At 72.8% G+C, this 56648-nt stretch carries 51 protein-coding genes, 1 pseudogene and 2 riboswitches (1 of these 54 running past the window's edge); of the genes and pseudogenes, 27 read left to right on the forward strand and 25 right to left on the reverse strand.

What is annotated here, in order from left to right:
* A pseudogene (locus tag ASF96_RS17285) lies at positions 1-99 on the forward strand (IS5/IS1182 family transposase); the annotation flags it as partial.
* Here ASF96_RS17285 and ASF96_RS15875 read toward each other — a convergent pair.
* Positions 96-2987 carry an ATP-binding protein gene (locus ASF96_RS15875; RefSeq protein ID WP_055940886.1) on the reverse strand — a complete coding sequence of 964 codons (2892 nt, stop codon included), beginning with the start codon at positions 2985-2987 and terminating at the stop codon, positions 96-98. The pseudogene ASF96_RS17285 and the gene ASF96_RS15875 overlap by 4 nt on opposite strands.
* A 168-nt stretch (positions 2988-3155) precedes the next feature.
* On the opposite strand from ASF96_RS15875, the gene ASF96_RS15880 reads away from it, so the two are divergent.
* Positions 3156-7748: an SCO7613 C-terminal domain-containing membrane protein gene (locus ASF96_RS15880; protein ID WP_055940889.1), complete on the forward strand. Its 4593-nt coding sequence runs from the start codon at positions 3156-3158 to the stop codon at positions 7746-7748.
* Positions 7749-8260: 512 nt separating this feature from the next.
* On the opposite strand, the gene ASF96_RS15885 is transcribed toward ASF96_RS15880, so the two are convergent.
* Positions 8261-8779, reverse strand: coding sequence for a hypothetical protein (locus ASF96_RS15885; protein WP_156458908.1), 519 nt, complete (start codon positions 8777-8779; stop codon positions 8261-8263).
* On the reverse strand, positions 8779-10071 hold the full coding sequence (locus ASF96_RS15890) for a hypothetical protein (protein WP_055832755.1): 1293 nt from the start codon (positions 10069-10071) through the stop codon (positions 8779-8781). Before ASF96_RS15890 ends, ASF96_RS15885 begins: the two co-directional genes overlap by 1 nt.
* 164 nt (positions 10072-10235) lie before the next feature.
* Between ASF96_RS15890 and ASF96_RS15895 the strand changes: the two genes are divergently transcribed.
* Complete coding sequence (locus tag ASF96_RS15895) at positions 10236-10787, forward strand: hypothetical protein (protein ID WP_055940892.1); 552 nt, start codon at positions 10236-10238, stop codon at positions 10785-10787.
* A 92-nt stretch (positions 10788-10879) separates the two neighbouring features.
* Here the strand turns inward: ASF96_RS15895 and ASF96_RS15900 are convergent, their stop codons facing one another.
* The 3 genes from ASF96_RS15900 to ASF96_RS15910 form a co-directional block, all read right to left on the reverse strand.
* Entirely contained in the window at positions 10880-11455 is a 576-nt protein-coding gene (locus ASF96_RS15900) for an HhH-GPD-type base excision DNA repair protein (RefSeq protein ID WP_055832757.1), read from the reverse strand.
* Between the two features lie 94 nt (positions 11456-11549).
* On the reverse strand, positions 11550-11831 hold the full coding sequence (locus ASF96_RS15905; protein WP_055832758.1) for a hypothetical protein: 282 nt from the start codon (positions 11829-11831) through the stop codon (positions 11550-11552).
* Between the two features lie 52 nt (positions 11832-11883).
* Entirely contained in the window at positions 11884-13227 is a 1344-nt protein-coding gene (locus ASF96_RS15910) for a glutamyl-tRNA reductase (RefSeq protein ID WP_055941034.1), read from the reverse strand.
* A 100-nt stretch (positions 13228-13327) separates the two neighbouring features.
* On the opposite strand from ASF96_RS15910, the gene hemE reads away from it, so the two are divergent.
* From hemE to ASF96_RS15935, 5 genes are all read left to right on the forward strand, one after another.
* Positions 13328-14365 (forward strand): uroporphyrinogen decarboxylase, encoded by a 1038-nt coding sequence (gene hemE, locus ASF96_RS15915; RefSeq protein WP_082509774.1) that lies wholly within the window; start codon positions 13328-13330, stop codon positions 14363-14365.
* Positions 14362-15873, forward strand: a complete 1512-nt coding sequence (gene hemG, locus ASF96_RS15920; RefSeq protein ID WP_055940903.1) for a protoporphyrinogen oxidase — start codon at positions 14362-14364, stop codon at positions 15871-15873. The genes hemE and hemG overlap by 4 nt, the downstream gene beginning before the upstream one ends.
* Before the next feature lie 111 nt (positions 15874-15984).
* Positions 15985-16386 carry a hypothetical protein gene (locus ASF96_RS15925; RefSeq protein ID WP_055832761.1) on the forward strand — a complete coding sequence of 134 codons (402 nt, stop codon included), beginning with the start codon at positions 15985-15987 and terminating at the stop codon, positions 16384-16386.
* 3 nt (positions 16387-16389) lie between these two features.
* Positions 16390-16800 carry a phage holin family protein gene (locus ASF96_RS15930; protein WP_055832762.1) on the forward strand — a complete coding sequence of 137 codons (411 nt, stop codon included), beginning with the start codon at positions 16390-16392 and terminating at the stop codon, positions 16798-16800.
* Complete coding sequence (locus ASF96_RS15935; protein ID WP_055832763.1) at positions 16790-17068, forward strand: hypothetical protein; 279 nt, start codon at positions 16790-16792, stop codon at positions 17066-17068. The genes ASF96_RS15930 and ASF96_RS15935 overlap by 11 nt, the downstream gene beginning before the upstream one ends.
* Before the next feature lie 85 nt (positions 17069-17153).
* Here the strand turns inward: ASF96_RS15935 and ASF96_RS15940 are convergent, their stop codons facing one another.
* Positions 17154-17942, reverse strand: a complete 789-nt coding sequence (locus tag ASF96_RS15940) for a bestrophin-like domain (RefSeq protein WP_055832764.1) — start codon at positions 17940-17942, stop codon at positions 17154-17156.
* A 140-nt stretch (positions 17943-18082) separates the two neighbouring features.
* Here ASF96_RS15940 and hemQ point away from each other — a divergent pair, with 140 nt between their 5' ends.
* From hemQ to cofD, 6 genes are all read left to right on the forward strand, one after another.
* Positions 18083-18754 carry a hydrogen peroxide-dependent heme synthase gene (hemQ, locus tag ASF96_RS15945; protein WP_055832765.1) on the forward strand — a complete coding sequence of 224 codons (672 nt, stop codon included), beginning with the start codon at positions 18083-18085 and terminating at the stop codon, positions 18752-18754.
* The gene (hemC, locus tag ASF96_RS15950) at positions 18751-19749 is read left to right on the forward strand and encodes a hydroxymethylbilane synthase (protein ID WP_055940906.1); all 999 of its coding nucleotides are present in this window, start codon (positions 18751-18753) and stop codon (positions 19747-19749) included. The genes hemQ and hemC overlap by 4 nt, the downstream gene beginning before the upstream one ends.
* The gene (locus tag ASF96_RS15955; protein WP_055832767.1) at positions 19746-20561 is read left to right on the forward strand and encodes a uroporphyrinogen-III synthase; all 816 of its coding nucleotides are present in this window, start codon (positions 19746-19748) and stop codon (positions 20559-20561) included. The genes hemC and ASF96_RS15955 overlap by 4 nt, the downstream gene beginning before the upstream one ends.
* Positions 20558-21541, forward strand: a complete 984-nt coding sequence (gene hemB, locus ASF96_RS15960) for a porphobilinogen synthase (RefSeq protein WP_055940909.1) — start codon at positions 20558-20560, stop codon at positions 21539-21541. The genes ASF96_RS15955 and hemB overlap by 4 nt, the downstream gene beginning before the upstream one ends.
* Positions 21542-21644: 103 nt before the next feature.
* Positions 21645-22985 (forward strand): glutamate-1-semialdehyde 2,1-aminomutase, encoded by a 1341-nt coding sequence (hemL, locus tag ASF96_RS15965; RefSeq protein ID WP_055940912.1) that lies wholly within the window; start codon positions 21645-21647, stop codon positions 22983-22985.
* Positions 22986-23265: 280 nt separating this feature from the next.
* On the forward strand, positions 23266-24231 hold the full coding sequence (cofD, locus tag ASF96_RS15970; protein ID WP_055832770.1) for a 2-phospho-L-lactate transferase: 966 nt from the start codon (positions 23266-23268) through the stop codon (positions 24229-24231).
* 192 nt (positions 24232-24423) lie between these two features.
* Here cofD and cofC read toward each other — a convergent pair whose 3' ends face one another.
* The 4 genes from cofC to cofG form a co-directional block, all read right to left on the reverse strand.
* Entirely contained in the window at positions 24424-25053 is a 630-nt protein-coding gene (cofC, locus tag ASF96_RS15975) for a 2-phospho-L-lactate guanylyltransferase (protein WP_235560636.1), read from the reverse strand.
* Positions 25054-25262: 209 nt separating this feature from the next.
* Complete coding sequence (gene fgd, locus ASF96_RS15980) at positions 25263-26273, reverse strand: glucose-6-phosphate dehydrogenase (coenzyme-F420) (protein ID WP_055940915.1); 1011 nt, start codon at positions 26271-26273, stop codon at positions 25263-25265.
* On the reverse strand, positions 26270-27760 hold the full coding sequence (locus ASF96_RS15985) for a flavin-containing monooxygenase (protein WP_156458909.1): 1491 nt from the start codon (positions 27758-27760) through the stop codon (positions 26270-26272). Before ASF96_RS15985 ends, fgd begins: the two co-directional genes overlap by 4 nt.
* The gene (cofG, locus tag ASF96_RS15990; protein ID WP_055940918.1) at positions 27757-30213 is read right to left on the reverse strand and encodes a 7,8-didemethyl-8-hydroxy-5-deazariboflavin synthase CofG; all 2457 of its coding nucleotides are present in this window, start codon (positions 30211-30213) and stop codon (positions 27757-27759) included. Before cofG ends, ASF96_RS15985 begins: the two co-directional genes overlap by 4 nt.
* A gap of 141 nt (positions 30214-30354) precedes the next feature.
* Here cofG and ASF96_RS17470 point away from each other — a divergent pair, with 141 nt between their 5' ends.
* Positions 30355-30564 carry a hypothetical protein gene (locus ASF96_RS17470; RefSeq protein ID WP_235560637.1) on the forward strand — a complete coding sequence of 70 codons (210 nt, stop codon included), beginning with the start codon at positions 30355-30357 and terminating at the stop codon, positions 30562-30564.
* A gap of 224 nt (positions 30565-30788) precedes the next feature.
* Here ASF96_RS17470 and ASF96_RS16000 read toward each other — a convergent pair whose 3' ends face one another.
* From ASF96_RS16000 to ASF96_RS16010, 3 genes are all read right to left on the reverse strand, one after another.
* The gene (locus ASF96_RS16000; protein WP_055832774.1) at positions 30789-31607 is read right to left on the reverse strand and encodes a sulfite exporter TauE/SafE family protein; all 819 of its coding nucleotides are present in this window, start codon (positions 31605-31607) and stop codon (positions 30789-30791) included.
* Between the two features lie 128 nt (positions 31608-31735).
* Positions 31736-32554: an ABC transporter permease gene (locus ASF96_RS16005; protein WP_055940919.1), complete on the reverse strand. Its 819-nt coding sequence runs from the start codon at positions 32552-32554 to the stop codon at positions 31736-31738.
* Entirely contained in the window at positions 32551-33822 is a 1272-nt protein-coding gene (locus ASF96_RS16010; protein ID WP_055940922.1) for an ABC transporter ATP-binding protein, read from the reverse strand. Before ASF96_RS16010 ends, ASF96_RS16005 begins: the two co-directional genes overlap by 4 nt.
* 87 nt (positions 33823-33909) lie before the next feature.
* Between ASF96_RS16010 and ASF96_RS16015 the strand changes: the two genes are divergently transcribed.
* From ASF96_RS16015 to ASF96_RS16035, 5 genes are all read left to right on the forward strand, one after another.
* Entirely contained in the window at positions 33910-34974 is a 1065-nt protein-coding gene (locus tag ASF96_RS16015) for an enoyl-CoA hydratase/isomerase family protein (RefSeq protein WP_055940924.1), read from the forward strand.
* Between the two features lie 120 nt (positions 34975-35094).
* Entirely contained in the window at positions 35095-35946 is an 852-nt protein-coding gene (locus tag ASF96_RS16020) for an LssY C-terminal domain-containing protein (RefSeq protein ID WP_055940927.1), read from the forward strand.
* Positions 35943-36470, forward strand: coding sequence for a hypothetical protein (locus ASF96_RS16025; RefSeq protein WP_055940929.1), 528 nt, complete (start codon positions 35943-35945; stop codon positions 36468-36470). The genes ASF96_RS16020 and ASF96_RS16025 overlap by 4 nt, the downstream gene beginning before the upstream one ends.
* Positions 36471-36557: 87 nt before the next feature.
* Positions 36558-37484 carry a J domain-containing protein gene (locus ASF96_RS16030; protein ID WP_055832780.1) on the forward strand — a complete coding sequence of 309 codons (927 nt, stop codon included), beginning with the start codon at positions 36558-36560 and terminating at the stop codon, positions 37482-37484.
* Between the two features lie 106 nt (positions 37485-37590).
* Entirely contained in the window at positions 37591-37776 is a 186-nt protein-coding gene (locus ASF96_RS16035; protein ID WP_055832781.1) for a DUF5302 domain-containing protein, read from the forward strand.
* A gap of 40 nt (positions 37777-37816) precedes the next feature.
* On the opposite strand, the gene thiD is transcribed toward ASF96_RS16035, so the two are convergent.
* The 7 genes from thiD to ASF96_RS16070 form a co-directional block, all read right to left on the reverse strand.
* Positions 37817-39256: a bifunctional hydroxymethylpyrimidine kinase/phosphomethylpyrimidine kinase gene (thiD, locus tag ASF96_RS16040; protein WP_055940932.1), complete on the reverse strand. Its 1440-nt coding sequence runs from the start codon at positions 39254-39256 to the stop codon at positions 37817-37819.
* On the reverse strand, positions 39253-39897 hold the full coding sequence (thiE, locus tag ASF96_RS16045) for a thiamine phosphate synthase (RefSeq protein WP_055940935.1): 645 nt from the start codon (positions 39895-39897) through the stop codon (positions 39253-39255). Before thiE ends, thiD begins: the two co-directional genes overlap by 4 nt.
* Positions 39894-40706: a hydroxyethylthiazole kinase gene (thiM, locus tag ASF96_RS16050; protein WP_055940938.1), complete on the reverse strand. Its 813-nt coding sequence runs from the start codon at positions 40704-40706 to the stop codon at positions 39894-39896. The genes thiE and thiM overlap by 4 nt, the downstream gene beginning before the upstream one ends.
* A riboswitch (TPP riboswitch) is annotated at positions 40698-40789 on the reverse strand. (Overlaps the previous gene by 9 nt.)
* A 115-nt stretch (positions 40790-40904) precedes the next feature.
* On the reverse strand, positions 40905-41570 hold the full coding sequence (locus ASF96_RS16055; protein ID WP_055832785.1) for an SDR family oxidoreductase: 666 nt from the start codon (positions 41568-41570) through the stop codon (positions 40905-40907).
* A 194-nt stretch (positions 41571-41764) separates the two neighbouring features.
* A complete protein-coding gene (locus ASF96_RS16060; protein WP_055940941.1) occupies positions 41765-43096 on the reverse strand; it encodes an HNH endonuclease in 1332 nt (443 codons plus the stop codon).
* 372 nt (positions 43097-43468) lie between these two features.
* On the reverse strand, positions 43469-43825 hold the full coding sequence (locus ASF96_RS16065; RefSeq protein ID WP_055940944.1) for a GntR family transcriptional regulator: 357 nt from the start codon (positions 43823-43825) through the stop codon (positions 43469-43471).
* Positions 43826-43830: 5 nt separating this feature from the next.
* Positions 43831-45417, reverse strand: a complete 1587-nt coding sequence (locus ASF96_RS16070) for a D-alanyl-D-alanine carboxypeptidase (RefSeq protein WP_055940947.1) — start codon at positions 45415-45417, stop codon at positions 43831-43833.
* A 36-nt stretch (positions 45418-45453) separates the two neighbouring features.
* Positions 45454-45564: riboswitch (TPP riboswitch) on the forward strand.
* On the opposite strand from ASF96_RS16070, the gene ASF96_RS16075 reads away from it, so the two are divergent.
* The 7 genes from ASF96_RS16075 to ASF96_RS16105 all read left to right on the forward strand — a co-directional run bounded on the left by ASF96_RS16075 (position 45556) and on the right by ASF96_RS16105 (position 51980).
* Positions 45556-46191: an ECF transporter S component gene (locus ASF96_RS16075; protein ID WP_055832789.1), complete on the forward strand. Its 636-nt coding sequence runs from the start codon at positions 45556-45558 to the stop codon at positions 46189-46191. It overlaps the preceding riboswitch by 9 nt.
* Positions 46191-47639: an ABC transporter ATP-binding protein gene (locus ASF96_RS16080; protein WP_055940951.1), complete on the forward strand. Its 1449-nt coding sequence runs from the start codon at positions 46191-46193 to the stop codon at positions 47637-47639. Before ASF96_RS16075 ends, ASF96_RS16080 begins: the two co-directional genes overlap by 1 nt.
* The gene (locus tag ASF96_RS16085; protein WP_055940954.1) at positions 47636-48421 is read left to right on the forward strand and encodes an energy-coupling factor transporter transmembrane component T family protein; all 786 of its coding nucleotides are present in this window, start codon (positions 47636-47638) and stop codon (positions 48419-48421) included. The genes ASF96_RS16080 and ASF96_RS16085 overlap by 4 nt, the downstream gene beginning before the upstream one ends.
* A gap of 192 nt (positions 48422-48613) precedes the next feature.
* Entirely contained in the window at positions 48614-49573 is a 960-nt protein-coding gene (locus ASF96_RS16090) for a hypothetical protein (protein WP_055940958.1), read from the forward strand.
* A gap of 45 nt (positions 49574-49618) precedes the next feature.
* Entirely contained in the window at positions 49619-50380 is a 762-nt protein-coding gene (locus ASF96_RS16095; protein ID WP_055940959.1) for an SDR family NAD(P)-dependent oxidoreductase, read from the forward strand.
* Positions 50377-51153 carry an enoyl-CoA hydratase/isomerase family protein gene (locus tag ASF96_RS16100; RefSeq protein WP_055940962.1) on the forward strand — a complete coding sequence of 259 codons (777 nt, stop codon included), beginning with the start codon at positions 50377-50379 and terminating at the stop codon, positions 51151-51153. The genes ASF96_RS16095 and ASF96_RS16100 overlap by 4 nt, the downstream gene beginning before the upstream one ends.
* Complete coding sequence (locus ASF96_RS16105) at positions 51150-51980, forward strand: SDR family oxidoreductase (RefSeq protein WP_055940964.1); 831 nt, start codon at positions 51150-51152, stop codon at positions 51978-51980. Before ASF96_RS16100 ends, ASF96_RS16105 begins: the two co-directional genes overlap by 4 nt.
* Before the next feature lie 423 nt (positions 51981-52403).
* On the opposite strand, the gene ASF96_RS16110 is transcribed toward ASF96_RS16105, so the two are convergent.
* The 4 genes in view from ASF96_RS16110 to ASF96_RS16125 are tightly spaced (each overlapping or abutting the next) and all read right to left on the reverse strand, a layout consistent with a single transcriptional unit that may run on beyond the window.
* The gene (locus ASF96_RS16110; RefSeq protein ID WP_055940967.1) at positions 52404-53393 is read right to left on the reverse strand and encodes an ornithine cyclodeaminase family protein; all 990 of its coding nucleotides are present in this window, start codon (positions 53391-53393) and stop codon (positions 52404-52406) included.
* Complete coding sequence (locus ASF96_RS16115; protein ID WP_055940970.1) at positions 53393-54616, reverse strand: amidohydrolase family protein; 1224 nt, start codon at positions 54614-54616, stop codon at positions 53393-53395. Before ASF96_RS16115 ends, ASF96_RS16110 begins: the two co-directional genes overlap by 1 nt.
* Positions 54613-56151, reverse strand: a complete 1539-nt coding sequence (locus tag ASF96_RS16120; RefSeq protein WP_055940973.1) for an ABC transporter substrate-binding protein — start codon at positions 56149-56151, stop codon at positions 54613-54615. The genes ASF96_RS16115 and ASF96_RS16120 overlap by 4 nt, the downstream gene beginning before the upstream one ends.
* Positions 56148-56648, reverse strand: the 3' portion of a protein-coding gene (locus ASF96_RS16125; protein ID WP_055940983.1) for a dipeptide ABC transporter ATP-binding protein. Its footprint extends 1170 nt past the window's final position; 501 of the gene's 1671 nt are visible here — the last part of the coding sequence; its start codon lies off the right edge, out of view; the stop codon is at positions 56148-56150. Before ASF96_RS16125 ends, ASF96_RS16120 begins: the two co-directional genes overlap by 4 nt.

The following is a 56648-nucleotide window of genomic DNA, read 5'->3' on the forward strand; positions in this document are numbered from 1 at the left end:
CTCGCCACTCGCTACGACAAACACGCCACCATCTATCGCGCGGCGGTCCTACTCCACGCCGTCATCGCCTGGACCCAGCAATTATCAGACACGCCCTAGTCGAGCAGGGCCGTGAGGGTCTCGGCATCCACGTCCGACAGGGCGGTACGGATGCCACCAGCGGGTGCCGAGGTCTCCTCGGCGCCCGCTCCGGTGCGTGCGCTCACCCACACGTGGAACGGGTCGTGCACGTCGGCGGCCCCGCGCACCGCGGTGGCCCGGGCGAGGGCCTCGCGCGCTCGGCCGGAGCGCCCGGTGACGGCGTTCCACCCCGCGACGGCGAGCAGCACCGACGCGATGATCGGGTGGTCCTGCGACGAGATCGCCGCCGAGAGCGCGGTGCGCAGCGTCACGCGGGCCTCGTCGTCTCGGCCGAGCAGCAGCAGGGCCTGGGCGCGCTGCGCGTCGAGCCACGCCGAGAACTGCTCGGGGATGCCGGGCTGCCCGCGCAGATCCACCATGCCGACGACGCGCAGGGCGGCCTCGCCGTCGCCCGCAGCGACCTCGACCTGGGCCGCGGTCATGTACGCCTGGGCGAGCGAGCGCACCGATCCGTCGGCCTGGGCCGCGTCGTCGATCGCGCGCGCGCGGACCCGTGCCTCGTCGAGGCGGCCGAGTCGCAGCAGAATGCCCACCGCCTGCGACTGCTGCTGCAGAACGTCGGGGACCGACGACAGGCCCTGCACGGCCGCCGCCGAGCGGTCAGTGACGGCCAGGGCATCGTCGAGGCGGCCGGCGAGCGTGAGCCATTCCGCGCGCAACTGGCTCGCGAAGCCCGTGCCCCACGGGTCGCCGATCGTCTCGAACATCGCGAGCGCGCGTTCGCTCTCGCGGTCCAACGCGGTCATGTCGCCGGAGTTCTGCGCCGCTCCCGCCCGCAGCGCGTGCAGGATCGCGCGCGTCCACGCCGGGGCGGCGGCGAACTCCTCGTCGGTGACGTCGACGTGCCACGTGCGCGCGGCGTCGCCGGCGCCGCTGCGCAGCACCGTCTGGGCCAGGCGCAGCAGGGGCGGCACCAGCGCGGTGACGTCGGATCGATTCCGGTGAGCCGCCTGCTCGAGTTCGGCGCGGCGGGCGGTGTAGCTCTCGAGGGTCACCGTCGACGGCCGACTCGGCGCGGGGAACGCTGCGGCGAACAGGGCGACCGCCTCGACCACCACGCGGGGCTCGTCGTCGAGTGCGGCGGTGGGATCGGCGAACTCGGCGACGGCGCGGCGCAGGTCGTCGGTGCGTTCGCGCACGGCCCACGGCCACACGAGACTCCGCAGCAGGCGCACCCCCGCGCGCCGGTCGTGCGCCTCGGCGCAGACGCGCAGGGCCGCGGTGAGGTTCTCGTCGTTCGCGTCGAACCAGGCGAGGGCGTCGCGCAGGCCCGGTCCGCGGGTGCGCGCCTCGCGGGCGGCGGCGAGCTCCGTCAGCACCACGGCCGCGCGCAGGCGGTACGTCTCGGTGGCGCCGTCGGTGCGCAGGCGGTCGAGCCCGTACTCGCGCACGGTCTCGAGCATGCGGAAGCGGGCGTCGCGACGCACGAGCAGCGAGCGGTCGACGAGGGCGTCGAATTCCTCGGCATCCACCTCGAAGGCGGCAGCCACGGCCGCCGCGTCCCCGGCGCCGATGCCGTCGGCGAAGACGGCCGAGGCCTGCAGCGCGATGCGTTCGCCCGCAGAGAGGGTGTCCCAGCTCCAGTCGATGAGGGCGCGCAGGGTGCGGTGGCGCTCCACGCTCAGGCGGGGACCGTGCGACAGCAGCGCGAACCGGTCGTCGAGGCCGGCGTCGATCTCGGCGAGGGTGAGTGTTCGAGTGCGGGCGGCGGCGAGCTCGATCGCGAGCGGCAGGCCGTCGAGGCGCTGCACGATGCGCTCCGCCGTGGCGCGTTCGTCGTCGTCGGGCAGGCGGCCGCGTGCGGAGCGCACGCGCTGGGCGAAGAGCATCCGGGCATCGGTCGGCGGCAACGGCCCGAGATCGACGAACGCCTCGCCCGGGATGCCGAGGGGCTCGCGGCTGGTGGTGACTACGCGCACGCCGGGACTCATGCGCAGCAGCGCCAGGGCGGCCTCCGCGGCTTCGCGCACGAGGTGCTCGCAGTTGTCGAGCACGATCACGACGTCGCGGCCGGCCACGGCCTCGGTGACCCGGTCGAGCGGAGAGACCGGGGTGGCCGCGGTCTCGGGCAGGCGGATGCGACGGCCGACGGCGCCGGCGATCGCGGTCCACACGTCTCCGGCGGCGGCCGGGGCGAGCTCGACGACGATCGAATCGGCGACCGCGCGGGCGGTCTCGATGGCGAGCGTGGTCTTGCCGGCGCCGCCGGGACCGATGACGGTCACGAGACGGTCGGTGCGGAGCCGCTCGCTGATCGCGTCGAGCTCGTCGCCGCGGCCGACGAGGGCGGTCAGCGCGGCTCCGACGGGCGACGCCGCCGGTGCGGACGCGGTGGGCGGGGATGCGGACGCGGCGGGCGGGGATGCCGTCGATGTTCTCGCGGCGGCGGCGATCAGGCCCTCGGCGTGGGCGCGGTCTTCGAGCAGGTCGCGCACCAGCCAGTCGAAGCCCTCGTGCGGGGTCCACACGTCGCCGGTCCACAGCGCCAGCGCCGCGCGAGCGCGCTCGGGGTCGTTCGCCGCTCGGGCCTCGGCGACCAGGTCTGCGAAGCGGGTGACGTCGACGTCGTCGCGTGTGAGCTCGAGCCGGTACCCGCCGGGGGTCGACGTGACGAGCCCCGCCGGCAGCGACCCGCGCAGGCGCGAGACGAGCGACTGCAGGGCCGCGCGGGGATCGTCGGGGGCGTCGCGCACCCAGACGTCCTCGGCCAGCGCGCGGGTGCCCACGGTCGTCCCGGCATCGATGGCGAGGCGCAGCAGCAGGGCCTGTCGCGCACGCCCGGGAACGACGACGGCCTCGCCGTCGTCGGATGTCACGGCCAGGCCGCCGAAGAACCTCACCCGCACGGTGTCCAGACTAGGTCGCGCGAGACGGTCCCCGCGGAGCGCGGGGGGATCGGCTGTTCGGTCGATGGCCGCACCCGCCCCCTGGGGAGGAGGGGCGCGAGCGGATGACACGGACCGCGGGTAGGACTTCGTTAGCCTGGGGTCGACGACCGACGCCGAGGGGGCACGATGACGGAAGTCGATGGTGGACGAGAGTTCTCCGGTCCTGCCTGGCCGCCGGGGCCGGGAGCGCTGGTCGACACCTCGCGCTGCCCGTCGTGCTTCACCCCGATCACCGCGACGCCGTGCGTCTCGTGCGGACTGAACCTCGCCGACTCACGCACCGCGCGCGTGCTCGAGCTGTCGCAACGCATCGTCGAGCTCGTCGACGAGCGCACCGACGTGCTCCTGCGGGTCCACCGCGACGCCGCGGTCGCGGAAGCGGCGGCTGCGGCCGCTCCGGCTCCGGCTGCGGGGGAGCGGACGCCGGCGGGGCCGGCCCCCACCGAGGTGCCCCGTGCCCCTGCCGCGACCAACGTTGCAGCCAAGACTGACGCCGCAGCCACCACCGACGCCGCAGCTGCGGCCCCGGTGGCGGCGGAGCCCTCCGCGGCGGCCTCGGCTCCGGTCGCGGCGACCGAGGTGGTCTTCGCGCCGCCGTCGGGGGCGCCGGTTCTTCCTGTGCCCCCCGCCCCGGCCGCCGCCCCGCCGTTCGTCGGGGGTCCGCCCTCCGCCGCGTCCCCGCCGACCGCGTCCCCGCCGCCCCCGTCCCCGCCGTTCGTCGGGGGCCCGCCCCCCGCCGTGGCGGCGCCGACGGGGTCCCCGCCCGCCGGGTCCCCGCCGCCCCCGTCCCCGCCGGCGAAGCCGCGCCGTTCGAGCGTGCAGGTGTTCCTGCTGTCGGTGGGTGTGGTGCTGCTCGCGGTCGCGGCGGCCTTCTTCCTCACCGTCGCGTGGATCAGCGGTGGCCTTGTGCTGCGGTCGATCATCATCGGGCTGGTGACCGCCGCGATCATCGCCGCCGCGTCGATCCTGCGCCGACGCGGTCTCGGAGCCACCGCCGAGGGCATCGCTCTGCTCGGCATCGCCTTCGTCGCCCTCGACGTCTGGGCCGTGCGCGCCAACGACCTGGGCGGGGCGATGAACGTCGAGCCCCGCGTGTTCTGGGGAGTCACCTCGATCGTCGCGGGCGGAGCCTTCGTCGGGTGGGCGCGGCTCTCGCGGCTCCGTGCCCCGCTGTCGACCGCGGTCGTGTCGCTCGCGATCGGCCCGGCGGTGCTGGTCACCGGTCCGGTCGAGCGAGATGCCGTCCTCGGCGGGTACGCCGGGGGTCTCGCGCTCCTCGTCGTCGCTCTGGCGGCCCCGTTGGCCCCGCTCCTCGCCCGCCGCCCGCCGCCGACGCTCGCCGTCGAGATCGCCGTCGTACGGGGACTCGCCGCCGTCGGCGCGGCCGTCGCGGTGACCGCCGCCCTGCTCGTCGACCCGCGCAGCACCGTCACTCCCGCTCTGCTGTCGGCCGCCCTCGCGGTGGCTCTCGCGCTGCACGCCCGCTCGCTCGCCCGGCGCGGTGCCGCGCGTCTCGCCCCCACCGCGGCCGTGCTGTCGGTCCTCGTCCTGGGCGTGGGCGTCGCCGCCTCCGCCGTCCGCACGGCCGACGCCGCGCTGTCGGCGACGGTTCCCGTGCTCATCGCCGCCGCTCTCGCGCTCGGTCTCGACACGGCTGCGCGCCGCGCCACCCCCGGCGTGGGTCGGACCACCGTGGTGACCGCTGCCTGGGCGGCCGCCCTCGCCGCCGCGCTCGCCGCGGTCGTCCCGTTCTTCTGGGCGCTGACCGCCTTCGGCGCCCCGGTGCGCTCGATCATCTCGACGTTCGGGCAGTCCGCCGTCGACACCACAGCTCCGGATGCCACGAGCACCGCCGCCGTCATCGCGCTCGCCGCCATCGTCGCCCTCGCCGCCGTCGTCTGGCGCCTCTCGGGGTCGTGGCCGCAACGCCGATCGCCCGCGCTCATCGCCGCGGCGACCGTCGCCCTGCTCGTCGGGCCCCAGCTGCGGGTGCTCCTGCTCGTCGTCGGCTGGTACCTCGTGCTGGCTGTCGTCGCCCTCATCGTCCTCCGGCGCCGGCGCGGCGACATCGCGCTCGCCGCGGTGGCCGGGTCGATGGCCCTCGGCATCGGCTGGCTGCTGTCGTTCTCGTCTCCGCTCGCCTGGGGGCTCGCTTCGATCGTCGTGGCCGCCGTCTTCGCGGCCGCCGCGGGCGTGCACCCGGGGCTCCGCGTGCCGTCCACGGTGTCGGTCGTGCTGTTCGTATCGGGGAGCGCTCCGTTCGTGCCCCCGGCGATGCGCATCGGCGCCGATGTCGTCATCGAGGGGTTCTCCCTCTTCATCGCGTCGCTCGTCATGGCCTCCCTGTGCCTGATCGTCCTCGTGCTCCCGCTCGTCCGCGGGGTGGGGCTCACCGCGGCGCAACGCCAATCCGGAATCGTCTCGGCCCTCGCGGTGATCGCTGCCGTGGGACCCCTGGCGCTCTTGTTCCGCACGGGGGTGGCGGCCGACGTCTGGATACTCGCTTCGGCGGCCGTTTCGGCGGGGGCGTCGGCAGCCGTGCTCACGGCGCCCTACCGGTCGTGGCGTGTGGCGAGGCCGGCCGCGGCCCTCCTGGCCCCGCTGCTCGTGGCGGGCGCGGCCGGGGCGGCACTGCGTCTCGTCGACGCGGCCCCTCTCGCGCGCGTGGTCGTTCTCGCGGCGATCGCCCTCGTGGCCGCTGCGGCGGCGCTCCGCCTGCTGCGCGCCGACGCTCTCACCCGCGCGTTCCTCGACGCCGGAACGGCGATCGTCGTGGCCCTGTCGATCGCCGATGCTCCGTCGCAGGGCGTGCGGTGGATCCCCCTCCTGCTCGCCGCGGTGACCGCGATGATCTGGGCGACCGACGTCGATGGCCTCTTCCGCTCCCGTGGCCCGCGGCGTCATCTCGTCTGGCTCGCACTCCTGCTGGGAACGCTGGCCCTGTGGACCCGGCTGTTCTGGCAGCAGACCGAGGCCGTCGAAGCGTTCACGGTGCCCGTCGGCGTTGCGCTCCTCGCTCTGGCCGCCGGTCACGAGCGTGCGCGACGTCTCGTCGACGGTCGTTCCGTGGCCGGTCCCGCGGTCATCGCCGCCGCGGGAATCACCGTCGCTCTCGCCCCCAGCGCCCTGGCCACCCCCGACGACACCGTCCGCACTCTCGTCGTCGGCGCTGTCTCGGCCACGGTGCTCGTCGCCGGAGCCTGGGTGCGCCCCGCGCGCACTCCCGACGAGCTGCCCGTCGCCGTCGGTGCCTCGGGAGCGCTCGCCCTCGTGCTGCTGACGGTCTCGCAGCTCGGGCACGCGGCCGGTCGCGGGGGCATCGGTCTCGCCGATCTCGTCCTGGTGGTCACGGCGGCCGCGATCGGGGTGGCCGCGCGGGGAGTGGCCCGTCGCCCTGCGCCGTGGGCGCCGGCATCGGCGCGCATCGCCGCGGTGACGGCGGCCGCGATCCTCGCCCTGGGCTCGACGGCGCTCGTCGCCGCCGACGGGGGGCCGATCGTCCGCACGGTGGGAGCGATCGTCGTGCTCGGTGCCCTCGGCGTCGGCGCTCTCCGATCCGCACCGACGCTGCTCGGCATCCCTCTGTCGATCGCCGGACTCGGCGGCGCGGGTCTGGTCGCCGTCGCCGGGGTGGGAGTCGACGTGCGCCCGATCGAGTGGATGACGCTCCCGCTCGCCCTGGCCTGGATCGTCGCCGCCCTGCTCGAGCGCCGCCGCCCGATCACGCCGCCCTTCGTGCTGCTCGCCGCGGCGGGGCTGGCCGTGGGACTGCTGCCCTCCGCCGTGCTCGCCGACACGTCGCCGGCCCGGGCGATCGGCGTCGCCGTCGCGGCGATCGCCGTGCTCGTGGGGGCGGTGCTCCTCCTGCGGCACGCGTTCGCCCCGCTCCTGACGTCCGTCATCGCGGTCGCGGGACTGGCGCTGATCGTCGCCGCGTCGCTCCGCGCCCTGCGCGAACTCGCCACACCGCTCTTCGACGTCTGGATGCTCCTCGCGACCGTCCCGCTGGCGGGTGTGGCCGTGCTGCTGCTCCGGCGCCGCGCAGCCGTCGCCTCGTGGATGCCGGTGGTCCTCGCCCTCGCCGCCCCCTCGGTCGCGGTCGCGCTGACCTCGGCGCGTCTGTCGGCGACGGGGGAGGGCGCTGTGCGCCTGGTCGTGACGCTCGTCGCCGTCCTGACCCTGGGGCTGTGGTGGCGCGGCCGGATCGTGTTCTGGGCCGTGATCGCCCTGTCCACCGTCCTCGCCCTCACCGCGATGGTCCTCGGGAGCGCCGACCCCGTCGAGGCGGCCACCGCTCCTCTCGCCGCAGCCGTTGTCTTCCACGGCATCCGGGCCCTGCGTCGGCATCCCGAGCTGCGCACCTGGCCCGCCCTGGGGATCGGTCTCGGGCTGCTTCTCGTCCCCTCGCTGCTGTTCGACTTCGGCGCCGACAACGCCCTCTGGCGCGTCCTCGCGCTCGGCGTCGTCGCTCTCGCGGTGCTCCTCATCGGCGCACGGTTGCGCTGGCAGGCCCCCGTGCTGTTCGGCGGGGTGGTGCTCATCGTCCACGCCGTCGCCCAGCTGTGGCCGGGGATCACCGCGCTCTACGAGAGCGCGACGGGTCTCTGGTGGCTGTGGCTCGGCATCGCCGGCGTCCTGCTCATCGTCGTCGCCGCGACGTACGAGCGTCGCATCCGCGAGGTGAAGGCGGTGGCGCTGGCGATCCGCTCCCTGCGCTGAGTGCGCTTCGGGGCGACCGACAGGTCGCCCCAGTCGCCCGGAGGGTTCAGATCACGGGGCCGTGGGCGGCGAGCGGAGCCCCGGAAAGAGGGGGTCCTCCAGTTCGAGCGGCAGAGGACGACCAGGACCGCGGTGATCGCCACGGCGTAGATCGCCACGGCGATACCGCCGGGGGCACCGAGCGCCGTGAGGGCGGGAAGCACCAGCATGAAGCCGCCGACGACCAGGCAGACGAGCACGAGCGCGCGATCGGTGGACGCCCCCCGCTCGGTCTGCGCACCTCGGCGGGCGAGGAGGAACGCCCGAATCGCCACCACGGCGAGAAGCAGGTTGCCGGGGAGGGCGAGGAAGGCCGCACCGACCGAGGCGCGCCACACGTCGAGCGCCACGAGCAGGATGACGAGCGTGATCGGAACGAGAACCGCGGCGATCACGCCACGCCAGAGCGCGGAGCGCGTGATCGCCCGCTGCACCGGATCGCTCACTGACTCGCGAAGGGAGAGCACGACGCCCTAGACGGCGCTGCGGGCCGGATCGATCTCGACACCCACGCGCTCGCGAAAGCGCAGAACGACCGAGCCGGCCGCCAGCGAATAGCCCCAGGGCATCACGATGCGATCCTGATGGGAGCCCGGAGCGTCCCACAGCATCGTGACGCTCTCCGGCTTGAGCTCGGCGAGGAAATCGCGGGTGTCGCCGTTCCCCGACGCGAACTCCTCTTCCCATTCCCGGAAGAGTGCCGATGGAGCGGAATCGGGATCGTCCAGAGCCGCGGTCAGCGCGTCACGGGCCATCATGTCGATCCGCTCCCAGCCCAGGAGGATGGCGTCGAGTTGCTCGACCTGCCGCTCATCGAATCGAGACGGGTAGTCCACTTCGAGGCGGAACGGCACGGTGGCGCCGCTGAGCTCGGTCGTCGTTTCGAACACGGCGCCGCCGACGCCGCCGACGAGCTCCACGGGTCCGAAGACACGGCTTTCCATTGCGATGTGATCCGTTCTGCTGTGGTCCGGGTGCCGGATGAGGCTCATCAGTTGGGCGTGAGGGCTTCCGACGCAGCGAGCTGCTCGACGAGTCGCTGGTTCTCTTCGTCGGCGTTGAAGTAGTTCTCCACCTCGGCGTCGAAGAGATCTTTGCCGCGCGAGTACTCCTGCAGGGTCGAATTGATCGCATCGGCCGTGTAGTCGAACAGATTCAGCGCATTCGAGTGCGTTCCGCTCGAGATCGCGGCGTGCGGCGTCGGGTCCGAATAGGGCGGAGATCCGAGCGCGGTCTTCGCGGCATCGAGGCCCTCGATCACACGCTGCATATTGCTCGACACGGTATTCGTGTGCTGGCGTACCATCACGATCTCGTCGGAGAAGTTCTGATCCTGCGGCTCGATCCGGTAGCGGTTCAGATCGAAGCCGCCCGGGTCCGCGATGATCGCATTGACGGCGCCGGAGAGCATGGTGCGAACCTCGGACTCCTGATCGGAGACCGCCGTGCGGAGTGTCTCGAGGGCTTCCTCGAAAGACGACATGATCTCGTCGTAGCTTCCGCCGGTGATCGAGGCATCCGCACTGATGGCGGCGACCGCGGTCGAGGCGGCAGACGAAAGGGTGACCATCGCGCCGACAAGGGGTGCTGCGGCGCCGGCCGTCGCCACGGTCGCCACCGCTGCGGCGACCGTGGCCACCACTCCCAGCGTGATCTGGAAGTCGGCCGAACCCTTGCTCTCGGCGTACTCGGCACACGCGGATTTGGCGTTCTCCACGATGGTGGCCACGTCGTCGCGCACGCCCTCCCACATGGTCGACTGCATCGTGTAATTCATCTGCAGGATCGCCGCAGCGGCTCCGAGACTCTGCGAGACACCCTTGAACTGGGTGTAGTACTTGTCGAGCATCGGCCCGATGAAGGACGCGACCAGCTCCTGCGTGAGCAGATCGCCCATGGTGTTCGTCGAGGTGAGGATCGCTCCGTCGTCTGCGACGGACGCACCGCTCCCGGACGCCCCGAGACTGGCGGCCGCACTCGACGTGGACGTCTTGTACACCCCGGCGTCGGCGCCGGTCGGCAGGGCGCGCCACTTGTCGACAACGTCGTCGACACGCGAGCGGACGCCGTCGTAAGAGATGTCGTCGTTCCAGGGCATGCCGTCGACCTTGCCGCCGCCCTCGCCGGAGGCGTTCGGCATCTCGTAGCCGTTCGGCGCCCAGCCCCACTTGTAGTAGTAGTTGGTGCCGAACTTGTCTTCGTAGAAGCCGTCGTCAGCCATGAAGGCGTCGATCGCCGCCTTCTTCAACGCGCCGATTGAACTGTCCAAGTCGTCGTAGCTCACAGAAATGTCCTCATCCGTCGCTTGCGAACGGGCGACCGCTGATCATCTCCACCACCGAAGCCGCCCCTCCCCCTATTCTGCATATCGCGTCGCGAAAGAGAACCCCAGCGGGTGAAAGTGCCTGACCCCACCTAAGATCGTCGTGTCGTGAATGGGGGAAACAAATGACCGAAGGTCGAACGCTCGCGGTGTCGCGGATGCGTGTGGCGAGTATGGCTCTCTCGGTCGCCGCTCTCGCCTTCTTCGCGGTCGGCATGCTCCTGTCCTGGTCGCGCGTGGCCGTGCTGATCGTGCCCGTGGTCATCGGTGCGGTCGCGCTCGTTCTCGCGGTCCGGGCGCGCGGAGTCGCCGCCCTTCGCTTCGGCCGGATCATCGCCATCGTGCTGTCCGCGTTGGCGATCGTCGCTCCCGCCGTCACCATCGGCGCAGTACTCCTCGGGGGAGCCTTGGCCCCGTCCGCGACGTACACGCTCACAGTCGACTCGCCGGAACCCGTGAACGTGGTCATCAGGGAAGGCGCCGATCGCACGAACGAGAAGTGGGACTCGGGCGAGACCATCACTCTCGACTCCAGCGCGACGGTCATCGGCATCGGAGCACAGGCGTCGACCCCCACCACGGTGATCTCGTGCGAGATCCGCCGCGACGGCAACATCCTGGTCTCCGACGAACGCGCCGGATCCGTCGACTGCAGTTTCACGGGGCGCGACGAGTAGCGCAAAAGGCCCGTGCCCGAAAGGCGCTCGTTCGCGTGAACGCGGTGAACGCGAGGAACAGCAGACTGCCCCTCGGTGCCCGCGTGCGAGCCTCAGGCCTTCGCTTCCTTGACTGCGGCTTTCGCCGCGCGCTTGTGCTCGCGCACCCGGGTGAGCGATTCCGGGCTCGTGATGTCGGCAACCGAGCGGAACGATCCGTCCTCCCCGTAGGGCGCTGAGGCCTCGCGCCACCCGGCGCCGTCGAAGCCGCATTGCTTGCCGAGCAGGGCGAGGAAGATCTTCGCCTTCTGCTCGCCGAAGCCGGGAAGCGCCTTCAGGCGCTTCAGCACCGTGGCGCCGTCGGGGTCGTCGCGCGTCCAGAGGTTCTCGGCGTCGCCGCCCCAGTCCTCCTCGAGGGCCGCGCACAGCGCTTGCACGCGCCCCGCCATCGAACCCGGATAGCGGTGCACGGCGGGCGACTGAGAGAAGGTGGCCGCGAAGTCGTCGGGGTCTTCGTGGGCGAGGGTCGCGGCATCCATCGATCCGACGCGCTCCTGGATCTTCAGCGGACCGGCGAACGCGGTCTCCATCGCGACCTGCTGGTCGAGGAGCATGCCGATCAGCAGCGCGAGCGGGTTGCTCGACAGCAGCTCGTCGGCGGCCGGGTCGTCGGTGATGCGCAGACTCATGCGTTCATTCTCGCGCGTTCCCCGCGCGAGGGGTGCGGCCCGGGAATCGTGCACCCGAGGTATCAGCGGGGGCGGTCTCGCGGTCGGTCTCCGCTCACGCCGGCTCGGCGATCCACTTCTCGGCGAAGGGCACGGCGGACATCGTCGCGAGGTCGGCCGTGATCTCGTTCAGCTGCGCGGTGAAGTCGTCGACGTCACCGGGAGGCAGGCGTTTCACGATCGACCCGTCGACGCGCCGGATCACGACCTCGCTCACCGATGGCGCGACGCTGCCCGCGTCGAACAGGCCGAGCACCACGGTGCTCGCCCACCGCAGCCCGTTGCGGGCGCGATCCTCTCCCGCGACGACGTAGACCTCGGATGCCGGTGTGCTCACGGCATCCATCCTGCCCGACGGACGCTCGCGCCTCATCGCGAGCCGGCGTGCCTCAGCCCGCGTCGGCGATGCCGTCGGGGCGGGCGGTGCCGCGCTCGACGAGGGGCTCGGTGACCTCGATGCCGAACAGCGCCGACAGGGCGTCGACGTACTCGTCGGCGCGCCCGGTCTCGGCCAGCTGGTGCGCGCGGGTCGTGGGGGTGTGCAGCAGCACGCCGACGAGGTGGCGGAGCGCCTGCTCGGTCTGCCCGCCCTCGTCGCCGCGAGCGCGGACGCGCGCCACCTCGGCGTCGAGCACGCCGAACACGTGGGCGCGCAGGGCGACGACGGCGGGGGTGATGTTCTTGCGCTCGCCGACCGAGACGAAGCGGCGGGCGGCGTCGCGCACGAGGTCGCGGGCGGCGTCGGTGGCCTGCAGTTCTTCGAGCGGGGCGTGCAGGCGGATGGTCTCGAGGTCGAGCAGGTCGACGCCCGGCACTGTGGCGACGTCGGGGTCGACGTTGCGGGGCAGGCCCAGGTCGATCACCAGGCGCCGCGCGGTGTGGTCGACGGGGCATCCGCCGGCGGTCGCCTCGACGGCGGCTTCGGCGCGGGTGCGGCCCGCGGCGAAGGTCGCGGCGCTGACGACGTGGTGCTCGCTGGTGGTGCAGGTGATGACGAGGTCGGCGTGGGCGACCGCCATCGGGAACGTCTCGGCCGAGACGGCGCGCAGGCCGTGCTTCGTCGCGAACTTGGTCGCCCGACCCGAGGGGGAGTGCACCGAGATGTCGACGGCGCCCTGATCGCGGAGGGCGGCGACCGTGGCCGCGGCGTACGCACCGGTCCCGACGAGCAGCACTCGCTGCGTCGCCCAGTCGGCGATGCGGCTGTCGGCGAGCTCGAGGCCCAGGCGCACGAGCGAGCGGCCGGCGCGGCCGATGGCGGTGGAGTTCTTCACGCCGCGCTGCGCTTCGGAGGCCCGCTGGAACAGACGCTCGAGTTCGGCGGAGGTGGTGCCGAGGGCGCGGGACTCGGTGAGCGCGCGGCGCACCTGACCGGCGATCTCGCCCTCGCCGACGACGACGGATTCGAGGCCGGATGCCACCGAGAACAGGTGCTCGGCCACGTCGCTTCCGCCCAGCACGGTGTACGAGCCCTCGAGTTCGCTGACCGGAACGCCGGTGGCGGTCTCGATGGCGGCGAGGGTGGCCTCGATGCCGAGGGCGACGCCCGCGGTGACGGGCTCGTCCATGTCGACGTACGCCTCGAAGCGGTTGCAGGTCGCCACCACGACGGCGCCCTGAACGCACTCGTCGTGCTCGGCGATCAGAGGCGCGACCGGGGTCGCGGGTACGCTGAGCCGCTCGAGGAGCTCGAAGGACGCGGTCTTATGACTCGCGCTGACGCACAGCAGCACGGTCATATTCTACGCCCGCGCCCCGTGGGGTATTCCGGTGGGCCGCTCGACGTCGAGGCATCCCCCTGGTCGGCCGTCGCCCAGTGGGAGGATGGATGCCATGGCCTCCCTCGACGCGCCCCTGCTCCGTGCCCTCCGCGGCGACCGCCCCGAGCGGCAGCCGGTGTGGTTCATGCGACAGGCGGGGCGCTCCCTGCCCGAGTACCGCGAGCTGCGCGTGGGCACCCGCATGCTCGACGCGTGCCTCACCCCGCACCTCGCGGCCGAGATCACGCTGCAGCCCATCCGCCGACACGACGTGGACGCCGCCATCTTCTTCAGCGACATCGTCGTGCCCCTGCGGCTCGCGGGTGTCGACGTCGTCATCGAGCCGGGCCGGGGGCCGGTGTTCGCCGATCCCGTGCGCACGGCCGACGACGTGGCGCGGATCACCGCGATCGACCCGGCCGAGGTGGCCTCCGCGGCGGAGCCCGTGCGCGAGGCCGTGCGCCTGGTCACCGCCGAGCTCGGCGACGCGGTGCCCCTGATCGGTTTCGCGGGGGCTCCCTTCACCCTCGCCGCCTATCTGGTCGAGGGCGGCCCGTCGAAGGAGCACCTGCGGGCCCGCGGGATGATGCACGCCGACCCGGCGTCGTGGCACCGCCTGGCCGGCTGGCTCTCCAAAGTCTCGCGCGCCTTCCTCGACGCGCAGATCGACGGGGGAGCGCAGGCCGTGCAGCTGTTCGACTCGTGGGCCGGATCGCTCTCGCCGGCCACGTTCCGCGAGTTCATCGCCCCGCACTCGCACGCGGCGCTCGAGGGCATCGACGTGCCGCGCATCCACTTCGGCGTGGGCACCGGAGCCTTCCTCGACGACATGCGCCTCGGCGGGCTCGCCGACGCGGTCGGCGTCGACTGGCGCATGCCGCTCGACGAGGCGGCGGCCCTGGTCGGTCCCGACGTGACCCTGCAGGGCAACATCGACCCGGCACTGCTCGGCGCGCCCTGGCCGGTGCTGGCCGCGCACGTCGACGACGTGCTGGCCCGCGGCCGCGCGGCCCGCGCGCACGTACTCAACCTCGGCCACGGTGTGCCCCCCGACACCGATCCCGAGGTGCTGACGCGCATCGTCGCCCGCGCGCACGGCGCAGACGCGTGAGCGAGCCCCTCGAGCGGCTGGCGCGTCACGCGCACGAGACGCACGTGGTCGTCGTGGGCGGGGGAGTGTCGGGTCTCGTCGCGGCGCGGGAGTGCGCCAAGGTCGGCCTGCGGGTCACGGTGCTCGAGGCGTCCGACGCGGTGGGCGGTGTCGTGCGTTCCGCCGAGGTCGGCGGTATCACCCTCGACGTGGGGGCCGAGAGCTTCGCGACGCGCGGCGGCATCGTGCGCGAGCTCCTCGACGACGTCGGCCTCGCCGACGACATCGTGTCGCCGAATCCGGCCGGTGCGTGGGTGGTCGGCGTGCCGGGCGTCGGGGCGGCCCCGCTGCCGAAGGGCGGGGTGCTCGGCATCCCCGACAATCCCTGGGCGCCCGACGTGCGCCGTGTCATCGGATGGTCGGGAGCGTGGCGTGCCTACGTCGACCGCCTGCGGCCCCCGCTCACCATCGGGCACCAGCACAGCCTCGGCAAGCTCGTGCGCTCGCGTCTCGGCGCACGCGTGCTCGACCGCCTCGTCGCCCCCGTCACGAGCGGGGTGTACTCCGCCCGTCCCGACGACATCGACGTCGACCTGGCCGCCCCGGGCCTGAACGCCGCCCTCACCCGCGTCGGCTCGCTCACCGGCGCCGTCGCCGACCTGCGGGCGCGTCGTTCGGCTCCGCGGCCCGCCGATGCTCCGGCATCCGATGTCCCCGTCGCCACCGGTCCCGCGTCGAAGACCGCGGCACCCGGCGGAGCGGTCGAGGGGATCGCGGGCGGCATGTCGCGCCTCGTCGACGCGCTCGTCGATCAGCTCGTCGAGCGCGGGGTCGAGCTGCGCACCGGCGTCGCCGCCGAGCGTCTCGACCCGCGCGACGGCGGCGAATGGACCGTGGCGACCTCGGCCGACGATGAGGCCCTCCACGCGCACGCCGTGATCGTGGCGCTCCCCGAGGGCGCCGCCCGCGCCCTGCTCGCCCCGGTCGTCCCGGGCCTCGACCTGGGCGACCCCGTGGCGCCGGTGGTCGAGGTCGTCACCCTCGTCGTGCACGCGCCCGAACTCGATCGCGCGCCGCGCGGCACCGGCGTGCTGACCGTGCCCGGCAGCCACATCGCCAAAGCGCTCACCCACTCGAGTGCGAAGTGGGACTGGGTACGGGATGCCACCGAGCCCGGCGTCCACGTCGTGCGGGTCTCGTTCGGAGCTCAGGGCGAAGAGCCCGCCACCTCCGCCCTCGACGACGATGCCGCGGCCGCCCTCGCCCTCTCGGAGGCCGCCGCCCTGCTCGGCGTCGAGCTGCCGAGCTCGACCCTGCGTGCCGCGCACCGGGTGCGCTACGTGCAGTCGCAGCCGGCGGCGACCATCGGACGGGCCGCCGAGACGGCCGCCGCGCGCGGGGCGATCCGCTCCGTCGCCGGGCTCGGGGCCACGGGCGCCTGGATCTCGGGCACCGGGCTGGCGCAGGTGATCCCCGATGCGCGCGACGAGGCCGACCGTGTGCGCAGCGACGCGCTCTGGCGACACTGACGGGCGCCGTTCTTCGTCATCCGCCGCCGTGTGTCAAGGGTGGATGCCGTAATGGGAATACATGGCTACTGTGAGAGTCGACCAGCACTCGTTCGAGCGTGAGGAGACCCCATGAGGGGCAAAGCAGCACTCGTCGTCGGACTCGTGGCGGGCTACGTGCTCGGTGCACGCGCAGGCCGCGACCGGTACGAGCAGATCAAGACGCAGGCCGAGAAGGTCTGGGACCAGCCCGTCGTCCAGGGACAGGTCGAGAAGGTCAAGGCGTTCGGCGTCTCGGCCCTCAAGTCCGTCCCCGGTGTGGTGTGGAAGGGCGCGAAGTCGGTCACCGGCGCCGCGACCCAGTCCGGCACCGCCCAGGAGCGCGCGGAGCGCGCCACGCGGGCGGCGAAGCAGTCGGCCTCCGAGGTCGCCGACGTCGTCGAGGATTCCGTCGACGACGCCAAAGAAGCCGAGAAGGCCGCGACCACACGTGCGCGCGCGTCCAAGAGCGGCTCCACCTCTTCCGGGAGCTGAGGCATGACGACTCCTCGCGGATTCCGCGATCGTTCCGACGACAGCCTGTTCACGCTGGTCGGCGACATCCCCGAGCTCGTGCGCAACCTCGTCGTCGCCGAGATCAACGGCGCCAAGGCGTGGGCGCAGCGCACGGCCAAAGACGCCGGGATCGGCGCCGGCTGGTTCGTCGGTGCGCTCATCGTGCTGTTCTGGGCCGTGCCGGTGTTCTTCGCGTTCGTCATCGCGGGACTGTCGTCGTGGTGGCCGGTCTGGCTCTCGGCGATCGTCGTGTTCGGCGTGATGATCGTCATCACCGCGATCCTGGCTCTGCTGGGTTACCTGCGCTTCAAGAAGCTGTCGAAGCGCGAGAACCCCGGCGAAGCGATCGCCGAAGACGTCCGCATCGTCAAGGAGGCCCGCGATGAGTATTGATCGTCCCGTTCCCGTGCCCCGCACCGCCGTGCCGCTGGGGATCACCGATCCCGTCCAGTCGGCCCGCGCCGAGTTGAAGGCCGCCCTGGCCGCCCTCGAAGACAAGGCGAACATCCCGCGCCGCGCGAGCGAGGCCGTCGACGACAAGGTCCGTGAGGTGCGCGAGAGCGCGCAGCGCAATCCCGCCGCGGCTGCCGCCGTCGTCGCGGGGGTCGCGAGCCTCGTCGGCCTGGCCGTCTGGAGCATCGTCCGCGCCTACACGCGCTGACACTCATCGAAGCGGCCCGTCCCCGTCGGGGCGGGCCGCTTCGTCGTTCGCAGGATGACCGGCCCGAGCGCCGATCCGAGTCCGTCTACGGCTCGTTCGCGAACAACCCGTCCAGAAGATCCTGGAAGTACTCCGGCGTCACCGCGATCGGACCGGCGTACGCGTGGTCGAACCCGGCGATGGCGTACAGCAGCAGGGCGACGAACAGCGCCAGCATCCCCGACATCAGCAGGTGCACGCGCAGGTTCCGCACCTCGATCAGCCCGATGAGGATGGCGTTGAGCACCGCGCCCACCCCGAGCACGATCCACAGCACGCTCGGAAGGGCCAGGTGGGTCAGCGCGATGCGGTCGCGCCGGTCGTGCACCAACTGCTGGAACTGCTCGAGGGCCTCTTGCACGTAGACCACCTCGACCGCCGAGGTCGGCTCCACGGCCTCGATGGCGCTCTGCATGGCGGTGATGTTGGCATCCGTCTCCATCGGGATCTCCAGGTGCCGCTGCATCGGCCAGTCCTCGTCGATGACGTTGCGCGTGTACTGCACGATCTGCTCCTGCAGCTCGTCGGCCTGCGGCTCGGGCAGCAGCGTGGCGCTGCGGTACAGCGTGGCCAATGACGACGACTCATCGAGCACGACGCCGTCGACCTCGGTGAAGTTGCCGTACGCGGCGGCCGCGATCAGGGCGAGCGTCACGCCGTAGAAGACGCCGTAGGCGCCGACCGCGTAGCTGAGCACGCGGTCCCACTCGTCACCCTGCGGGGCGACTCTGAAGACCCACTTGCGCAGCACCAGCAGGATTCCGCACGAGCCTCCCACCACGAGCAGGATGAACATCGGCAACCCCACAGCCATGGGGAGGTCGTACAGCCACATCGGGCACCCTTTCGCGGGCGGCGTCCCCCGACGCCGTCGACGCACATTATCAATGCGCGTCGACGCGTGCACGCAAGAGTGTGCTTCGGCGGCGAGTCAACCGGTTTGGCCCCCCGCCCCGACGGGACGAAACTGGAGGCATGTCCCACGACAGCTCCTCCTCCGTGTACACGCTGTGGGCGGTCTTCCGCCGCGATCCCGAGAACCCGGTCACCGCCACCGAGGCGACCGAGCTCGCCGACCTCGTCTCGCTCGTCGAGGCCGACGGCGTCACCGTCCGCGGCTTCTACGACGTCAGCGGCCTCCGCGCCGACGCCGACCTGATGGTCTGGCTCCACGGCGAAGACCCCCAGGCCCTTCAGCGCGACCTGCGGCGCCTGCGCCGCACCGAGCTGCTGAAGAACCTCCTTCCCACCTGGAACGCCATGGGCGTGCACCGCGACGCGGAGTTCAACCGCTCGCACGTGCCCGGCTTCCTCCGCGGCATCGAGGCGCAGCAGTGGCTCTGCCTGTACCCCTTCGTGCGCAGCTACGAGTGGTACCTCCTCCCCGAGGAGGAGCGCCGCGAGATGCTCATCGAGCACGGCAAGAAGGGGTCGCAGTACCGCGGCGTCATCGCCAACACGGTGGCCTCGTTCGCCCTCGGCGACTACGAGTGGCTCCTGCCGATGGAGGCCGACGTGCTCACCGACCTCGTCGACATGATGCGCGACCTCCGCTACACCGAGGCTCGTCGCCACGTGCGCGAGGAGGTGCCGTTCTACACCGGCCGTCTGGTCGCGCTCGACGAGATCCCCGAGATCCTGCAGTGAGCGCGCCCCTGCGGCTGGGGACTCGTCGCAGCACGCTGGCGATGGCGCAGTCGCAGATGGTCGCCGACGCCGTGGCCGCGGCATCCGGTCGCCCCGTCGAACTCGTGCCCATCGTGTCGGAGGGCGACGTCAACCGCGCCTCGCTGTCTCAGCTGGGCGGACGCGGCGTCTTCGCGAACGGTCTGCGCGAGGCTCTCGCCGCCGACCGCTGCGACTTCCTCGTCCACTCGCTCAAAGACCTCCCGACGGCGCAGCCCGACGGTCTCGTCATCGCCGCCACGCCCCCGCGCGAAGACGCGCGCGATGTGGTCGTGACCCGCGACGGCGCGCCCCTCGGCTCGCTGGCCGCGGGTGCCCGGGTGGGCACCGGTTCGCCCCGCCGCATCGCCCAGGCCAAGCGGCACAACCCCCGTCTCGACATCCGCGACATCCGCGGCAACGTCGACTCGCGTCTGGGGCGCGTGCGCGACAGGGAACTGGATGCCGTCATCCTCGCCGCCGCGGGCATCTCGCGCCTCGGGGGCGACCTGGGCGGACTGCACGCCGAGGCGCTCGGGCTCGCGGAGTGGCCGACGGCCCCGGGGCAGGGCTCGCTCGCCATCGAGACGCGCGACGACATCGATCCCGAGATCCTGGCCGCGCTCGTGCAGCTCGACGACGAGGACACCCGCGTCGCGATCACCGCGGAGCGCACCGTGCTCTCGGCGCTCGACGCGGGGTGCAGTGCTCCCGTCGGCACGCACGCCGCCCTCGCCGACGGGGATCTGCGGCTGCGCGCGGTGGTCTACGCCCTCGACGGTGCGCGAAGGATCGGCATAGACCGAACGGTGCGTCTCGCACCGGGGTATGGTGGGGAAACGGGCAGCGGCAATGGAGCGGATGCTGCCGACGACGGGGGTCCGATCGCGCGAGCGACGCGAGCGGGCCGAGAAGCCGCGCGTCGGTTGCTCGAACGTGGGGCGGCCGACCTGGTACCACGAGAGTCGACCACATGAATGAAGGCCACCGGCACACGCCGCACCCCACGACGGGCAGCACGCCCAAGCCCCTCGCGGGCCGGCGCGTCCTCGTGCCGCGCGGTGGTCCCTGGGGCGACGGCGTCGCGGCGAGTCTGCGTCAGCGCGGGGCCGTTCCCGTCATCGCGCCGCTGATCAACTTCGCGCCCACGAACGACCAGGCCACCCTCGAGCAGGCGCTCGCCGAGCTGGCCGACGGGGTGTTCGACTGGCTGACGCTCACCAGCGCCACCACCGTCGACGTCCTCTACGCCTATAAGGCCGTCATCCCCGCCGGCACCAAGGTCGCCGTCGTCGGCGAGACCACGGCCGCGGCGATGCAGGCCGTGGGCTACCACGTCGACCTCGTCCCCGAACGCGACAACTCGGCCCAGGGCATGGCCGAGCAGATGATCGACCTCGAGTCCGAGCCGCGCAAGGTGCTGACCCTGCGCAGCGAGATCGCCAAGCCCGTGCTCACGCGCCTGCTGATCGAGGCCGGGCACGACGTGCGCAGCGTGGTCGCCTACCGCACCGTCGGTGTACCGGTGTCCGACAAGATCGCCGGCGACGTGCACTCCGGTCGCATCAACGCCATCCTCGTCACCAGCGGTTCGGTCGCGGAGCAGGTGGTCGATCAGTTCCCCGAGATCCCGGCATCCACCGTCATCGCGGCCATCGGTCCGCGCACGGCCAAAGACGCCAAGCGCGCCGGTCTCAGCGTCGACGTCGTGGCCGACACGCAGACGGTCGAGTCGCTGATCGAGGCCGTCGCCCGCTTCACCCTCGCCCCCGACGAATCGACCTCATGAGCTTTCCCGAGCACCGCCCGCGGCGCCTGCGTCGCACCCCCGCTGTCCGTCGTCTCGCACGAGAGACCCACCTCGTGCCGTCGCAGCTCGTGCTGCCGATGTTCGTGCGCGAGGGCATCGCCGAGCCGAGTCCGATCGGCTCGATGCCCGGCATCGTGCAGCACTCGCTCGATTCGCTCCGCCGCGCCGCGGCCGAGGCGGCCGAGCAGCGCATCGGCGGCGTCATGCTGTTCGGCGTCCCCGAGACGCGCGACGCCGTGGGCTCGGGAGCCGACGACCCCCGCGGCATCCTGAACGTCGCGACCGAGGCCGTCGTGGCCGAGGTGGGCGACGCGCTGGTCGTGCAGACCGACCTGTGCCTCGACGAGTTCACCGACCACGGGCACTGCGGTGTGCTCCGCGACGACGGTGCCGTCGACAACGACGCGACCCTCGAGCGGTACACGGCCATGGGTCTCGCGCAGGCGCGGGCGGGCTCGGCGATGCTGGGCCTGTCGGGAATGATGGACGGCCAGGTCGGCGCGGTGCGCGAGGCGCTGGATGCCGAGGGCTTCACCGACACGCTGATCCTCGCCTACTCGGCCAAGTACGCCGGAGCCTTCTACGGCCCCTTCCGCGAGGCCGTCGACTCGCAGCTGAAGGGCGACCGCCGCTCGTACCAGCTCGACCCCGGCAACGGCCGCGAGGGCGTGCGTGAGGCGCTGCTCGACGTCGAAGAGGGCGCCGATGTGGTCATGGTCAAGCCCGCGCTGCCGTACCTCGACGTGCTCGCCGACGTGAAGGCCTCGGTCGACGTGCCGGTGTGGGCCTACCAGGTGTCGGGCGAGTACGCGATGGTCGAGGCTGCTGCGGCGCACGGCTGGATCGACCGCCGCGGCGCCATCCTCGAGAGCCTGCTCGGCATCCGCCGCGCCGGCGCCGACGCGATCCTGACGTATTGGGCCGTCGAGGCGGCCCGCTGGCTGCGCGCCGAGCTCTGAGCCCCCCTTCTTTTCGCGTGAGTCGCCACGATTCGTCGCTTCGCTGTCCGCGGAAGCGACAGATCTTGGCGACTCACACGCGTGCACCCGGGAGAATTGACGCATGACCGATCTCAACGACCAGTGGTTCGCCCGCGCCAAAGACGTCATCCCGGGCGGCGTGAACTCACCCGTTCGCGCCTACGGGTCCGTCGGCGGAACGCCGCGGTTCATGCAGTCGGCGTCGGGGCCCCGCATCACGGATGCCACGGGTCGCGAGTACGTCGACCTCGTCGCCTCGTGGGGTCCGGCCCTTCTCGGCCACGCGCACCCCGAGGTGGTCGAGGCGGTTCGGTCGGCGGCATCCCGGGGTCTGTCCTTCGGCGCGCCGACGGGGGCCGAGGTCGAGTTGGCCGACCTGATCGCCCACCGCGTGCGGGTCGGCGATCTGGCACCGATCGAGAAGGTACGCCTGGTCTCGACCGGCACCGAGGCGACCATGACCGCCATCCGACTGGCGCGCGGAGTCACCGGCCGTGACCTGCTCATCAAGTTCGCCGGGCACTACCACGGTCACTCCGACGGGCTGCTGGCGGCCGCCGGATCGGGAGTCGCGACGCTCGCCCTGCCCGGCTCGGCCGGCGTTCCCGCGCCCATCGCCGCGCAGACGCTCGTGCTGCCCTACAACGACCTCGACGCCGTGCGCGAGGTGTTCGCGGTGCACGGCGAGAACATCGCCGCGATCATCGTCGAGGCGGCCTCGGCCAACATGGGCGTGGTGCCGCCGCTGCCGGGCTACAACGCCGCGCTCGCCGAGATCGCGCACAGCCACGGCTCGCTGCTCATCATGGACGAGGTGCTCACGGGCTTCCGCGTGCACCCCGCCGGCTTCTGGGGGCTCCAGGCCTCGCGAGGCGAGACGTACCTGCCCGACATCCTCACCTACGGCAAAGTCGTCGGCGGGGGCATGCCGCTGGCCGCCCTGGCCGGTCGCGCCGAGATCATGGACCACCTCGCGCCCCTCGGCCCGGTGTACCAGGCGGGCACGCTGTCGGGGAACCCGTTGTCGGTCGCCGCGGGCCTGGCGACGCTGCGCCTCGCGACGCCCGAGGTCTACGCGACCGTCGACGCCGCGGCCGAGCGGGTCGCCGACGCGCTCGACGCCGCCCTGAGCGCCGAGGGGGTCGTGCACGCGATCCCGCGCGCGGGCTCGCTGTTCGGGGTCGCGTTCCTGCCCGAGATCCCCCTCGACTACGCCACGGCGCTCACCCAGCAGTCGTGGCGGTACGCCGCGTTCTTCCACTCGATGCTGGATGCCGGCATCTCGCTGCCCCCGAGCGTGTTCGAGGCGTGGTTCCTCACCGCGGCGCACGATGACGACGCCCTCGCGCACGTGGTCGACGCCCTGCCGGCCGCGGCGAAGGCGGCGGCGGAGGCCTTGGACCCGACGCTGCTCGCCCAGTAACGGCGCCCTCGCCGGGGTCATCCTCGCGAGGGAGCGGTTTCGTCCTTCGTGATGATGTGCGGGCGGACCCGGGCGACGAGGCTGGGATCATGCTCCCCGCCCACGCCGCCCCGTCCTCCTTCTCGGCGTTCCTCTCGCGACTTTCGGCGTGGTGGCCCACGTCGATGGCCCCGCGGCGTCGGCGCGCCACCTGGCAGCCCTGCCCCCGCGGAGGGGCGGCGCCCGACCGAGTTGAGCTCGACGACGGGCTCGTCCCCGGGCCCGGTGGAAGACTGGACGCATGACTTCTCCCCAGCCCCGTGTCGTCGTCCTCGCCGGTGGAGTCGGAGGGTCGAAGTTCACGCTCGGCGTCCGCGCGGCGCTGCGGCGCCTCGGCGCCCCCGACGCGACCGTCGTCGTCAACACGGGCGACGACCTGTGGCTGTCGGGTGTGCGCCTGCAGCCCGACGTCGACTCCCTCACCTACGCCCTCGCCGGGGTCAACGACACCGAGCGCGGGTGGGGACGCGCGGGCGACACGGAGCGGGTCAACGAAGAGCTCCAGGCCTGGGGGGCGGGCTGGCCGTGGTTCACGCTCGGCGACCTCGACCTGGGCACCCACCTCGCCCGCACCGGCTGGCTGCGCGACGGCCTCACCCCCACCGAGGTGCTGGCCCGCATGGCGCAGCGCTGGCCGCTCGGCGTGCGGCTGCTGCCCATGACCGACACCGAGGTCGACACGCACGTGCTGCTCGAGGACGGGGGACGGCTGCACTTCCAGGAGTGGTGGACGCGGCACCGCGCCACGCTCACTCCGCGCGCCTTCGAGAATCCCGGGATCGCCGACGCCGTGCCCGCCCCCGGTGTCGTGGATGCCATAGCCCAGGCCGACGTGGTGCTGCTGGCGCCGTCGAACCCGGTGGTGTCGATCGGTCCGATCCTCGCGGTCCCCGGAATGCGTGAGGCCCTGCGGGCGACCTCGGCGCGGGTGGTGGGCGTCTCGCCGATCATCGCCGGGCGGGTCGTGCGCGGCATGGCCGATGTCTGCCTCACGGCGATCGGCGTCGAGACCTCGGCATCGGCCGTCGCGCGGCACTACGCGGCACGGTCGGCCGGCGGTGTGCTCGACGCGTGGCTGCTGGCGGAAGAAGACGCCGCCGCCGCGCCCGAGGTCGAGGCGGCGGGGATCCGCACGGTGGTCGCGCCGCTGTGGATGCGCGACGAGACGACTTCGGCGGCGATCGCCGAGGCGGCGCTGCGCGCCTGAGGAGCCGTTCGCTGTGCGCGCTGCGTGCGGACTTGCGCTTCGCCGGTGCGCTCTGCGCGGGGCATGCGCCTCGCCGGTGGGCGCTGCGGCCTGAGCCGCCGTTCGCGGTGGGCGCTGCGCGCGAGCGCTGCGCGCTGCGCGCGGGGCGTGGGCGCGGGGCGTGGGCGGGCGCGTGGGCGCGCGGGCGAGCGGTCAGGCCGCCGCCGACGCCAACACGGCCGACGTGCGCGGGCCCACGCCCAGCGCGACCGCCTGCGAGAGCTGTTCGGCCGTGTCGACGTCGCGGCGGAGCGACGACGCACGCTCGACGGTCAGGTCAGTGCACCCGAGCAGGCGGTGACGGGCGGCGGAGTCCTCGCCGAACGCCGAGACCCACACCGCCCCCGCTCGGGCGGTGACGAGGGTGGACCCGGTGGTCTCGGCATCCGGAACCACTCCCCGCTCGACGGATGCCGCGAGCTCGAGGGCCGCGTCGAGATCGGCGGGACGCAGGGCCGGCAGATCGCCGAGCAGGGCGGCGCGCGCGGTGGCGACACCGGCCGCGGCCGCGCCGAGGGCGATCGCGGCGTCGAGGCCGCGGGTGTCGCCCTCGGGCACGACCTCGACCTTGCGGGTGCGGCGGAGCTCGGCGCGCACCCCCGCGTCGTCGGTCACGACGAGGACGCGGGCGACCCGGGCCGCCGCGGCTGCCGCGGTCACGGTGTCGAGCGCGATGGCGCGCGCGAGCGCCTCGCGGTCGACGCCGACGTCGGTCAGGCGCGACTTGCCCACCGCGGCGGGTTTGACCGGCACGATGATCGTCCAGGCGGGGACGTCAGGCATGTTCATCGCCTCCATTGTGTGCCGAACTCCTGAGATATCTGGCTGGGGGTCGTGCTTTCGGAGGGTGGGGGGCAGCGTGGGGACCTTTTCTCAGGAGTGTGGCCCACCGGCGCCCCGCAAGCGGGCCGCTCGCGCGGCTCCCGTCCGCGGCGCCGCCGGACCCCGCGGCGCCGCTGAGCCGCCAGCCCCGCCGCGCCAGCCGATCCGGCTCAGGCGAAGCGCTTGCGCAGGCGCGGCAGGATCTCCTCGCCGTACATGCGCAGGAACTCCTCCTGGTCGTGGCCGGGGTCGTGGAACACGAGGTGACGGAAGCCGAGGTCGACGTACCGTGCGATGCGTTCGACGTGCTCGTCGGGGTCGGTCGAGACGATGAACCGCGACGCGACGCGTTCGATCGGCAGTTCGGCGGCGAGCCGTTGCATCTCGAGGGGGTCGTGCACGCTCATCTTCTCGTCGGCGCTGAGCGCGAGGGGGGCCCAGAACCGCGTCTTCTCGAGCGCGGTGTCGTGGTCGGGGTGGTACGACACCTTGACCTCCATGAGCGTGTCGACGTCGTCGCGCGTGCGGCCGGCCTTGCCGAGGCCGTCGTCGAGCGCGGGCAGCAGCGTGTCGGTGTACAGCGCGGGGTCTTTGCCGCTCGTGGTGATGTAGCCCTCGGCGATGCGTCCGGCCAGGCGGGTGGCCGCGGGGCCGGAGGCGCCGATGTAGATCGGCACCTTCTGCTCGGGGCGGTCGTAGATCGTGGCATCCTTCACCGAGTAGTAGGTGCCCTCGTAGGTGACCCGCTCGCCGGACCAGAGCTCGTTGATGATCGCGATGGCCTCTTTGAGGCGCTGGAAGCGCTCGGGCGCCTCGGGCCAGTCGAGGCCGAGGGTCACCTCGTTGAGGGCTTCGCCCGTGCCGACGCCCAGCACGACACGGCCGGGGTACATCACGCCGAGGGTGGCGAACACCTGGGCGATGACGCCGGGGTGGTAGCGGAACGTCGGGGTGAGAACGCTCGTGCCGATGATGACGCGCTCGGTGCGCGCGCCGAGGGCGCCGAGCCAGGGCAGGGCGTTGGGGGCGTGTCCGCCGTCGTGCATCCACGGCTGGAGGTGGTCCGAGAGGAAGACCGAGTCGAAACCCATCTTCTCGGCGAGCACGCCGAAGTCGAGGAGCTCGTTGGGTCCGAACTGCTCGCTGGAAGCCTTGTATCCGAAACGCAGGGGAACGGTCATTTCTCTCCTTCAACGTCGCCACCGCGCACGGGGGTGCGCGCGGGTTCGAACTCCGACCCGTCGGTGCCGGCCAGTCGTTCGTGGAACGCCTGCACGGTGCCCGGCCACAGCAGGGTCAGCCGCCCCGACCGGTCGTCGACGTACCAGTTGCGGCATCCGCCGGTGAGCCAGGGGGTGGATGCCGCGGCCGCGGCGATCTCGTCGGTGTACGCCGCCTCGACCTCGGGGCGTACCCGCAGCACCCGCTCGGGTCGGCGGTCGCGCTCGGCCAGGGCCCGCACGACGTACGCCGACTGCTCCTCGGCCATGAGGACCGAGGAGTTGTGCCCGAGACTCGCGTTCGGGCCGTTCAGCACGAACAGGTTGGGGAAGCCGGCGACCACCGTGGAACCGAACGAGGTCATGCCCTCGGCCCAGTGCGCGGCGAGGGTGCCGTCTTCGCCGCGCACGAGGTCGGCGTAGGGCTGCTCGGCGGCGGTGAACCCGGTGGCCAGCACCAGCACGTCGGCCTCGTACGTCGCGCCGCTCTGCGCCGTCAGCGTCGAGCCGTCGACCGCGGCCAGGGCGGTGGGCTCGAGGCTCACGGCCTCGGACGCGACGGCGGGGTAGAACGCATCGGACAGCAGTACGCGTTTGCAGCCGAAGGCGTAGTCGGGGGTGAGGGCTGCGCGCAGAGCCGGGTCGGCGACCTGGGCGTGCAGGTGCGCGAGCGCGTGGGCGCGGGCGTCGGCGGAGGCCGCGGCGTCGCCCGAGCGTGACGCGAAGCGCGCCTCACCCTCGGCGTACAGCTCGGCGCGCAGGCGCGCGAGATCCCCCGGGTGCGCGGCGAGGTGCGCGCGCTCGGCGGGCGCGATGTCGCCTCCGCCGCGCGGCACGATCCACGCGGGGGTGCGCTGGAAGAGCGTCACGTGGGCGGCACGGCGGGCCAGTTCGGGAACCAGCTGCACGGCGCTGGCGCCGGTGCCGACGACCGCGATCCGCATGCCGGCGAGGTCGGTGCCGTGGTCCCACCGCGCGGAGTGGAAAAGGGGCCCGTCGAACGACTCGAGGCCGTCGATGGCCGGCACGTGCGGCTCGGTGAGGCGTCCGCAGGCCAGGACGAGGGAGCGCGCGGCGAGGGTCTCGCCGCCCGTGTCGAGGTGCCAGACGGCGTTGGCGGCATCCCATTCCGCTCCAAGCAGGGGCGTGCGCAGCCGCAGCCGATCGCCGAGGTCCTCGCGATCGGCGACGTCACGCAGGTAGGCCTGGATCTCGCCGCCGGGGGCGAAGGTGCGCGTCCACCCGGCGTTCGGGTGCGCGGCGAGGCTGTAGAGGTGCGCGGGCACGTCGCACGCGACGCCGGGGTAGGTGTTGTCGCGCCAGGTGCCGCCCACGTCGTCGGCGCGCTCGAGCACGACGAAGTCGTCGCGCCCGGCCCGGCGGAGCGCCCCGGCCATCGCGAGGCCGGCGAAGCCTGCGCCGACGATCGCGACGTCGACGACCCTCACGCGCGGGCTCCGCCCTCTGCGGCGACGCGGTAGTCGGTCGTGCGCAGGCGGAACGGTCGCATGAGGCTGCGGGCGATGCGCTCGGCCGCCGCGACCGGGAGCTCGATTCCCTGCTCGATGCCCGTGTCGGGCCGCACGCGTCCGTCGTACAGCGTGCCGCCGAGGTCGTCGCCGCCGGAGCGCAGCAGCACGGCGGCGGTGTCTCGGCCCACGCGGGTCCAGGGGATCTGCACGTGCGGGATGCTGCCCGACAGCATCAGCCGTGACACGGCGACCATCGCGCGATGCTCGTCGATCGGGGCGCGGTCGGCGACCAGCGGCACGTCGCCGCCGGGCAGGGGGATGGGCACGAACTCGGCGAAGCCGCGGGTCTCGGTCTGGATCTCGCGCAGGCGCCGCAGATGCGCGATGCGCTCGTCGGCGGTCTCGACGTGGCCGTAGAACAGCACCGAGGTCGAGCGGAAACCGGCGCGGTGAGCCGCGGTGATGCCCTCGACCCAGTGGTCGATCTCGAGGTCGCCCGGCGCGACGAGGGCGCGCACCCGCTCGCTGAGCACCTTCACGCCGGTGCCCGGCACGGTGTCGACGCCCGCCTCGCGCAGGGCCGCGAGGGCGCCCGCGAGACCGAGTCCGCCGCGGTCGGCGAGGTCGCGCACGTCGAGCGGACGGTAGGCGTGCACGTGGATGTCGGGAGCCCCGCGCTTCACCGCCCGCACGAGGTCGAGGTAGCCGGCGGGGTCTTCGTCGCCGCGCAGAGCGCCCTGGATGCAGATCTCGGTCGCGCCGAGGGCGGCGGCGTCGGCGGCGATGGCCGTGGCGTCGTCGAGGTCGAACTCGCCCGGCGCGGTGCGGCCGGTGCGGCGCAAGCCCGTCGAGGTGAGGTTGCGGTTCTGCACGAGGGTGATCGGCTCGCCGACGGTGTAGCGGCGCGCGTCGTCGGCGGCGCCGGTGAGGTCGTCGAGCTCGGCGCCGGTCGTGCGCAGCAGGCGCACCCAATCGGCGTCGTCGAGGGACAGGGGATCGGATGCCGCCCGCTCGGCGAGACGGCGGACGCCCAGGTCGCTGCCGGGCACTCCGGGGTGGGCTGAGGGTGTCGAGCCGGGATGGGCGGAGGACGAGGGACGGGCGGAGGACGCGACGTCGCGAGGGAGTCCTCCCTCTGTCCCCCGCCCTCCGCTCGTCACGGCGTGCGCGCTCCCGGGCAGGCTGGCGTGCGGCGTCACGTCGGCCGCGAGTCCCTCGGCATCGGCCAGCGCCCGCAGGGGAGCGTGCAGGGCGGGGTCGATCCAGCGCGCCGCGTCGCGCACGAACTCCGGATGAGCGGTGAGGCGTTCGCGCAGTGTGTAGCCGTGCGCGGCCGTCTGGACGGCGAGGTCGTCGATCTGCGGCCAGGGACGCTCGGGATTGACGTGGTCGGCGGTGAGCGGCGACACGCCGCCCCAGTCGTCGATGCCCGCCGCGATCAGCAGACCCAGCTCGCCCGGGTCGGACAGGTTCGGCGGCACCTGGATGCGCATGCGCGGACCGAACACGAGCCGGGCGGTGGCGACCGCCGCGACGTACTCGGCCAGGTCGGCGTCGGGCGCGCCCTGCATGGCCGTGCGGGGCTTGGCGCGGAAGTTCTGCACGATGACCTCTTGCACGTGCCCGTGCCGGTCGTGCCGGTCGCGCATCGCCACGAGCGATTCGGCCCGGTCGCGCACCGTCTCGCCGATACCCACCAGGATGCCGGTGGTGAAGGGGATGCCGGCGGCGCCGGCGTCGTCGATGACGCCGAGGCGCAGGTCGGGGTCTTTGTCGGGCGAGCCGAAGTGCACCTGGCCGGGCTCCTCGAACAGGCGTCGCGACGTGGTCTCGAGCATCATGCCCATCGAGGGCGAGACGGGCCGCAGCGCCGCCAGCTCGTCGGGGTGCATGACGCCGGGGTTGGCGTGCACCAGCATGCCGGTCTCGGCGGTGATGAGACGCGCGATGTGGGCGACGTAGTCGATGGTCGAGGCGAAGCCGTGCGCGTCGAGCCAGGCGCGGGCCTCCGGCCACCGCTCTTCGGGGCGGTCGCCGAGGGTGAGCAGGGCCTCTTTGCAGCCGAGGGCCTGTCCCTGCCGCACGACGGTGAGCACTTGCTCGGGGCTCATGTACGCGGGCTTGCGCAGTAGGTTCAGCTGGCCGGGGGTGTCGACGAAGACGCAGTAGTGGCAGCGGTCGCGACACAGGGTCGTCAGCGGCACGAAGACCTTGCGCGAGTACGTGACCACGCCGGGGCGGCCGGCGGCGACGAGCCCCTCGTCGCGGAGCGCGGCGGCGACGGGCAGAAGGCTGTCGAGCGGTGCGTGCAGAAGGGCGTCGGTCTCGTCGACGTCGGGGCGGTGCCCGGCGCGGATGCGCGCCAGGAGGTCGTCGATCGACGTGCCGCGGGCCGGTGCGACTCGCGGCGCAACACTGCCCGTACTCATCGTCCCAGGCTATCCCTCGCCTCCGACATCCGGGCCGGTGAGACGGGGCGTCGCGCGGCGCGTGCGTGCGGCGGGTGATCGTTGCGCTCTCGTGAGGTGCCGAGCCCGTCGCGCCCCGTCGACGCTGGCAGGATGGAAGGCATGGTGACCCTGCTGCTCGACTCGACGCAGCTCGAAGTCGTGCTGTCGCCGACCGAGCGAGCGATGTCTTTCCGCAAGACCAACATCGTCGTGCCGCGCGAGCACATCGAGCGCGTGCAACTGACCGACGACGCCTGGACGTGGCTGCGCGGCGTGCCGAATCCCGGCATCAACCTGCCGGTGGCCGTCGGAATGGGCACGTGGAAGTAGGCGAGCGGCAACGACTTCGTCGTCATCCGCGGTCGCAAACCCAGCGTCGTCGTCGACCTCACGGGTCACGACGAGTACGAGCGTCTGGTGCTCACCACCAAGCACGGGGTGGCGCTGCTTCGGGCGCTGCGTCTCGACGTGGCATCCGAGCCCGAAGACGTCGCCGACATCGTCCGCTGACGCGCCCGGAACACGCGCCCGCTACACGCGCCCGGCGGTCGCGCTCACGCCGTGAACTGCACCACGGTGTCCCACGCGAGCTTCACCACGAGCAGCGACAGGGTCACCAGGAACACGATCCGCACGAAGCCGCTGCCCTTGCGGGTGGCCATGTGCGCGCCGATGAATCCGCCGGTGATGTTCATCGCGGCCATGGCGAAGCCCAGGGCGAGCAGGATCTCGCCGTGCACGCCGTAGACGGCCAGGGCGGCGAGGTTGGTGGTGAGGTTTGCGATCTTGGCGTTCACGCTCGCCTGCAGGAAGCCGTACCCCAGCACGGCGACGATCAGGATGACGAAGAACGACCCCGTCCCCGGACCCAGGATGCCGTCGTAGAAACCCACCAGCAGACCGATCACGCCCGCCCGCCAGGCGATGGCCGCCGGTCGGGTGTGCCGCGGCTCGTGGTGCAGTCCCATGCGGGGTTTGAAGAGCGTGTACAGCGCCACCGCGATCACCGCGACGAGCACCACGGGCGTCAGCACCTCGCGCGGAACGAAGCGCGAGAGGGCGGCACCGACCGTGGAACCGGCGTACGCGCCGGCGACCAGCGGCAGCAGGAGCACGAGCTGCACCCTGATCTTGCGCAGGTACACCCCGCTCGCCGAGAGCGTGCCGAAGAACGACGACAGCTTGTTCGTGCCCAGGATGAACGGGGTCGCGACGTCTTTCGGCACGGCGATGACCAAGGCCGGCAACTGGATCAGTCCGCCGCCGCCGACGACCGCGTCGACCCATCCGGCGACGCCCGCGGCGACGAGCAGCAGCAGGAGGGATGCCACCGACACGGGGAGCCATTCGGCGATCACCGGTCCATCGAGCACGGTTGATTCTCGCCGGTGTGGGCGGCGGCGCCAAATGCGCGGCGTCGCCCGTCACGGGTGGCGCGGTGTGCGCCGTCACGGGCGCGGCGGTCGGCGAGTGGCGTCGGTGCGCGCCGGGCGATCGCCGATCAGTCGATGTCGCGGCGCCAGGTGGTCAGCATCCCCACGACCACCAGCACCACCGCGTACCCGAGCAGCACGAGGCCGCCGACCCACCAGTCGAGCGTGGACGCGCCGGTGGTCGACACCGAGCTGAAGATGGTCTGGCCGACCAGGGCGTCGCTCGCGGCGCTGGGGAACCACTTCACGACGTCGTCGAAGCCCTCGACCACGCCGCCGATGGTGCGCACGATCGGCTCGATGAAGAGGGTGATGGCGAGCACGATGACGATCGCGGCGACCTGGTTGCGCACCACCGTGCCCACTCCGATGCCCACCAGCGCCCACAGGGCGAAGGCCAGCAGCATCCGGCCCACGAGCTCCCAGGTGTCGGCGGAGCCGAGGGCGGTGTCGATGCCGAAGATGCTCAGCACTCCGGCGCCCGCCCCGATCGCGGCGGCCGAACCGAGGATGCCGTAGAGCAGGCCCACCAGCACGCCCACGGCGAACTTGCCGCCCAGGATCACGCCGCGGCGCGGGGTGGCGAGGAACGTCGGCGTGAGCGTCTTGTGACGGAACTCGGTCGTGACCATGAGCGTGCCCACGAGGAGGGGGAACACGTACCCGACGGCGCTGGCCGAGCTGTAGACGAGGCCCGGAACGCCCTCGGCCGACATCGCGGGGCCGGTGGCGCCGCCGAGGCGACCCGAAGCGACTCCGCCGAAGACGAAGGCGAGCACGCCGGCCGTGAAGGCGACGTAGGCGACGAGCACGATCGCCAGCACCCACCAGCCGGCGGTGGTGAACTGCTTGGTGTACTCGGATCGTGTCGCTGCGACGAGGCTCACCGCTGCACCCCCGTGTGGTGCGTCTGGTCCGTGTGGTCGAGGTCGGCGGTGGGCACGATGTCGATCACGCCGGTCGAGGCGACGGAGTACGAGCGGCGGGGTGAGTCGTCGCTCGAGGATGCCCCGTCCGACGCGGTGACGCGCGCGGATCGCGGCGGGGCCATGACGGCGACCATCGCGGTCGAGGGACGGGGATCGTCGTCGTCGAACTCGTCGGGTCGGGGGGAGATCTCGTCGGCTGTGGCAGTCGTCGCCGTCGCGGCCGCCGCCGGTGCGAGCACGGGCTCGGGCGCCGGCGTGGGCGCGGGGGTCTCGGCATCCGGAGTCGGAGCAGGAGCCGCCGCAGCGCCGCCCGCCGCAGCGCTCGCGTGCACGCGCACGCCGCTGACGAGCTCGAGGAAGATGTCTTCGAGGCTGGCGCCCTTGCTCTGCAGGTTCGACAGGGCGATACCGGCGCCCGCGGCGAGGGCGCCGATCTCGACCGGCTCGTGGTGGCGGATCGTGTAGCCGTTGCGCAGCAGCTGGTAGTCGATGCCGCGCTCGTCGAGCACTCTCGACAGGGCGGTGCGGTCGGGGGAGTCGACGACCGTGGCGTACTCCTCGGGGTCGGCGAGGTCTTCGACCCCGCCCTGGAACACCAGGCGACCGCGCGAGATGATCAGCAGCGCGTCGACGGTCTGCTGCACCTCGGCGAGCAGGTGGGACGAGATGAGCACCGTGCGTCCCTCTTCGGCGAGGTGACGCAGCAGCGAACGCATCCACCGGATGCCCTCGGGGTCGAGGCCGTTCGACGGCTCGTCGAGCACGAGCACACCGGGGTCGCCGAGCAGCGCGGTGGCCAGGCCCAGGCGCTGGCGCATGCCGAGCGAGAAGCCGCCCACGCGGCGTCCGGCGACGTCGGCGAGACCGACCAGGCCCAGCACCTCGTCGACGCGTGAGACGGGCAGCGACGCCGCGCGCGCGTAGACCTTGAGGTGGTTGGCGGCCGAGCGGCCGGGGTGGAAGCTCGACGCCTCGAGGGCGGCGCCGACGCTCTGCAGCGGAGAGGCGAGGTCGGCGTAGCGCTTGCCGCCGATGGTGGCGGTGCCCGCGGTGGGCTGCACGAGGCCCAGCAGCATGCGCAGCGACGTGGTCTTGCCGGCGCCGTTCGGGCCCAGGAAGCCGGTGACCTGGCCGGGCTCGATGCGGGCGTCGAGACCGTCGACCGCCGAGACGGCTCCGAAGCGTTTGGTGAGCCCGTTGAGCTCGAGCACCTGTCCGTCGGGCATCGGGCACCTCTCGTTCGATGGGCGTTCCGCCTATCTTCCCCGATCCGAGGCCGAAAACCCATCTCGGGGCGTGTGTAACGTGGCACCGTGCACGCTCAGCGAACCGATGACGACAGCGTCCTCGTGCGGTCGAGGCGCGGCCTCGGTCGTCTGACGCTGAACCGTCCGCGCGCGATCAACGCGCTCGACCTCGACATGATCCGCGCGTTGACCCTCACTCTCGACCGGTGGCAGCGCGACACCGACGTCGACGTCGTGCTGCTCGACGGGGCCGGCGAGCGCGGATTCTGCGCCGGCGGCGACGTGCGCGCTCTGCACGAGATGGTCGTCGGAGGGCGCGGCGACGAGGTGCACGCGTTCTTCCGCGAGGAGTACGCGCTCGACCACCTCATCGCCACCTCGGCCAAGCCCGTCGTCGCGATCGCCGACGGCGTGTGCATGGGCGGCGGCATCGGCCTCGCCGGCCACGCGGCCATCCGCGTCGTCACCGAACGTTCGCGGCTCGCCATGCCCGAGACGCGCATCGGCTTCACTCCCGACGTGGGCGGCTCCTGGTTGCTGGGTCGCGCGCCCGGTCGCCTGGGCGAGTACCTCGGGCTGACCGGGGGGTCGATGGATGCCGCCGACGCGATCTACGCCGGCTTCGCCGACCACATGGTGCCCGCCGCCCACCTCGAGGCCCTGTACGAAGCCCTCGAGAACCGCGCCGACCCGTCGAGTCCGACGGAGCTCGTGCTGCTGTTCGACGAGAGCCCCGAGCCGTCGAGGCTGATCGCGGCGAGGGAATGGATCGACGACGCGTTCGCGGCCGACGACGTTCCCGCCATCGTGGACCGTCTGCGTGCGCGGCCCGAGCCCGAGGCCCGCGAGACGGCCGAGCTGCTGGCCGCATCGGCGCCGACCGCGCTCGCCGTGACGCTCGAGGCGGTGCGTCGGGCGCGTGCCCTGCCGTCGCTGCGCGCGGCCCTCGCCCAGGAATACGGCCTCGTGATGTGGTTCGCCCAGACGCAGCCCGACCTGGTGGAGGGCATCCGCGCGCAGGTCGTCGACAAGGACCGCTCGCCGTCGTGGTCGCCGGCCCGCCTCGACGATCTCCCCGCCGACCGCGTGGCCGAGGCCTTCGCGTACGAGCCGAACCCGGCGCTGTGGTGACCCGGCCATGATCTCTCTTTCTCCCGTGATCGCCGTGCCCTCGGCCGTGACGTCTTCTGTTCCCGTGATCGCCGTGTCCCCGGCCTCCGGCGCGGGGAGCGACCCGCGGGCGGCGACGAGATGACCGCGCCGCGACGACGCTGGTCGTTCGGACACGCCCTCGACGGGTTCTTCTTCGTCTTCGCCGGTCTCGCCGCGATCTGGCTGGCCTACCTGAGCTTCACGCAGTCGTTCCGGCTCGGGTGGGGCGGGGTACTCATGGCGATCGCGTTCTGGGGTCTGCTCGCCTACCTGGTGCTGCCGCGACTGCACCGGATCCTCACCGCGATCTACGTGCCCGACTATTTCATGGGCCGCACCCGCACCTCCGACGGTCTGCTCGGCGACCCCGTCAACCTCGCGTTCCAGGGCGACCGGGCGCGCATCGAAGCGGTCATGGCCGAGGCCGGCTGGATCGCCGCCGACCCGGTGAGCCTGGGTTCGTCGTGGCGCATCATCGCCTCGACGCTGCGGCGCCGCAGCTATCCGCGAGCCCCCGTCAGCCCGCTCTTCCTCTTCGGACGCATGCAGGACCTGGCCTACCAGCAGGAGGTCGCGGGCTCTCCCGCCCAGCGCCACCACGTGCGCCTGTGGCGGTGCCCCGAGGGGTGGCTGCTGCCGGGAGGGCGTCGGGTCGATTGGCTCGCCGCCGGCACGTTCGACCGGGCCGTGGGCCTGTCGCTGTTCACGCTGCAGGTGACCCACCGCATCGACGCCGACACCGACATCGAGCGCGACCACATCGTCGCCAGCGTCACCGCCGTGCCCGCGGTGGCCGTCGACGTCATCCGCGACTTCGCGACCGGGTACCACTCGCGCAACGGCGGCGGCGACAGCATCACCACCGACGGCGACCTGCCGATCATCGACGTGCGGGCCGTGCAGATCCCGGATGCCGCGACCCCCGCCGCGCCGGCGGAGGTGCGACCGTGATCACCCGGCATCCCCGCAAGCGCGCGGCCTTCGAACCCCTCGCCGCCCCCGTGCCCGTCGATCCGGCCATGCGTCGCCCCGTCGCGACGGTCGCCGGTGCGGTGCTGGTGCTGCTGCGGGCGGTGGCCGGGGTGCTCTGGGGGGCGACCGTCGTGTTCGGGCTCCCGTCGTGGATGCGGGCAGTGGCGGGGGCGGCGAACGGCTCCGCCATCGAGCCCGACACCCTGACCCTGTCCGACCTCGACGTCGGTTTCGGTCTGTTCGCCGGTGTGCTCGCGACGATCTTCGTGGTGCAGGTGGTGTTCGGCATCCTGCTGCTGTGGGGGAGCAACCTCGCCCGCGTGGCCGTGATGCTCATCTCGGTGGTGTCGATCTCGGCGGCGTTCACCGGCTGGTGGCAGTTGGGGGAGGAGATCACGGTGCGCACGACGCTGGCGACCCTGAGCCTCGACGTGCTCGTGCTGCTGGCCCTGTCGAGCCGCGATGCGGCGGCGTACGCGCGGCGGAAGGATCGCCGGCGCTGAGCTACCGGGTGGCGCTCGCGACCCCGGGGGATCTCGGCGGGTTAGCCTGAGAGGTGCCGCTCGCCCGCGGCGGAACGGAAGACGGACGTGTTCGACAGCCCCATGTCGTCCTCGGCATACGAGGTGCTCCGCGTGGCGCCCGACGTCGACGACGAAGGCCTGCGTCGCGCGTATCGCGTGCGCCTGCGCGAGACGCACCCCGACACGGGCGGCGACGCGGCCCTGTTCGTGCAGGTGCAGCGCGCGTGGGAGCTCATCGGAACGCCCGAGGCCCGCAGCGCCTACGACCGTGGTCGCGGAACGGTGCCCGGGGAGTGGGGCGGCGGGGTCTCGGCATCCGGTCCCTCCCGCCCCGCCGACACGCGCCCGCGCGCCCGATCGCACGGCCAGCCCGGCGGGTGGCGGCGCGAGAGGTACCTCGACCTCATCCGCGAGTGGGTGGGCCGCGGCGTCGACATCGCCGACCCGTACGACCCGGCGCTCGTGCGCTCGGCGCCGCCCGAGATCCGGCACATCCTCGCCGACGCGCTCGCCGAGGAAGAGACCGCGCGTCTCGTCTCGGAGCTCGGCATGGGCTACACGGTGTGGCACGACGTGTTCGCCGATCGTGACGGGCGTGATCCCGAGCAGAAGCTCGACCATCTCGTGCTCGGCCCGAGCGGCCTGTACGCCCTGCTGAGCGAGGACTTCGGCGGCCCCGTCGGGGTGCGCCGCGGCGAGATCTCGGGGGCCCACGTCATCGGGTCGCCCGTGACCGAGCTCGTGTCGCGCGCCCGCGTGATCGCGCGGGCCGCCGGTGTGCGCTTCAGCGGCGCGATGGTCGTGCTGCCCGACGACGCCGTGCTCGACGCCATCACCGAGCTCGGCAAGGTGCGCGGAACCCCCGTCGCGCTGGTGACGCGCAGCGCCCTCACCACCCTGCTGCGGCGCGGCATCACCGGGGCGCGCGAGGTCGGCGGTACCGAGCTGTTCGACATCCGCACGCGGTTGCAGCAGCGCGTGCGTCACGTCTGAGGGGCGTCTCCCGAGGGGCTCCCGGGGCTGTCCCGCCGCTCCGCCGGTCGCGGCGTTCTCGCCCGGCCCGCGAGACACCCCGCGCGCACGTGCCTAGGGTGGAGGCATGAGTACCGACGAGACCTCGGATGCCTCGGCATCCGACGACATGAAGCGCAAGTTCAAAGAAGCGCTCGAGAAGAAGAACGGCCAGCACCGTTCCGGTCAGGCGCACCTCGACGGAAACTCCGCCGTGCAGGGAACGCACGGAGCCGTCACCAAGAGGGAGTTCCGCCGCAAGAGCGGGGGATGATCCCACCCCGCGTCGCGGGCGTGTGAGGGGCCCCGGCCCCTCACACGAGCGGGGCCTCGAAGAACGCCAGCTCGAGGAGCATCGACCGGTCGTACGCGGTGGCCATCGCCGCACGGGTGCGGGCGGAGGCCTCTCGGGCGGCCGCATCCACGATGAGCGACGCCTCGGCCGATGACGTCTCGAACGTCTCGTCGCCGTACGACGTGAGCCAGTCGGCGTAGGGATGCCCGGACGTGAACGTGCCACGCCAACGCACGCCGATGTCGGTGTACAGCACGAAACACGGCAGGATCGCGGCGACCAGCACCGCGTAGGACCCGGCGGTGGATGCCGCGTGCAGATGGTCCGTGTACGCCGAGGTCGCGGGAGCGGGAACGAGACCCGCGGGGTCGACGTGCGACTGGTGCAGCGCCGCCTCCTCGACCAGGCACGACACCGACGCCGTGGCCCAGAAGCGCTGCTCGTCGACCGTGGGGGCGAGGGCCGCGGCGCGCGCGAGCACCCGCGCGTACTCGCGCAGGTACAGCAGGTCCTGGCCGAGGTACCACTCGAAGGCGCCGCGGTCGAGGTCTCCGGATGCCAAGCCCCGCACGAACGCGCACGCGTCGACGTCGGCGCGGGTCGAGGCCGTGGCCTCCCACCGCTCGCTGCTCCACGAGCGGCCGAGGTCGATGTGCGGACGGAGCTCGTGCAGGTGGTCGATGGGGCCGTTCCCCGCGCCGACGTGGAGCGCCTCGGCGTGCTCGAGCGCGCCGGTGAGCCACCGCTTCGCCCGCGTCAGGGCCTCGGGCCAGCTCAGCCCGTGAGCGGCCAGGGTCGCCATCGCCGATGACAGGGAGCATCCCGTGCCGTGGGTGTGGCGGGTGGCGACGCGGGGGCCGGGCACGACGTGCACGCCGGTGGCGTCGACGATGGCATCCGGGCTCTCCGCGCCGCCGAGGTGCCCGCCCTTCAGCAGCACGGCAGTGTCGGCGCGGGCGGCGAGCGTCTGCGCCTGGACGACGGCGGCCTCCCACGTCGTCGCGACGGGCTCGTCGACCAGCACCGCGAGCTCGGGGAGGTTCGGGGTGACGAGGTCGGCGCGTCGGCACAGGGCGCGGACGGCCGCTTCGGCATCGGTGTCGAGCAGGCGGTCGCCGCTGGTGGCGATCATGACGGGGTCGAGCACGACGACGGGCGGACGCACGTCGGCGAGCCACGCGTCGACCGTCGCGACCACCTCGGCCGAGCCGAGCATGCCGATCTTGACCGCGTCGATCTCGACGTCGTCGCTCACGGCGCGGAGCTGTGCGTCGAGGAACGCCGTCGGGGGCACGTGCACGTCGCGGACGCCCGAGGTGTTCTGCGCGACGAGCGCCGTCACCGCCGCCATGCCGTAGCCGCCGAACGCGGCGATCGATTTGAGATCGGCCTGAATGCCGGCGCCGCCCGTCGGGTCGGTGCCGGCGATGCTCAGCACGCGCGGGCTCGACCCGCTCACCCTTCTGCTCCCCACGCCGCACGCAGTCGGCGCACGACGGCGCCCGGGTCGTCGGCCGCGCACACGGCGGACACCACCGCGACCCCCGCCGCTCCCGCCGCGCGCAGGGCGGCGACGTCGTCGACGTCGATCCCGCCGATCGCGACGCACGGCGACGCGGTCGAGGCCGCGAGCTCGGCGAACCCGTCGACCCCCAGCGGTCGCGGATGGTCGGGCTTCGTCGTCGTCGCGCGGATGACGCCGACGCCGAGATAGTCGACCGTGCCCGCGGGCAACGCCGCCGCGGCGGTGAGGTGCGCGGGGGTGTGAGCCGTCCATCCGATCAGGGCGTCGGCTCCCAGCAGGGCGCGCGCCGAACCGATCGGCACGTCGTCCTGGCCGAGGTGGATGCCGTCGACCCGGGCGCCGCGGTCGCGGGCGGCCAGCACGACGTCGAGGCGATCGTCGACGACGAACGCGCAGCGACCGGCCACCACATCGGCGAGGTCGAGGGTGCGGGCGAACAGCCCGCGGCCCGAGGCGACCTTGTCGCGCAGCTGCACGACGGTGACGCCCGCGTCGACGGCCGCGTCGACGATGTCGCGCAGTCGAGCGAAGGGCAGGCGGTGGTCGGTGACGAGGTGGAGCGACAGGTCGCTCACGAGAGTCGCACCCGGCCGTCGAGATCGGCGGGGCGCACGGCGGCCAGCTCATCGAGGAACGCCACCGCGAACGACCCGGGTCCCCGGCTGTGCGCTGCCGCGCGTTCCGACGCGACGGCCCAGACCGCGCTCGCCGCCACGGCCGCGTCGAAGGGCGGCACGACGGCGACGAAGGCCGCCATCGCCGCCCCCAGGGCGCAGCCGCCGCCGGTGACCCTGGTCAACAGGATGCTGCCGCCGGGCACCGACGCCGTGCGCTCGGCATCCACGATCAGGTCGGTCTCTCCCGAGACGGCGACCGTGCCGCCGGTGCGGAGGGCGAGCGCGCGAGCGGCCTCGAGGGCGTCGTCGGTCGAGTCGGTCGCATCGACGCCCCGCCCGCCGGCGCCGGATCCCGCGAGGGCGAGGATCTCGGACGCGTTGCCGCGGATGATCGCCGGGCGTGCGTCGAGCAGCTCGTGCGCGAGCGCCGTGCGCACGGGCAGCGCACCGACCGCGACCGGATCGAGCACCCACGGGGTTCCCGCCCGAACGGCCTCGCGGGCGGCTTCGCGCTGCTCGGCGGTGGGGGTGCCGAGGTTCACGAGCACTCCGCCGGCGATCCCGGCGAACAGGCCCGCCTCGCCCGGAATGTCGCACATCGCGGGGGCGGCGCCGAGGGCCAGCAGGGCGTTGGCGGTGAAGCCCGTCACCACCGCGTTGGTGATGCATTGCGTGAGCGGCGCGGCTTCGCGCAGCGCCGCGAGCGCCTCGGCGGGGGCGGGGGCGGTGAGAGGGGCGGACGGAGACGACGACGTGCGAACGACCATTCGCGACATCCCTTCGCTAGTACGAACTAGATCAGGTTCGACGGGTGTGTTCTCAGCCCCGAAGGGCACCCCGTGTCACTGCCGGTGACGCTAGCACAGGCGCGACGGTCGGTACCGCGACGGTCGGTACCGCGACGGTCGGTACCGCGACGGCCAGTACCGCGACGGTCTGTACCGCGACGGCCAGTACCGCGCCGCTCAGTATCGCGCGGAGAACCCGCCGTCGGTCTGCAGCAGCTGACCGCTGATCCAGCGCCCCGGCTCCGAGAGCAGGAAGGCCGTGACACCCGCGACGTCTCGCGGGGTGCCCATGCGGCCGAGCGGGTGGTACCCGGTCAGGGCGTCGCGGGTCTCGGCATCCATCCATCCGGTGTCGATGGGGCCGGGGTTCACGACGTTGGCCGAGATGTTGCGGGGTCCGAGCTCGCGGGCGGCCGAGATGACGATGCGATCCAGGGCGCCCTTCGATGCGCCGTAGGGAAGGTTGCCCGTGGTGTGGTCGCTCGTGAAGGCGACGATCGCGCCACCGCCGGCATCGACCTGGCGGGCGAACGCGGCGATCAGCAGCAGTGAGGCGCGGGCGTTGACGGCGACGTGGTGGTCGAAGCTCTCGGCGGTGGTGTCGAGGATGCCGGTCTCCACGTCGTGCGCGTGGCTGAGCACGAGCGCATGGAGGGGTCCGCGTTCGCTCGAGATCCGGGCGATCAGATCGGTCGGGGCGGTGGGGCTCGACAGATCGCACGGGTAGTCGCCGGTCGCGAGGTCGCTCGTGACGACCTCCCATCCGTCGGCCTCGAGGCGCGGGACGATGCCCGCGGCGATGCTGTTCGCGCGCGCGGCGCCGGTGACGAGGGCGAGGGGCATGGAGTCGAGCGTAGAGCGGGTGCTCGGGGAGCGCGATCGTGGACCTGCTCGGGTAGCGAGGACGGGAGTCGAGGCGGCGGAAGCGGCGGCTCGTCCCGGCGGCCTGCTCCCGCGTGATACTCCCGCGCGCCAAAGTGCGACTCGTCGGTTCGGGCGCGGAAACCGGCGGGCAGAGGGCGTGCACCCCAGAGTGCTCAGAAGGGGGCGCGTTCTCGTTCGGGCGGGGAGGGGTCGTCGGGCAGGAACCTCACCGCCGGCGAGTAGGGGAGCGGTTCGTCGCTGTAGACCCGGCCGGTCGGACTCGTCCATTCGAGCACCCCACCGGCCAGTTGTCTGACCGTCCAGCGGGTGAACTGTTTCTGCGTGTGATGTCGCTGGCAGAGGTGGCTGAGGTTGCCCACCTCGGTGGCGCCGCCGAGGGCGTAGTCGTGGGTGTGATCGACCTCGGAGCGGACCGCGGGGACGGTGCACCCGGGCCAGCGGCAGTGTCGGTCGCGGGCCCGCAGGAACCGGTCGATCGCGGAGGTGCGCTGGTAGGTATCGGTGCACAGCACGGAGCCCGTGACGGGGTGCGTGATGACGCGGTCCCACGGAACGGTCGTCGACTCGGCCAGGCTGCGCGCCGTGTCGGCGTCGATGGGGCCGTGCCCGACGAGTTCGGCGGGCTCGAGGTTCTCGTTGCCCGTGTCGATCATGGTGAGCGCGGGCACGACGACCTGCACCCGAGCGCGAATCGCCCCCAGGACACCGGGGCCGTCATCGCCCCGCGTCGGATCGGCCTCGGGTGCGGCGGTCAGCAGCAGATCGGCCAGCACGTCGGCCCGCACCTGCGCCATGGTGCGTTCGTCGGCGACCGACACCGCGGTCTCGCCGCGCGCGTCGATCAGCGCCCGACTCTGCTGGGTGAGTCGGTCGTAGACGCCCACGGCCAGAACGGTCGGCAGGGTCGCCACCAGATCGGACATGCCGTCGCTGCCGGTCACGATGCGCACTCCCCGCGTCTCTCGACCCCGTTGGTGGCGCTCGGTGAGGGTGGTCGGCTGCAGCCGCTCGGCGAGAACAGCAAGACGCGAACGCAGGCGCCCGGGGCTCAGTCCCTCGGCGGTCGCCACGGCCAGCACGTCGAACTCGCCGCGGACGTCGGGAGGGAGGGGGTCGCCGGCGTCGAGGATCGTGCGGACGTGAGGTCGACCGATCGCGCCGGCCTCCCATGCCGCGAGGGTGGCGGGGTAGTCGTCGACGAGCGTCACCGCCGCGTTGATCTGCGTCTGCATGCTGCGGTCCGAGAGATTCTCGGCGGCGGCGAGCTCGGACGCCACTTCGCGCAACGCCATCTCGGCCACCCGCCCCGACGGGGGCCGGTCGGCCATGGCGCCGAGCGCGAGGTGCCCCGCTTCGGCCAGCGCGCGGGTGCGCTGAACCTCGGCCGCGGCCAGATCGGCACCGGTACGGAGCACCTCGGCGAGCACCGCGGAGAGGGCTTTCGCCCCGCCCTTCGGGCCTGTCGGTGAGGTGTCGATGTGCATGTGTGCATGCTAGCGAGGACCTCCGACATTCGGCGGTCCGCGAGGAGCGTTCCGGGGACGGATCTGCACTTTCCTCGCCTGTGGAGGACAGGTGCGTGGCCGGGCTGGGACGTCGTCCGTCTCGTGCGGCCGTCAGAGCAGAGCCAGACGACGACGAGGACGGCCGCGGCGAGCGAGGCGAGGAGAAGCGCCCGTTGCCAGCGGCCCGGGCGTCCCTCCACGGGCCCCGGTGAGGCGTCATGCCGACACGAGCCGCGCGGCAGAGCCCCCGCTACGCGGGAGCGGGGCGACAGGTCCTCACGCGCGAACGAGCCGGGCGACAGACCCCGCGCAGCGCACGCTCCGCGCCGGGGGCCGAGCGCCGCGACCCCGTCAGTCGTCGCGCAGGGCCGCGCGCACGAGCTCCACCGCGTCGCCCGGATCCACGCCGAGGCGGCGCACCGTCTCGGCGTACGTCCGTGCCGCCTGGGCGGCGCGCGACGATGCGGCGTCGGTGCCCTTGACGAGCGTGCCGGCGCGGCCACGCGTCTCGACGTACCCCGCCTCTTCCAGCTCCTTGTAGGCGCGGGCGACGGTGTTCGCCGCGAGGTTCAGGTCGCCCGCGAGAGTGCGCACCGGCGGCAGCCGGGTACCGGCGACGAGCGTTCCGTCGTCGATCGCGGCGATGATCTGCGCGCGCACCTGCTCGAACGGCGGGGTGGGGGAGGCGGCATCCAGGCGAAAGTCCATGACCGTCAGCCGTTCAGTCCGAAGAGGTCGAGGGGGTGGGTGAGACGCCACCACGGGTCGGGCGGTTCGATCTCGCCCGTGAGCTGCGCGTCGACGGTGTCGGCGTCGACGGGGCCGGTCACGGTCAGCGTGCCGATCGTGGTGCCGGGCTCCCGCGCGTCGCCCAGGTCGAAGTCGACGGTGTGCTTCGCGGCGCCGCCGTTCCACAGCACGACGGTCGCGTCGGCCTCGGTGACGACGTCGATGTCGGGGCCCCACAGCGTCCCGACCTTGCCGACGACGGTGCCGGCGGTCACCGAGGGGCGGGGCTGCAGTTCCTGCTCGATCCTCGTGAACAGGTCGCGCGCCGCCTGATTGCGCGTGTCGGGTCCGGGCTGGCCGAGCACCGCGGCGTAGGCGCGCACTGTCGTGCCGCCGACCGCGATGTCTTTGGCGGTGAGCAGGTTCCACGCGTCGAGGGTGCCGGTCTTCACCCCGACGATTCCCGGATCGGCCAACAGCGCATTGCCGTTCTTGAACGTGCCCGCACCGGGGAGCGTCAGTTCGGGGGTCCGCACGATCTCGGCGATCACGGGATTGGCCAGTGCCCGTTCCGCCAGCGCGATGAGGGCGGCGGGGGTGGCGGTGTTGCCCGCCTCGATCCCCGTCGGGTTCACGATGGTGACTCCGGTGATGTCGCGCTCGGCGAGGTACGCGTTCGCGGCGGCCGCGAACTCGGCATCCGAGGGGAAGAGGTCGGATGCCAACCGCTGGGCGTAGTTGTTCGCCGAGGCGATGAGCATGCCCTGCAGCATCTGCAGCTCGGTGAGACTGCCGTCGACGGGAACGTCGAGCGACGATTCGCCGCGGGCGCGGTACTGCCAGTAATCGGCGCTGTCGGCCTGCGTGAACGCGTACGACTTGCCCTGCTCGCCGGGAGCCAGGGGGAGTCGGTCGAGCACGACGAGGGCGGTGACGACCTTGGTGATGCTCGCGATCGACTCCGGCGCGCTCGCCGACGACGACAGCGTCTCGGGCACGCCGTCGATGGCGATCGCGGCTTCTCCCTGCGCGGGCCAGGCGGGCACGGCGGAGGGAGCGGCCGTGGGCTGCACGGCCACGGCGCGCACGGTGGGGGCGACGGCGGTCAGCGGCCACAGCAGGGTCGCCGCCGCGTAGCCGGCGACGAGCAGGATCAGCAGCACCGTCGGCACGACGGTGGCCGGCCGCAGGATGCGGCGGCGGGTGCCGGCGAGCAGGTCGGCCGGGCGCGCGGTCGCACCCGACACTACGAACGCCGGTGCGGGTCGCGCGGCGCCGGCCTCGGCGGGATCGACCCAGCCCAGGGCGGCGAAGGCGGCCGAGGTGGGCTCCGCGGCCGGTGCGTCGGAGGGCGGTGCGTCGGAGGGCGGTGCGTCGGAGGGCGGTGCCCCGGCCGCGACGGCAGCAGATGTGTCCGCGCCGGGAGCAGCTGCCTCTGCACCGGGCTCCGCGGTGGCCGTGCCGTCCGCCGTCACGGGCGGGATCTCGGCATCCGGTGTCGCTTCACCCTCGGGCGCGGGGTCCGCCGGATCACGCCGCGCGCGCCGTGTCTCCGGGGTCTGCTCGTGCACCCGCCCACGCTACCCCGGGCGCACCCCTATACTCGTCACGACAACCACGGGAGTCCGGTGAGCCGGGCTGAGAGGAAGCGAATCCACGCTTCGACCGTCGAACCTGATCCGGATCATGCCGGCGCAGGGAGGAGCACAATGCACACGTCTACGTCTGCCCCCGCGAACCGCTCGGCGGTCGCCCCGGCGAACCGCTTCCAGTGGCGCGTCGTCGACATCGTCGTCGCCGCCGTGCTGGGCGTGGCGATCGGTCTCGTGTTCTGGGGCTGGAACACCGTCGGCGGTCTGTGGTTCGCCGCCATGGACGGCCTCACCCCCGGCCTCGGCGGCATCGCCGTCGGCATCTGGCTGATCGGCGGGGTGATCGGCGGGCTCATCATTCGAAAGCCCGGCGCCGCCCTTCTCGTCGAGCTGATCGCGGCGGTCGTGTCGGCCCTGATCGGCAACGTCTGGGGCATCGGCACGATCTTCTCGGGCCTCGCGCAGGGCCTCGGCGCCGAGCTGATCTTCCTCGCATTCCTCTACCTGCGCTTCACGCTCCCCGTCGCGATGCTCGCGGGCGTCGGCGCCGGTGTCGGCGCCTGGATCCTCGAGCTGTTCCTCTCGCCCAACATCGTGAAGTCCCTCGAGTTCAACCTGCTCTACCTCGGCACCCTGGTGATCTCGGGCGCGCTGCTGGCGGGCCTCGTCGGCTGGCTCCTCGTGCGTGCGCTCGCCGCCACCGGGGCGCTCAGCCGATTCGCCGTGGGGCGGGAACTGCGCCGCGACGTCTGATGACGGGCCCCGCCCGCGTCGACGTCGAGCGATGGGGCTGGCGCTACGCCGGCCGCAAGCTCCCCGCCACCCGCGACGTCGACCTGATCGTCGAGCCCGGCGAACGCGTGCTGCTGCTCGGTGCCTCGGGGGCCGGCAAGTCGACGCTGCTCGCGGGACTCGCGGGCCTGCTCGGCGGCAGTGACGAGGGCGAGCGCACGGGGCGCATCCTCGTCGACGGCGCCGCCCCCGAGTCGCAGCGCGGCCGCATCGGCCTGGTGCTGCAAGACCCCGAGGCGGGGATCGTGCTGTCCAAGGTGGGCGACGACGTCGCCTTCGGGTGCGAGAACCTCGGCCTCCCCGCGGCCGAGATCCCCGCGCGGGTGGCCGAGGCCGTGGCATCCGTGGGTCTCGACGTTCCCCTCGACCGCCCCACCAAGGCGCTGTCGGGCGGGCAGAAGCAACGTCTGGCGCTGGCGGGCGTGCTCGCGATGCGCCCCGGACTGCTGCTGCTCGACGAGCCGACCGCGAACCTCGATCCCGAGGGCGTGGCCGAGGTGCGCCGGGCGGTCGAGCACATCGCGCGCAGCGACGGGACGACCGTCGTGCTCATCGAGCACCGCACGGCCGTCTGGGCCGACCTGATGACGCGGGTGGTGGTGCTCGCCCCCGGTGGCGGCGTGCTGGCCGACGGCCCGCCCGCGCGGGTGTTCGCCGACCACGGTGACACGCTCGCCGCGGCGGGCGTCTGGGTGCCCGGTCGCCCGGTCGACCTCCCCGTGCTCGCTCCGATCGAGACCCCGGATGCCGTGCTCTCGGCCGCGGCGCTGTCGATCGGGCGCGAGAAGCGCACGGTCGTGGCATCCGGGCTCGACGTGGTCGTCCCTCGTGGCGCGGGCACGGTCGTGACCGGCCCCAACGGCGCGGGCAAGTCGACGCTCGCGCTGACGCTCGCGGGACTTCTGCCCGAGCTGTCGGGTGAGGTCGTCGCCGCCGAGTCGCTCGCCGCCCGCGGGGTGCGACGGCCCTCGCGGTGGCGGTCGACCGAGTTGCTCACGCGGATCGGCACGGTCTTCCAGGAGCCCGAGCACCAGTTCCTTGCGGCGACCCTGCGCGACGAGCTCGCCGTCGGACCGCGAGCCCTGCGGATGCCGGCGGCCCAGGTCGACGCGATCGTCGACGAGCTGTTGGAGCGGTTGGATCTGGCATCCCTCGCCCTGGCCAACCCCTTCACCCTGTCGGGCGGGCAGAAGCGGCGGCTGTCGGTGGCGACGGTGCTCGCGGCGTCTCCGGAGGTGATCGTGCTCGACGAGCCGACGTTCGGGCAGGACCGCCGCGGATGGAGCGAGCTGGTGGGACTGCTGCAGCGCGAGATCGCGCGCGGGCGCACGGTGGTCGCCGTCACGCACGACGCCGACGTGGTGCGCCACCTCGGGCAGCACCGCATCACGCTCGGGGGCGCGGCGTGACCGGCGCGACCGTTGAGGTGCGCAGGACAGCCTGGCTCGACGGCGTGAACCCCGTCACGAAGATCGCCATCGCCCTCGTGCTGTCGGTTCCGCTGCTCGCCTCGATCGACGTGGTGAGCGCGGCGACCGCGATCGTGCTCGAGCTGCTGCTCGTGCCGCTGACGGGCGTCGGCTACCGCACGCTCGCGAAACGCCTGCTGCCGATCGCGCTGTTCGCCCCCGTCGCTGCGGTGAGCATGCTGCTGTACGCCCGCCCAGGGGGAACGGTGTACGGCTCGTTCCTCTTCGCCACGATCAGCGACGACTCCCTCTCGCTGTCGGTGGCCGTGCTGCTGCGCGTGTTCGCCCTGGCTCTGCCGACCCTGCTGCTGTTCGCCCGCACCGACCCGACCGAGGTCGCCGACGCCCTCGCCCAGATCGCCAAACTGCCGAGTCGTTTCGTGCTGGGCGTGCTCGCCGGAGCCCGCACGGTCGGACTCTTCGTCGACGACTGGCGCACGATGACCCTGGCCCGCCGTGCCCGCGGTCTGGGCGACCGCGGGGCCGTGCGCCGCTTCTTGTCGATGGCGTTCGTGCTGCTGGTCTTCGCCGTGCGCCGCGGCACGACCCTCGCCACGGCCATGGAGGCCCGCGGCTTCGGTGCCGACGTCGAGCGCACCTGGTCGCGCTCGTCGACGTTGTCGGGTCGGGATGCCGTGGCCCTCGCCGGCGCGGTCGCGCTCATCGCCGTCGCGCTGGCGGCGGCGGCGGTGACGGGGGCGTTCCGCGTCGTGGGGACGTGACCGATTCCCGTTGAGTGTCCRGRACACGCCGGGGTGGGCCCGCGCGGCGCGGCGCGTCTTGGACACTCGACGAGGGAGCGGGCGGGGCGCTGGGCGGGGCGCGGGCGGGGGAGAGAGCGGGGCGCTGGACGGGGCGGGGCGAGGGGTACGTGCGGCGGCTGGGAGCGCGGCAGAATGAGCACGGGGGATGCCATGGAATTGTCGATCGGATTGTTGGCGGTGAGCGTCGCGGTCGCGGCCGCCGTGCTGTTCGTGGCGTTGCCGCGGGTCGCGACCCCCGGGGCGATGACCCTCTTCCTGCGCTTCGCCGCGGTGTCGGGAGTGTGCGCGGTCGGGTCGAGCGCGATGTACCTCATCTACGGCGCGGGCGGCGGCATGATCGCCCTGGTCGCGGGAGACGTGGCGATGGTGCTCGCGCCCGCCCTGCTCCTGGTGGCGGTGCGCGTGCTCGACGGGTCCCGGGCCATTCGCACCTCGATGGCGACGCTCGCCCTGGCGCTGCTGGTGGCCACGGTCACCGCGACCGTGCCGTTGCCGACGTCGCTTGCGGTGAAGGCGTTGGCGTTGACGGTGGTCAGCGGGGCCTGCGCGTGGGCGGCGATCCGCGCGCGCGTGGAACCGTCGGGGCCGCTACGGGTCATCGCCGTCGTCACTGCGGTCTACGCGCTGTACAGCCTCGCGCGCGTCGTGGTCGGGTTCGGCGCGGGCTGGGACTCCCCGCTGTATCTCACGGCCTTCTCGTTCGCTCCGGCCACCGTGCTGGGCGCGCTCGCCGTGCTGTTCAACGGCGCGTCGGTGGTGCGTCTGCGCTTCGGTCCCCGGGTTGCCGAGCCCCCGACGCGGTGCGCACCCGGCGCCGTCGTCGTCATCGGCGATTGGGATCTGGCATCCGCGGCGTACGGGCCCGACCGCATGCGCGCTCTTCTCGTCGACCTGCGCGCCGCCGCGCGCGACCTCGATCCCGAGGCGGCGGACGTGGCGGGCGGGGTGGAGATGTCGGTGCCGAACGCGACGACGGCGCTCGGTGAACGCTTGCGCACCGCGTACGACTGGAATCCCGAAGAGGTCATCCTGCTCGTCGACGGAGCGGCCACCGCGGCCATCCGCACCCACCCCGGGCGCACGCGCGGGCGGGGCTCGTCGCGATCCTGAGTCTCGACTAGGGTGGGACCCGGTTTCAGCTTCGAAGGAGAACGCATGGATATCGCAGGAGCCTCCGCCCTCGTCACCGGCGGTGCCTCGGGCCTGGGCCTGGCCACTGTCCGCCGTCTCACCGCGGCGGGCGCGAACGTCACGATCGTCGACCTGCCCTCCTCGAACGGCACCGCCGTCGCCGAGGGGCTCGGTGGCTCCTTCGTCGCCGCCGACGTGACGGATGCCGATCAGATCGCGGACGCCGCCGCCCGCGCCGCCGAAGCCGGCCCCCTGCGCGTGGTCGTCAACTGCGCGGGCATCGCCCCGCCGGCGAAGGTGCTCGACCGCGAGGGTGCCCCCACCTCGCTGCAGGACTTCGAGCGCGTCGTGCGCGTCAACCTCATCGGCACCTACAACGTCGTCGCGCAGACCTCGGCCGTCATGGCGAAGACCGAAGCGACCGAGAGCGGTGATCGCGGCGTCATCGTGAACACGGCGAGCGTCGCGGCCTTCGACGGACAGATCGGCCAGCCCGCCTACGCGGCGAGCAAAGGCGGCGTGCACGCGATGACGCTGCCCCTCGCGCGAGAGCTCGCCCGCTACGGCATCCGGGTGGTCACGATCGCCCCCGGCATCATGGAGACCCCCATGCTGAAGGGGCTCCCGCAGGCGGCGCAGGACTCGCTCGGCCAGCAGGTGCCCTACCCCTCCCGCCTCGGAACCCCCGACGAATACGCGCGTCTCGTGCTCGCGATCGCCGACAACGGCTACCTCAACGGCGAGACGATCCGCCTCGACGGCGCGATCCGGATGGCGCCGAAATGACCGACGGCATCCTGCTCCACGTCGAGGACGGGCTCGCGCGCGTCACCTTCGACCGCGCCGCGTCGCTGAACGCGATGGACTTCCCGATGGCGCGCCGCTGGCGCGAGGTCGCTCACGAGGTGACGTCGGACGCGTCCGTCGGAGCGGTGATCCTGGATGCCACCGGCCCCGCGTTCTGCGCGGGCGGCGACGTCGTGGCCATGGCGACGACCGGGGCGTCGGGGCGCGAGGTGACCGAGACGGCCGAGGCGATCCACGACGGGATCCGCACCTTCGCCGAGGCGCCGCTGCCGATGGTCGCCGCCGTCCAGGGTGCCGTCGCCGGTGGCGGGCTCGGCCTCATGCTCACCGCCGACTACGTCGTCGCGAGCGAGAACGCCCGCTTCGTCAGTCGCTACGCCAACATCGGCCTCACCCCCGACCTCGGCGTCTCCACCCTGCTGCCCGCGGCGATCGGTCAGCGGCGTGCGCTGCAGCTGCTGCTGCAGGACCGCATGCTCTCGGCCGCCGAGGCCCTGGACTGGGGGCTGGTGGCCGAGGTCGTGGCATCCGGCGATCTGGCGTCGCGGGCCGAGGAGATCGCGCGGTTCTGGCTCGATGGCGCGACCGCGGCGTTCGGGCAGGCGACGCGCCTCGTGCGCGTGGGCGCCGGACGCACCCTGGCCGAGAACCTCGCCGACGAGGCCGCCACGATCGGCGGCGCCTTCGACACCCCCGAGGCGAAAGCGCGGGTCGCCGCCTTCGCCGCCGCCTCCGCGAAAGGACGCTCGTGACGCTCGCCGGAAAGACCATCCTGATGTCGGGCGGCAGCCGCGGCATCGGCCTCGCCATCGCGCTGCGCGCCGCGCGCGACGGGGCGAACATCGCGCTGCTGGCCAAGACCGACACCCCGCACCCCAAGCTCGAGGGCACGGTGCACACCGCCGCCGAGGCGATCCGCGCGGCGGGCGGTCAGGCGCTGCCCATCGTCGGCGACGTGCGCGACGAGGAGTCGATCACCGAGGCCGTGCGGCGCACCGTGGGGGAGTTCGGCGGCATCGACATCGTCGTGAACAACGCCAGCGTCATCGACCTGTCGGGTTCGCTCGAGCTCGCGACGAAGAAGTACGACCTCATGCAGGACGTGAACGTCCGCGGCACGTTTCTGCTCTCGCGTGCCGCGGTCCCCTCGCTGAAGGATGCCGAGAACCCCCACATCCTGTCGCTCTCGCCGCCGCTGAACGTCACTCCTCGCTGGCTGGGGGCGCACACCGGGTACAGCCTCGCGAAGTTCGGCATGACGATGGCGACACTGGGCCTCGCCGAGGAGTTCGCGGGCGACGGGATCGCCGCCAACACCCTGTGGCCGCGCACGACGATCGCGACCGCGGCGGTGCAGAACGTCATCGGTGGCGACCGGCTCATGGCCGTGTCGCGCACGCCCGAGATCTACGCCGACGCGGCGTACGAGGTGCTCACCGCACCGTCGCGCGAGCGGACCGGGCAGACGCTGATCGTCGAGGACGTGCTGCGGGCCGCCGGGGTGACGGACTTCTCGGGCTACGCCGCCGTGCCCGGAACGCCGGATGCCGCGATGTACCCCGACATCTTCTTGGACTGACGCGGCGTTCCGGTCCTTTCGCCGGGCGGTGGAGGTCGTGCGGTGGGCGTGGGGTCGTGGGGCCCCGCTGTGGGCGTGGCGTCCTCCGTCGGCGCGGGGCGCTGCGGTCGGCATCCATAAACGCTGTTCGTGCGCATAAACGCTCTGTCACCGCGTTTATCGGCACGAATCGCGTTAATGGGCGGGTGCACCGCTCGCACGACAGACCGACGGGCGAGTCCGACGCGCAAGAGGTGCGCGGTGCCGCAATGGCGCACGGCCCCCAGCGGGGGAGGAGTCGCGGTGGTGTGGTGCATCCATAAACGCGATTCGTGCGCATAAACGCCCCGTCACCGCGTTTATGCGCGCGAACAGCGTTTATCGGCATCGCGGATGCCGAGCGGGCGCCGCCGCGCGTGGGCGCAGCCGGCGAGCGACCGATGCTCAGGCGCTCAGGTCGACCGTCGTGCCGAGGCCCTGCGCGCGGGCGGCGCGGATGAAGACGTCGGCGACCGCGACGTCCTGCGCACCGATCCCCACCGAGTCGAACAGCGTGATCTCGTCGGGCGACCGGCGGCCCCACGCGAGACCGGCGACGACCTCTCCGATCGTGCCGACGACGTCGGCCTCGGAGATCGCGCCCTCGGCGATCGCCCGCAGCAGGTCGCCCGACTTCGTGCGCGCCGTCGCCCGGTCGTCGACCCAGATCGAGGACCGGGCCATGGCCGCACCGTCGACCTCGCGCTCATCCGCGCGCGGCCGGGCTCCGACGACGTTGAGGTGCTGCCCCGGGCGCAGCCACGCCCCCTCGACGATGGCTTCCACCGACGGGGTCAGGGTGCAGACGACGTCGGCCTCCTCGAGCACCTCGCGAGGGGATGCCACGACGTCGATCGTCGTGGGCCATCCCTCGTCTCGAAGCTCGGCGGCGAGGCCCTCGGCGCGCTCGCGCGTGCGCGACCACACCACGACGCGGTCGAAGGGCCGCACGTCGCGCAGCGCCAGGGCGTGCTCGCGGGCCAACGCCCCGGCGCCGATCAGCCCGAGGGTCCGGCTGTCGGAGCGCGAGAGCGTGCGGGTGGCCACCGCGCTGGCGGCGGCGGTGCGCACCCGGGTCGGCACGGCGCCGTGCAGCAGCGCGACCGGCGACCCGTCGACGCGATCGACGACGAGGATCATCGAGCGCTGGGTCGGCAGCCGGCGCCCCGCGTTGTCGGGGACGTCGGCCAGGAGCTTGACGCCCGCGAGGTCGGAGGCCTCGGACACCGCCGACATCAGAATGAAGCGGTTGGAGTCCGCCGGCGTCGACATCGAGGTCGGGCCGGGCTGATCGGCGCGGCCCTCGGCGATCTCGGCGAACCCGCGGGAGACGGCCTCGGCGATGGCCTCGCGGTCGACGAGACCCTCCAACTGGGGCGTGCTCAGAAGCAGCATCAGGCGCGGCTCCCATCGGTCAGCTCGAGGGCGTCGGCGACGACGACACCGCGGAAGAGCACGGTGCGGTCGATCGGGCGGTCCATCACGGCCGCCGTCACGGTCTCGCCGGCGACCAGCACGAGGTCGGCGGGGTCGCCGATCCCGACGCCGGGGTGCTCGGCGCCGTGGGCCGGCATGGCCGCCCGGCCCATCACCGCGCGACCCCCCACCGTGGCGATCGCGACGCAGTGCTCGATGTCGTCGTCGCGGCGGAAGCCGTTGGTGAAGGCCAGCTGCCAGGTGCGGTCGAGCATGTCGGTGTTGCCGTAGGGCGACCAGTAGTCGCGCTGGCCGTCCTGGCCCAGGCCCAGTGCGATGCCGTACTCGTCGAGCAGGCGCGTGGGCAGCGGCGTCTGCGGCGCCACTGTCGCCATCGAGATGCCGAGGTCGCGGAACTGCTCGAGCAGCGTCCGCAGCTCCGCCTCGGGAAGCCGGCCCAGACCGTAACCATGCGAGATCGTCACGCGACCTCGCATGTCGAGGGCGCGGGTGCGCTCGATGATCAGCTCGGCCGAGAACTTCGCCAGCTGATCCGGTTCGTGCAGGTGGATGTCGACGGGGGCGCCGTAGCGCTCCGCGATGTCGAAGACGGCGTCGAGGTGACGCACCGGGTCGCGGTCCAGCGCGCACGGGTCGATTCCCCCGACCACGTCGGCGCCGCGGGCCATCGCCCGATCGAGCACCTCGATCGATCCCGCCTCGCGCAGCAGACCCGCCTGCGGGAAAGCGATGACCTCGACCTCGCACCGGTCGAGGTTCGCTTCGCGCGCCGCGAGCACGGCATCCAATCTCTCGAGATCCGCGTCGACGTCGACCTGGGCGTAGGTGCGCACCTGGGTCGTGCCGCGCGCGATCGCGCTCTCGAGCGTCGTCGCCACGCGGTACTCCATGCTCCGCTCGGCGTGGCGCCAGTTGTCGCGGTCGTTCAGCATCATGCCCCACACCCCGGGCACCCCGGTGTGAGGCCGGAACGGCAGGCCGATGCGGGTCGAGTCGAGGTGCACGTGCACGTCGGCGAACGACGGCAGCAGGATGCGTCCGCGGCCCGACACCGTCTCGGTCGCGGGGTCGATGGGTTCCGTGCCCGCCGGATGGATGCCGGCGATGAGGCCGTCTTCGAGGACGACGTCGGAGAGGGCGCCGCCCCAGGGGCGGACGTCGGTGAGGACGGTGGAGGTCATTCGAAGCTCGTTCCGGTGAAGTCGTACAGGCCGTCGGCGCGCGGGGTCCAGCGCAGTCCGCTGACGGCGGCGAAGTTGTTGAAGGGCACGTACAGCGGAACGAAGTATGCCTGCGTGTTGCTGTAATCCAGCAGCTCCTCGAAGACCTGCTGGCGTGCGTCGCCCTCGACCCCGCGCTGCTCCGCCGCCCAGGCGGCGGTGGCGGGATCCTGCGCGTAGTTGTTGTTGCCGGCCGTCTCGTAGAAGTCGGTGAGGGGCAGGTCGCCGTCGAGCGTGGAGGGGGCCCAGGTGTTGAGGTAGACGCCCTGCATCTCGCGGCCGCGCACCTTCAGCGTGTGGCTCTGCTGGTCGGCGCCGCGCATGTCGACGGCGATGCCGACGGCCTGCAGGTAGCCCTGGATGCTCTGGGCCACCTCGCTCGAGAGCGGGATGCGACCGTCGGTGGCGTAGTCGAACGGGATCGGCGTGCCGTCGTAGCCGGCCTCGGTCAGCAGCGCACGCGCGCCGTCGGGGTCGTAGCCGACGGGCTGGACGGAGTCGGAGAAGCCCTCCACCGCCGGTGCGATCATGGCCTTCGCGGGCTCGGCGAGCCCCGACAGCAGCGAGTCGACGATCGCCTGGGTGTCGACGGCCTTGGCCACCGCCTGGCGCACGCGCACGTCCTGCAGGGGGCCGGCGGTGGAGTTCACGCCGAGGAAGACGACCCCGTTCGAGGCGGCCGAGAAGGTCTGCGCCGACGGCGCGGCCTGCACCGAGGCCACCTGCGTCGGTCCGATCTGGGCGACGTCGAGGCTGCCCGAGAGCACGCCGTTCGCGCGGGACTCGGTGGACGACACCGGCTGCAGCGAGATCTCCTCGATGACCGGGGCCGGACCCCGGTAGTCGTCGTTGCGCTTCAGGTCGTACGACACGCCCGTCGTGATGCTGTCGAAGACGTAGGGCCCCGATCCGATCGGCTCCCGGGCGTAGGCGTCGGCCCCCATCTGCTGGTAGGTGTCGGCGGGCACGATCGAGATGAGCGAGGTGTTGCGGGGGAAGGCCGAGAACGGCTGCTTGAGGGTGAAGCGCACGGTGGTGGCATCCACCGCCTCGACGCTGTCGAGGGACGAGAGGTAGGCGTAGTTCTCACCGCTCGGATCGCCCAGGATCGTCTCGTACGTGAAGACCACGTCGTCGGCGTCGATGGCCTCGCCGTTGCTGGCGGTCACGTCGGGGGTGAGCGTGAACTCCCACTGGGTCAGGTCGTCGTTGGCTTTCCAGTCCGTCGCGAGCTTCGGCTCGAGGGTGCCGTCGGCGGCGATCTTCACCAGCTGATCGTGGGTGTGGAAGAAGACCGACAGCACCACCAGCGCGCCCGAGCGGATGGGGTCCATGGAGCTCGGATCGGTGGGCAGGGCCGCGGTCAGGCTCGTACGGGCGGTCTCGCCCGAGCCGGTGGGGGAGTCGAATCCGCCGGCGCATCCGGCGAGGATCACGCTGCCGAGGGTGAGGGCGGCGGCGCCTGCGAGGGCGCGGCGGGCTGTCGAGCGGGTCATGAGAGGGCCTTTCGGGTGGGCGAGTCAGAGAGGGTGGGTGAGTCGGTGAGGGCGGGGGACGCGGGGCGGGTGGGTGAGTCGGAGAAGAGGTGCGGGATGGCGTCGAGCAGGGTGCGGGTGTACGGATGCCGGGGCTCGGCGAAGACGCGCTCGGTCGGGCCCTCTTCGACGATGCGTCCGGCCTGCATCACGACGACGCGGTCCGCGATGCCGCGGACGACGCCGAGGTCGTGCGAGACGAAGAGGTAGGCGAGTCGCTGCTCGCGCTGCAGGCCGCCCAGCAGGTCGAGCACCTGCGCCTGGATCGAGACGTCGAGCGCCGAGACGGGCTCGTCGAGCAGCACGATCGCCGGGTCGAGGGCGAGCGCGCGGGCGATGCCGACGCGCTGGCGCTGCCCGCCCGACAGACGGGTGGGAAGACGGTCGTCGAACGAGCTGTCGAGGCCGACCCCGTCGAGCAGCGTCCGCACGCGTGCCGACGTGAAGCTCCGGCGGAT

The organism is Microbacterium sp. Leaf179 (assembly GCF_001423785.1).
Classification (GTDB): Bacteria; Actinomycetota; Actinomycetes; order Actinomycetales; family Microbacteriaceae; genus Microbacterium.

Bases quoted from the DNA above. Each gene is read 5' to 3' on its own strand.
- ASF96_RS15880 (WP_055940889.1), top strand. From the start codon at position 3,156: ATGACGGAAGTCGATGGTGGACGAGAGTTCTCCGGTCCTGCCTGGCCG.
- ASF96_RS15885 (WP_156458908.1), bottom strand. From the start codon at position 8,779: ATGAGCCTCATCCGGCACCCGGACCACAGCAGAACGGATCACATCGCA.
- ASF96_RS15895 (WP_055940892.1), top strand. From the start codon at position 10,236: ATGACCGAAGGTCGAACGCTCGCGGTGTCGCGGATGCGTGTGGCGAGT.
- ASF96_RS15900 (WP_055832757.1), bottom strand. From the start codon at position 11,455: ATGAGTCTGCGCATCACCGACGACCCGGCCGCCGACGAGCTGCTGTCG.
- hemE (WP_082509774.1), top strand. From the start codon at position 13,328: ATGGCCTCCCTCGACGCGCCCCTGCTCCGTGCCCTCCGCGGCGACCGC.
- ASF96_RS15925 (WP_055832761.1), top strand. From the start codon at position 15,985: ATGAGGGGCAAAGCAGCACTCGTCGTCGGACTCGTGGCGGGCTACGTG.
- ASF96_RS15930 (WP_055832762.1), top strand. From the start codon at position 16,390: ATGACGACTCCTCGCGGATTCCGCGATCGTTCCGACGACAGCCTGTTC.
- ASF96_RS15935 (WP_055832763.1), top strand. From the start codon at position 16,790: ATGAGTATTGATCGTCCCGTTCCCGTGCCCCGCACCGCCGTGCCGCTG.
- ASF96_RS15940 (WP_055832764.1), bottom strand. From the start codon at position 17,942: ATGTGGCTGTACGACCTCCCCATGGCTGTGGGGTTGCCGATGTTCATC.
- hemQ (WP_055832765.1), top strand. From the start codon at position 18,083: ATGTCCCACGACAGCTCCTCCTCCGTGTACACGCTGTGGGCGGTCTTC.
- ASF96_RS15955 (WP_055832767.1), top strand. From the start codon at position 19,746: ATGAATGAAGGCCACCGGCACACGCCGCACCCCACGACGGGCAGCACG.
- hemB (WP_055940909.1), top strand. From the start codon at position 20,558: ATGAGCTTTCCCGAGCACCGCCCGCGGCGCCTGCGTCGCACCCCCGCT.
- hemL (WP_055940912.1), top strand. From the start codon at position 21,645: ATGACCGATCTCAACGACCAGTGGTTCGCCCGCGCCAAAGACGTCATC.
- cofD (WP_055832770.1), top strand. From the start codon at position 23,266: ATGACTTCTCCCCAGCCCCGTGTCGTCGTCCTCGCCGGTGGAGTCGGA.
- cofC (WP_235560636.1), bottom strand. From the start codon at position 25,053: ATGCCTGACGTCCCCGCCTGGACGATCATCGTGCCGGTCAAACCCGCC.
- fgd (WP_055940915.1), bottom strand. From the start codon at position 26,273: ATGACCGTTCCCCTGCGTTTCGGATACAAGGCTTCCAGCGAGCAGTTC.
- cofG (WP_055940918.1), bottom strand. From the start codon at position 30,213: ATGAGTACGGGCAGTGTTGCGCCGCGAGTCGCACCGGCCCGCGGCACG.
- ASF96_RS17470 (WP_235560637.1), top strand. From the start codon at position 30,355: ATGGTGACCCTGCTGCTCGACTCGACGCAGCTCGAAGTCGTGCTGTCG.
- ASF96_RS16010 (WP_055940922.1), bottom strand. From the start codon at position 33,822: ATGCCCGACGGACAGGTGCTCGAGCTCAACGGGCTCACCAAACGCTTC.
- ASF96_RS16020 (WP_055940927.1), top strand. From the start codon at position 35,095: ATGACCGCGCCGCGACGACGCTGGTCGTTCGGACACGCCCTCGACGGG.
- ASF96_RS16035 (WP_055832781.1), top strand. From the start codon at position 37,591: ATGAGTACCGACGAGACCTCGGATGCCTCGGCATCCGACGACATGAAG.
- thiM (WP_055940938.1), bottom strand. From the start codon at position 40,706: ATGGTCGTTCGCACGTCGTCGTCTCCGTCCGCCCCTCTCACCGCCCCC.
- ASF96_RS16055 (WP_055832785.1), bottom strand. From the start codon at position 41,570: ATGCCCCTCGCCCTCGTCACCGGCGCCGCGCGCGCGAACAGCATCGCC.
- ASF96_RS16060 (WP_055940941.1), bottom strand. From the start codon at position 43,096: ATGCACATCGACACCTCACCGACAGGCCCGAAGGGCGGGGCGAAAGCC.
- ASF96_RS16065 (WP_055940944.1), bottom strand. From the start codon at position 43,825: ATGGACTTTCGCCTGGATGCCGCCTCCCCCACCCCGCCGTTCGAGCAG.
- ASF96_RS16075 (WP_055832789.1), top strand. From the start codon at position 45,556: ATGCACACGTCTACGTCTGCCCCCGCGAACCGCTCGGCGGTCGCCCCG.
- ASF96_RS16080 (WP_055940951.1), top strand. From the start codon at position 46,191: ATGACGGGCCCCGCCCGCGTCGACGTCGAGCGATGGGGCTGGCGCTAC.
- ASF96_RS16090 (WP_055940958.1), top strand. From the start codon at position 48,614: ATGGAATTGTCGATCGGATTGTTGGCGGTGAGCGTCGCGGTCGCGGCC.
- ASF96_RS16095 (WP_055940959.1), top strand. From the start codon at position 49,619: ATGGATATCGCAGGAGCCTCCGCCCTCGTCACCGGCGGTGCCTCGGGC.
- ASF96_RS16100 (WP_055940962.1), top strand. From the start codon at position 50,377: ATGACCGACGGCATCCTGCTCCACGTCGAGGACGGGCTCGCGCGCGTC.
- ASF96_RS16110 (WP_055940967.1), bottom strand. From the start codon at position 53,393: ATGCTGCTTCTGAGCACGCCCCAGTTGGAGGGTCTCGTCGACCGCGAG.
- ASF96_RS16115 (WP_055940970.1), bottom strand. From the start codon at position 54,616: ATGACCTCCACCGTCCTCACCGACGTCCGCCCCTGGGGCGGCGCCCTC.
- ASF96_RS16120 (WP_055940973.1), bottom strand. From the start codon at position 56,151: ATGACCCGCTCGACAGCCCGCCGCGCCCTCGCAGGCGCCGCCGCCCTC.